We start from the raw sequence: 53,910 nt of genomic DNA on the forward strand, positions 1-53,910 counted from the left end.
GTTGATCTGCTTGCCATTCACAAGAATGTGCTTGTGGTCAACGATCTGTCTTGCCTCGCGTCTTGTTCTTGCAAGCCCTAAACGAAATACTACGTTATCCAGTCTGGACTCAAGCAGAACCATCAGGTTCTCGCCTGTCATGCCGCTCATGTGGGAAGCCTTCTTGAAGTAGTTTCTGAAAGGCTTCTCTAATACGCCATAGATGAATTTTGCTTTCTGCTTCTCGCGGAGCTGAAGTCCATACTCGCTCATCTTTCTATTGGATCTCTTTAACTGTCTGTTAGATTTTTTGTCAATTCCCAAGTATACAGGATCCATTCCAAGGGATCTGCATCTTTTAAGAACCGGAACTCTATTTACTGCCATGTTTTTGCTTTCCTCCTATTTCAATTCGGATAAATACAATCCGTCAACGTTGTTACAATCAGATCAATTAGACTCTTCTGCGCTTCGGCGGACGGCAGCCATTGTGTGGTACCGGAGTAACGTCCTTGATGCTTGTTACGTCGATTCCGCATGCCTGAAGGGCACGGATTGCTGCTTCTCTACCTGAACCTGGTCCTTTAACCATAACGTCAACTGATTTCAAACCATGTACTAATGCTGCCTTGGCTGCTGTCTCCGCTGCCATCTGTGCTGCATAAGGGGTAGATTTCCTTGAACCTCTAAATCCCAGACCTCCTGCACTTGCCCATGAAAGAGCATTTCCCTGTGCATCTGTTAATGTAACGATCGTGTTATTAAAAGATGACTGGATGTGTGCTTGTCCGCGTTCAACGTTTTTCTTGACACGTTTTTTTGTCACTTTCTTTGTAACTTTCTTTGCCATAATAAAACTAACCTACTCTTTCCTTTTTATTGTTTATTTCTTTTTGTTTGCTACTGTTCTCTTAGGACCTTTTCTTGTTCTTGCATTCGTCTTAGTCTTCTGACCACGAACCGGAAGTCCTTTTCTGTGACGGATTCCTCTATAGCATCCGATTTCCTGTAATCTCTTGATGTTCATAGCGATCTCTCTTCTGAGATCACCTTCTACCGTCTGAGTCTCATCAATTACCGCGCTGATTTTCTTTACATCTTCATCTGTAAGATCTCTGCAGCGAATATCAGGATTAACTCCTGCCTCTGTCAAAATACGGGTTGCGCTTGTTCTGCCAATTCCATAAATATAAGTTAATCCGATTTCAACACGTTTGTCTCTTGGTAAGTCTACACCTGCAATACGAGCCATGTGATTTTCCTCCACTTTCTGTTTTCTTAGTTGTTGCGCTCAGACGCGCCGCGTAAGATTCGCGCACGTCTTAAAAGTTTACATATCGTCTTTAATAGGGGCTTGCGCTTTGCTCGCCCAGGTACGTTTCGGTATCCGTACCCTTTCCGGCCACCGTATATCCATAGATACCCGGTAATGACGGGCCGGCATTATAAGCAATATACGAGGAGTATCACCGGCTAAAGGTGTTTCCTTGTATATTTCAAATAGTCTACACGCTTCCTGGCGTGTCTACTATCAGCCGCCTAAATAATGTTCGCACAAACTTAGCCCTGACGCTGTTTATGCTTTGGATTTTCGCAGATTATACGAACGCTTCCTTTTCTCTTAATTACTTTGCATTTTTCGCAAATTGGTTTTACTGATGATCTAACCTTCACGTCAAATCCTCCTTTCATCCATTGCTCTGCCTTATAGTTCCACGCTTTCCAGGTCACTAAAAGTGCAACAAAAGTAAAAGCACCCAGAAACGCGCTTATATATTATAGCACTCTTGCTCAAGCAAAGTCAATAGATAATTTCCATTATTTATCTCTCCAGATAATCCTTCCCTTGGAAAGGTCATATGGGGATAATTCCAATGTAACTTTATCTCCCGGCAATATCTTGATGAAGTTCATACGCAGTTTGCCGCTGATATGAGCCAGCACCTGGTGGCCGTTCTCCAGTTCCACCTGGAACATCGCGTTTGGTAATTTTTCTACTACAGTTCCTTCGATTTCAATTACGTCAGCTTTTGACATATCCTAAATCCTCCTATCTCTCTTCTTCCTTACTAAATTCTTTAAGTATCCGTTTAATTGCTACATCATCACAAGCGGCGACATCCTGCTTCCTGCATATAGCCTGGACATGCTTTTTCTTCTTCTTTTTCAGATGTCCCAGGGTTCTAATTCTGCCATCCGCTAAATATACATATGTCTCATCGACGTCTATTATAACGTAAACCTTTCCTGCGTCATGACCCGCTTTTGATTTTGCCAGCATTCCTATTTCGTATCTGTCCATCCTGCGTCCTCTTAAATCACTTTGATAAGGTCAAAAGTTTGGGTTCGTTATCTGTGATCAATACCGTATTTTCATAATGAGCTGACAGGGAATGGTCTCTTGTCACGACCGTCCAGTCATCGTCCAGCCAGTCGACTTCCCAGGTTCCTGCATTAATCATGGGCTCTATGGCAAGCGTCATCCCGCTTTTAAGCTTCACGCCCTTCCTGTTCATCTCATAGTTCGGTATCTCCGGGGCCTCGTGAAGGGCCGTGCCGATTCCATGCCCGCACAAGTCGCGGACGACTCCGTAACCCCTTTCACTGGCGTATCTGCCAATTGCTGCCGAAATATCAAATAGATAATTGCCTTCTTTGGCATATTTTATACCTTCAAAGAAACTTTCCCTTGTCACTTTAATCAAGTCTTCTGCTTCTTTGCTGATCTCCCCGATGCCGTAAGTCCTTGCGGCATCAGAATGATAGCCCTTATAGATCACGCCTGCATCCAGGCTGACCACATCGCCGTCCTGAAGGATGCGGTGCCTGTCAGGAATTCCATGGACCACCTCGTCATTCACCGACACGCAGATGGAAGCTGGATATCCATTATAATCAAGGAAAGATGGGATGCACCCATAACTCCTTATGACTTCCTCTCCCAGCTGATCTATATCCATGGTACTCATTCCCGGATGCAGGGACTTTGCTAGTTCATCATGAACAATCTCTAATATACGTCCGGCTTCTGTCATTAATTCAATTTCTCTGGCCGATTTTATAGTGATTGGCATGTTCCTACGCTCCTAATATCTCTACAATTGCCTGGAATACATCTTCAATGTCTGCCGTACCATCAACGGTCTTAAGGATTCCGGCTTTTGTATAATAGTCGATCAGTGGCTGTGTCTGCTCATGGTACACATTCAGACGATTTGTAACCGTCTCCGGCTTGTCATCATCCCGCAAAATCAGTTCTTTGCCGCATACATCGCAGATGCCCTCCGCCTTAGTGGGGGCATACTCGAGATGGTATGTAGCGCCGCATCCTACGCACGCACGGCGTCCTGACATACGGCGTACGATATTCTCATCCGGCACGTCGACATCAATCGCATAATCCATCTTTTCTCCCAGGTCCGTAAGCGCCTTGTCAAGCGCCTCCGCCTGCGGTATCGTCCTCGGGAACCCATCCAGCACGTATCCGTTCTTGCAGTCCTCCTGCTTTACGCGGTCCACGACAAGATCTACCACCAGCTCGTCGGGTACCAGAAGTCCCTGATCCATGTACGTCTTGGCTTTTTTGCCCAATTCGGTTCCATTCTTAATATTCGCTCTGAAGATGTCGCCTGTTGAAATATGAGGAATACCATACTTTGCGGCAATTTTCTTTGCCTGAGTTCCTTTGCCCGCTCCTGGCGCGCCTAACATGATTATTTTCATATACGTTCCTCCTTATAGCATTTTAACCCGCGAAAAAAATCCCGCGAGTCAAAATGTTAGTTATTTAAAAATCCCTTGTAGTTACGTACAAGCATCTGTGATTCAATTTGCTTCAGAGTCTCCAATACAACACTGACAATGATGATGAGGGAAGTGCCGCCAAATGATACCTTGGCTCCCAGCCATCCATTGAAAAGAATTGGGACAACCTGTACAAGTACAAGTCCGCATGCTCCGATAAAGATAATGTAGTTCAGAATCTTTGTCAGATATTCAACCGTTGGCTTGCCCGGACGTATTCCAGGGATGAATCCGCCGCTCTTCTTCATATTATTCGCGATCTCCAGCGGATTGAATGTAATTGAAGTATAAAAATATGCGAAGAATACTGTCAGCACGATATACAGGATCAAGCCCCATGTATACTTAAGCTGTTCCGGATTGCACCAGTTGCTCTGGTTTAATCCGCGCAGAATCTCGCTGCCGATTCCCGATCCGTTGCCTTTCCTCATAAAGGAAGCAATCACTACCGGGAACTGCATCAATGATGATGCGAAAATAATCGGGATTACGCCTGCAGTATTGACTTTCAGCGGAATGTTCGTTGACTGTCCGCCGTAGGTTCTTCTTCCGGCTACTTTCTGGGAATACTGTACTGCGATTCTTCTCTCACCGCTCTGGAGAATAACAACGAATACGACGAGCGCAATGATAATCGCCAATATGATCACAACCGCAAGTGCTGCTGATGCGATCGGCTTGCCCTTTACAAACTGTTCGAACAATGCAGTCATATCGCTTGGTATCCGTGATATGATATTGATTACCAGCACGATGGAAATACCATTTCCAACGCCTTTTTCCGTGATTCTCTCGCCAATCCACATCAGGAATGCGGATCCTGCCGTAAGTGTCAGAACTACAATTGCCGCGTTCACAAAATTATACTCTACCAGAAGTCCCTGGCGGCCAAACCCTACTGCCATCGCAAGGGATTCGATCAGTGCCAGTGCGACGGTGAGATAACGCGTGATTGCAACAATCTTTTTCCGTCCATCTTCCCCTTCCTTTTGCATCTCTTCTAGTTTTGGAATCGCAATCGTAAGAAGCTGCATAATGATGGATGAAGTAATGTATGGCGTAATGCTCAGAGCAAATATTGACATCTGCTCAAAAGAGCCACCGGTGAAAGCGTTAAACAAGTTAAACGCCTCACCAGTGTTCTGTGCAAAAAATTGCTGAATATAATTGGAGTCTACCCCCGGTGTTGGCAACTGTGATCCAATTCTTATTACGATTAACATCAAAAACGTATATCCGATCTTCTTGCGAATATCTTTGATATGAAATGCTTTTCGGAATGTCTCTAACATTAGATCACCTCTGCTTTTCCACCTAAAGCCTCAATTTTTGCTGCAGCGCCTGCGCTGAATGCATTTGCCTGTACGGTAAGCTTCTTTGTCAGTTCGCCGTTTCCAAGGATCTTGACTCCATCCTTTGGATTCTTGACAATACCCTGCTCGATCAGCGTATCTACAGAAACAACTGCGTCATTATCAAATACTTCCAGAGCGCTTACATTAATACCAATGATTTCTTTAGAGTTTCTGCAAGTGAATCCTCTCTTTGGTATTCTTCTATATAATGGCATCTGGCCACCTTCAAAACCAGGTCTTGTTGCTCCTGAACGAGCCTTTTGGCCTTTATGTCCCTTACCGGCTGTCTTGCCATTTCCAGAACCGTGTCCACGTCCTCTTCTGAAGTTATCATTGTGCTTTGCTCCGTCAGCAGGTCTTAAGTTTGATAAATCCATTGTGACACCTCCTTATCTGAATTTTTATTACTATGCTTCTTCTACTTTTACCAGGTGAGATACCTGTTTAATCATACCTCTTGTTGCTGCATTGTCTGGCAGTTCAACTGTCTTGTTTACTTTTCTCAAGCCTAAAGCTTCTACAGTCTTCTTATGCTTTGGTACAGCACCAATTGTAGATTTCACTAATGTAACCTTTAAATTTGCCATCTTAATCTACCTCCTTAGCCTAAGATCTCTTCAACAGATTTACCGCGAAGCTTAGCCACTTCTTCCGGAGTCTTAACCTGGCGTAAGCCATCGATTGTAGCCAGAACTACATTCTGCTTGTTGTTGGAGCCAAGAGATTTTGTACGGATATTCTTGATTCCTGCCATCTCGATTACGGCACGCGCCGGACCGCCGGCGATTACTCCAGTACCTTCCGGAGCCTTCTTAAGCAGTACGGAAGCGCCTCCGAATTTGCCGATAAAATCATGTGTAATACTTTCATTATCATCCAATGCTACAGTGATAAGGTTTTTCGCTGCGTCTTCTTTTCCCTTGCGGATTGCTTCCGGGATTTCAGTCGCTTTTCCCAAGCCTGCACCAACATGGCCATTACCATCGCCAACAACTACTAAAGCTGTGAATCTCATATTACGGCCACCTTTAACAACTTTGGTTACACGCTTAATTGATACCACTTTTTCATTTAGCTCTAACTGACTAGCATCAATACGTTCTTGTTTCATGTGTGCTCCTCCTTCTAGAAATTCAATCCAGCTTCTCTTGCTGCGTCTGCTAATGCCTGAATCTTGCCCTGGTATATAAAGCCGCCTCTATCAAAGACTACATCCTTAATACCCTTTTCAATCGCCTTCTCGGCAATCACTTTTCCTAAATATGCTGCTGCATCAACGTTGTTAGTTTTTTCCAATTCTGCCTTCACATCTTTCTGAAGAGTGGAAGCGGAAACCAGAGTATTTCCAACTGTATCGTCAATAATTTGAGCATACATATGATTATTGCTTCTAAACACAGCCAAACGTGGGCACTCAGGCGTGCCACTTAAACGGTTACGTATTCTTCTGTGCTTCTTTACGCGAACTTCACTTCTTGATTTTTTGCTAACCATTTTCACACTCTCCTTACTTATTTCTTACCAGTCTTACCAACTTTACGTCTAATAACTTCATCAGCATATTTAATACCTTTGCCCTTGTATGGCTCAGGTCTTCTCTTATCTCTGATTTCAGCTGCGTATTGGCCTACTTTTTCTTTATCGATACCCTTGACGATAATCTTGTTCTGTCCTTCCATTACCGTCTCAACGCCTTCTGGGTCAATCATCTCTACTGGGTGAGAGTATCCAAGACTTAATGTCAACTTGTTTCCTGATTTTGCTGCTCTATATCCAACACCGTTTACTTCCAGAACCTTCTGGTATCCGTCTGTAACGCCAACAACCATGTTGTTGATCAGTGTTCTTGTAAGACCATGAAGAGATTTCATCTTCTTTAAGTCGTTCGGTCTTGTTACAACAATTTCGTCGCCTTCCTGCTTGATTTCCATCTCTGCCGGAAGTTCTTTTTCAAGGGTTCCCTTTGGACCTTTTACAGTCACTTTGTTATTCTCTGCAATCTCAACAGTTACTCCTGCTGGAACTGCGATTGGCAGTCTTCCTATACGTGACATACCTTTTCCTCCTTAACTTAAATTTTCGGAAGAGCGGCTTTGTGTGGCTCTTCTGTTTTCAGTTACTTCTTTGTTGCTTTCGGTTTACCACACGTAGCAGAGTACTTCTCCGCCTACGCCCAGTTTTCTTGCTTCTTTGTCTGTGATTACGCCGTGGTTTGTTGAGATGATTGCTGTTCCAAGTCCGCCGAATACCTTCGGTACGTCAGCGCTTCCAGCATAAACGCGAAGTCCTGGCTTAGAGATTCTCTTAAGTCCCGTGATTACCTTCTCGTTCTTATCTGCTCCGTATTTCAGCGTAATACGGATGGTCTTGAATATTCCATCTTCGATGATGTCATATTTCTCAATATATCCTTCATCCAGTAAGATGCTAGCGATAGCAAGCTTCATCTTAGATGATGGTACATCTACTGTATCATGTTTAGCAGTATTTGCATTACGGATTCTTGTAAGCATATCTGCGATTGGATCACTCATAGTCATTTGTCCTATACCTCCTTCATTATGAAGTTCTCTTCACTAACGCTCAGAGAACGGCCTGCTCACTAAGTTCGGCTCCGCCTCTCTAAGTGTTCAGTGCCTACCAACTAGCCTTTTTAACGCCTGGAATCTGTCCTTTATATGCCAGTTCGCGGAAGCAAACACGGCAGATGCCATATTTTCTCAAATATGCATGTGGACGTCCACAGATTCTGCAACGATTGTATTCTCTTGTAGAGAATTTCTGCTTGCGCTGCTGTTTTAATTTCATCGCTGTCTTAGCCATAATTTACCTCCTTATTTTGTAAATGGCATGTTGAACTGTGCTAGCAATTCACGCGCCTCTTCGTCTGTTTTTGCAGTCGTGACAAAGATTACATCCATTCCTCTTACCTTGTCAACCTTATCATACTCGATCTCCGGAAAGATAAGCTGCTCTTTGATGCCGAGGGCATAATTTCCTCTTCCGTCAAACGCGTTAGGGTTGACGCCTCTGAAGTCACGTACACGAGGCAGGGCGAGGTTGATCAGACGATCAACGAACTCATACATCTTCTCTCCACGTAATGTAACCTTGCATCCGATTGGCATACCTTCTCTTAACTTGAAGTTAGCAACGGACTTCTTTGCCTTGCAAATAACTGCCTTCTGACCTGTAATCTTCTCAAGATCAGCAACTGCTGAATCTAAAAGCTTAGCATTATCTTTTGCTTCGCCAACACCCATGTTGATAACAACCTTTTCGAGTTTTGGCACTTCCATAATATTTTTATAACCGAACTTTTTTGTCAATGCGTCAACGATTTCGTTCTGGTATTGTTCTTTCAGTCTACTCAAAGCACTGGACCTCCTTCCTCAAATTAATCAATTACTTCGCCTGTTGATTTTGCGTAACGAACCTTCTTGTCACCATCCATCTTGATGCCCACTCTGGTTGCTTTTCCCTTGTGAACATACATTACGTTGGAAATATCGATAGGTCCTTCTTGATGAATGATGCCGCCATTTTGATTGGAAGCACTTGGTTTCGTGTGCTTTGTCAGCATGTTGACTCCTTCAACAACAACCTTACCATCTTTCTGGTCAATGGCAATAACTTTGCCTTCTTTGTCTTTATCTTTGCCAGCGATCACCTTTACAGTGTCGCCCTTTTTGATTTTTAACATAGACATCTTTCGCGCACCTCCTTATAGTACTTCCGGAGCCAGGGACACAATTCTCATGAACTGCTTGTCACGGAGCTCTCTCGCTACTGGCCCGAAGATACGGGTTCCTCTTGGTGTCTTATCATCTTTTATAATTACAGCAGCATTTTCGTCAAAACGGATGTATGAGCCATCTTTACGACGAGTACTCTTTACAGTACGAACAACTACAGCTTTTACTACGTCACCCTTTTTAACAACGCCGCCTGGTGTTGCATCTTTAACGGTCGCAACGATTACATCGCCGATACTTGCATATCTTCTTGTTGAACCACCAAGTACGCGGATACACAGTAATTCTTTCGCACCTGTGTTGTCTGCTACTTTCAGTCTGCTTTCTTGCTGTATCATGCAGGTTTCCCTCCTTATACTATTTCACTTTTTCCATAACTTCAACAAGTCTCCATCTCTTGTCCTTAGATAACGGTCTTGTTTCCATTACTTTTACTTTGTCGCCAATGTTGCATTCATTTGCTTCATCATGAGCTTTCAGCTTGTAAGTTCTCTTTACAATCTTCTTGTAAAGCGGATGTTTTACATGATCTTCAACTGCAACAACTATGGTCTTATCCATTTTATTACTGATAACCTTGCCCACACGGGTTTTTCTAAGATTTCTTTCCACAGTCTATACTCCTTTCATTGTGAATGAAGTTCTTTTCGCCAAGCCTGACAGAACCTCGCTAATCACTATTGTCCTGCCTTTTCAGTAATTATCGTCTGAATTCTGGCAATGTTTTTTCTGACTTCCTTGATTCTGCTTGTATTGTCTAACTGATTTGTTGCATTCTGGAATCTCAGGTTGAAAAGTTCCTTTTTAGCAGCTACTAATTCTTCATTCAATTCTGCAGCTGATTTTGTTCTTAAATCTTCTACAAATTCATTAATTTTCACTGTTATCACCGCCTTCTAAGTCTGCGCGAGAAACTATTTTACATTTACATGGCAGCTTATGAGTTGCCAGACGAAGCGCCTCTTTTGCAACTTCTTCTGATACGCCTGCGATTTCAAACATAACGCGTCCCGGCTTAACAACCGCTACCCAGTATTCTAAGGTTCCTTTACCAGAACCCATACGTGTCTCAGCTGGTTTCGTAGTTACAGGTTTATCTGGGAATATCTTGATCCATACTTTACCGCCACGCTTGATATAACGAGTCATAGCGACACGGGCAGCCTCGATCTGGTTGGAACGAATCCAGCATGGCTCCATTGCAACGATACCATATTCACCATTTGTAATCTTGTTTCCACGAAGCGCCTTGCCCTTCATGGAACCACGGAATTGTTTACGACGTTTTACTCTTTTTGGCATTAACATTATTTATCGCTCCCTTCCTTTGCTGCTTTTTCCGGAAGAACTTCGCCTTTGTAAATCCAAACCTTAACACCAACTTTTCCATAAGTTGTGTCAGCCTCAGCGAATCCGTAGTCAATGTCTGCTCTTAGTGTCTGAAGCGGGATGGTTCCCTCGCTGTAGAACTCTGTACGGGCCATATCTGCTCCGCCAAGACGTCCTGATACAGATGTCTTAACACCAAGTGCTCCAGATTTCATTGTTCTGGACATGCAGGATTTCATTGCACGCCTGAAAGAGATACGGTTCTCAAGCTGTAACGCGATATTTTCCGCTACCAGCTGAGCTTCTTTATCCGGTCTCTTGACTTCTTTGATGTCAACAACTAACTTCTTATCTGTAAACCGAACTAACTCGCCTTTTACTTTCTCAATCTCTGCTCCGCCCTTGCCGATTACTACGCCAGGCTTTGCTGTATAGATAATGATCTTAACGCGGTCGGATGCTCTTTCGATCTCAATCCTTGAAACACCGGCGCTGTATAATCTCTTCTTAAGATACGTTCTGATTTCATGGTCTTCTACTAAGTAGTCTGCGAAGTCTTTTTCAGCATACCATTTAGAGTCCCAGTCTTTGATAATACCGACTCTCAAGCCATGAGGATTAACTTTTTGTCCCATGATTGCCCTCCTTATCTTTCATCAAGCACAAGTGTAATGTGGCTCATTCTCTTCTCGATTCTGTAAGCCCTTCCCTGCGCTCTAGGTCTGATTCTCTTCATTGTTGGTCCTTTGTTTGCATAAGCCTCTGCAATATAAAGATTTTCAGCATTCATACCGTTGTTATTCTCAGCATTTGCAATTGCTGACTCTAATAATTTCTTTATTAAACTAGAAGCATATCTTGGATTATAAGTTAAAATACCAAGTGCTGTCGTTACATCCTTACCTCTGATGGCATCTAATACGAAACATGCTTTCTGAACAGAAACTCTTGCGTAAGACAACTTAGCAGAAGGTCTTGTATCTTTGTTAGCATTTCTTTCTCTCTTGATTTGGGATCTATGTCCTTTAGCCATGGATGAACCCTCCTTTCACAATGTAATTATCTAACTTTTGATTTCTTTTCGTCTTTTCCATGTCCTCTATATGTCCTTGTAGCTACAAACTCGCCAAGCTTGTGTCCTACCATATCCTCTGTTACATATACAGGTACGTGTTTTCTTCCGTCATGAACTGCAATTGTATGTCCAACCATGCTTGGGAAGATTGTAGAACGGCGGGACCAAGTCTTGATGACAGACTTATCTCCGGATGCGTTCATTGCATCAACCTTCTTAAGCAGGCTTGCGTCTGCGAATGGTCCTTTTTTAATTGAACGTGCCATAGGTTCTAACCTCCTTGTAAACTGTATTATTTGATCGCTTTGCCATCTCTTCTTCTTACAATCATCTTGTTAGAAGCTTTGTTTTTCTTTCTTGTCTTAAGACCAAGTGCTGGCTTGCCCCAAGGCGTGCATGGACCCGGACGTCCGATTCCAGTCTTGCCTTCGCCACCACCATGCGGATGGTCATTCGGGTTCATAACAGAACCACGAACTGTCGGTCTGATACCCATGTGACGCTTACGTCCTGCTTTACCAATGTTGATCAGGTTGTGATCTCCGTTTCCTACAACTCCAACAGATGCTCTGCACTGAATCGGAACCATTCTCATCTCTCCTGATGGAAGTCTTAAAGTGGCATACTTGCCTTCTTTTGCCATCAGCTGAGCGCTGTTTCCTGCGGAACGAACCAGCTGTCCGCCCTTTCCAGGATAAAGTTCGATATTGTGAATCTGAGTACCTACCGGGATCTCAGAAAGCGGAAGGCAGTTGCCAACCTTTACTTCGGCCTCTGGTCCATTCATAACCTTCATGCCGTCTGTCAGTCCCTGTGGCGCGATGATATATGCTTTTTCACCGTCTTCGTAGCAGATCAAAGCGATATTGGCTGATCTGTTCGGATCGTACTCGATACCGATTACAGTTGCCGCAATTCCGTCTTTCCTTCTCTTGAAGTCGATAATTCTATATTTCTTCTTAGCTCCGCCTCCGCGGTGTCTAACTGTGATTTTACCTTGATTGTTACGTCCTGCCTGTCTGGTCTTTGGAGCCAGTAAAGACTTCTCTGGCGTTGTCTTGGTGATCTCTGAGAAATCAGAGCCAGTCATCTGTCTTCTGGAAGGCGTATATGGGCGATAAGTTTTAATTCCCATGATAGTTCTCCTTTCGATTGTTTATTGTCACGGTTTCTATCCGTATGAATTCACGAGTTTTATTCTCAGCGCTCAGTTCCTATAACCCCTCGAAAATCTCGATATCTGCGCTGTCCTCTGTTAACTGAACAACTGCTTTCTTAGACTTTGCCGTCTTTCCGAACTGCATTGTTCCGCGGACTCTCTTCTTCTTGCCAGCGTAGTTCATTGTGTTAACGCTTTTTACTTTTGTGCCGTTAAACATCTTCTCAACTGCTTCTTTCACCTGAGATTTGGTTGCTTCCGGATGAACCAGAAATGTGTATTTCTTTTCTCCCATAAGTTCCATGCTCTTCTCAGTTACAACTGGCTTAAGGATTACATCATAATATTGAACGTTAGCCATTATGCGTACACCTCCTCAATATTGGCAACAGCAGCTTTCGTTGCGATTACTGTGTTGTACTTCAAGATGTCGTACACATTGATCGTATTAGATCTTGCAGTCTTAATGTCTGCAATGTTTCTTGCGGAAACTTCTGCATTTGTATTTCCATCTTCTAATACTACTAATGCTTTGGATACATCTAAATTCTTCAGGATATTTGCAAAATTCTTCGTCTTGATCTCATCAAGCTTGATCTCATCAACAACGATGAACTTCTTCTCTTCTACCTTTGCTGTGAGAGCGGATTTAAGAGCTGCTCTCTTCTCTTTCTTATTCATCTTGAATGAATAGTCTCTCGGCACCGGAGCGAATACTACTCCACCGCCTGTCCACTGCGGAGCTCTTGTAGAACCCTGTCTTGCGTGACCTGTTCCTTTCTGTCTCCATGGTTTTCTGCCGCCGCCGGAAACTTCAGAACGTGTCTTCGCTTTCTGTGTTCCCTGACGTTTGTTTGCAAGCTGGTTTACAACTGCCATGTGTAAAAGGTGTTCATTGATCTCAACACCAAATACCGCATCGCTTAAATCCATCGTACCAACTTCTTTGCCTTCGATATTATAAACAGATACGTTAGCCATCTTACGTGTCCTCCTTCCTTCGCCTAGCCTAGTTAGCCTTTACTGCTTCTTTAATAGTTACTAAGGATTTCTTCGGTCCCGGTACAGAGCCCTTCACTAAAATCAGGTTGTTCTCTGCGTCTACACGGACGATCTCAAGATTCTGAATCGTAATCTTCTTGCTTCCCATGTGTCCCGGCATCTTCTTTCCTTTGAATACCTTGCTCGGATCAGAAGCCGCTCCGTTGGATCCCGCATGACGATGGAACTTAGAACCATGTGTCATTGGACCTCTGTGCTGGCCATGTCTCTTGATCGCGCCCTGGAATCCCTTACCTTTGGAGATTGCCGTAGCATCGATCTTGTCGCCTGCCTCGAAGATATCTGCCTTGATTTCCTGTGCAAGTTCATATTCTCCTGCATTCTCAAGTTTGAATTCTCTTACGAATCTCTTTCCTGAAACGCCGGCTTTTGCAAAATGTCCCTGCTCAGCCTTTGTCACGCCATGGCGATGAGCGATCTCTTTCTTGCCGCTCTTATCCTTGTTTACAATCTTGTCTTTCTTGTCAACGAATCCAACCTGAACCGCATCGTAGCCATCGTTTTCAACAGTCTTGACCTGAGTTACAACACACGGGCCAGCCTGAAGTACTGTTACGGGCGTCAATGTTCCGTCTTCGCTGAAGATCTGAGTCATTCCGACTTTTGTCGCTAAAATAGCTTTCTTCATTATAATTACCTCCTGTGATTTACAGCGGAACGCTTGTGCAAGCGTTCATCCTAAATTTTAGGAATTACTGTGTTCTTATTTGTTTTTCATTTTGATATCAATATAAACGCCAGCCGGCATCTCTAATCTAGATAATGCATCCACAGTCTTCTGTGTCGGCGTAATGATATCGATGAGTCTCTTATGAGTCCTTTGCTCGAACTGCTCTCTGGAATCTTTGTATTTGTGAACCGCCCTTAAGATTGTCACTACTTCCTTTTTAGTTGGAAGTGGCACCGGCCCGCTCACCTGTGATCCATTCTTTTTTACAGTTTCGATGATTTTCTTTGCGGATGCATCAACCAACTGATGATCATACGCTTTCAAAGTGATTCTCATTACTTGACTTGCCATAAAAAAAGTCGCCTCCTTTTCGTACTTTTAACTTCAGTACGACAAGCGGTGACTGTACACTCTCCCGTGTGTGTCGTGAGAAACTCACACGTTGTTACCACATCTCAGTGGCTGTTATAGTTTCGTACAGTGACTTGTCGCCAGTTTCCTAACTTGACATTCGCTCCACGGAAAACCTACTATATATAAGTAGCAACCTCGCGCTTCTACGCTATCAATGTCACAGCCCTCTTAGTATATCTGATGGGAAAGTATTTTGCAAGCCTTTTCGGGGAAATATTGTATTTTTTTTCATACAATATCAGTCTTTCCTTTACATTTTCCCTTCGGCCCATAGTTTCCTATTTTATAGAAAAGAAAATCATTTGTCAATCATCATCCAAAGAACACCTTATTTACGTTATTTAATTAACATTTATAGGTTCTCCGCCCAGTTTTTGTTAGGCATTTTCGATAAATCTGATTGACTTTTTCTATAGAAATTGGTAAAATTAGAAAAAGAACAGATAGTATTAAATTTAACGAAATATATTCATATCGGGGTGCTTATATTTCAATGTCATATAGTTGATTATCTGTTCCTATTTTTTTGATACATTTAAACAATCTGGAGGGATGAACTATGAACGTTATTATGATTTTACGTATCGTGCTGGGACTCTTTGCATTAGTATCTTTAGGATTCTTTGTAAAAGACCTGCTTGCTCACAAAGAAGATTTTACAAAAGAAAAAGCCGTACCTTTAGCAATCATCGGCTGCATTACCAACCTTCTTGATACATGGGGAATCGGTAGTTACGCAACCACACAGGCCGGGTTCAAATTTACAAAGTCAAGCCCGGACGAGACAATTCCTGGAACACTGAATGTTGGAGATACATTCCCTGTAACATTGGAAGCATTACTGTTCTTCAGTTTCGTTGACATTGATCCACTTACCTTAGTATTAATGCTTGCAGGCTCTGTTGTTGGTGCTCTTGTTGGTGCTGGTATCGTTTGTAAATGGAATGTTAAGTATGTTCGTATTGGTCTTGGTGTTGGTCTTATGATTCTTGCAGTCGTAATGGCTTGCAGAAATGCAGGTGTAGGACCTTTCGGTATGGCTGGTACAGCATTAGGCTTAACAGGAATCAAATTAGTAATTGGTGTTGTTGTTAACTTCTTCTTAGGCGCTCTTATGATGATCGGTGTTGGTCTGTACGCACCTTGTCTCGCATTAGTTAGTGCACTGGGAATGGAAGTTGGAACTGCTTTCCCAATCATGATGGGATCTTGTGCATTCCTTATGAACGCTGCTTGCTTCAAGTTTATCAAAGAAGGCAAGTACGACAGAAAGGCCGCTTTCTACTTGGCAGTATTCGGATGCATCGGCGTATTTATCGCTTACAAGGTTGCATGTATGTTCTCACTGAAGACATTGACCTACATCATCTGTGTAGTAATGGTTTACACATCTATCATGTTCTTCAGAGATGCTAAAAAGGCAGCATAGTTAGTAATCGCATAGTTTATATAAAGATATCCAAGGATGGTTCCTCTCGAGGAGCCATCCTTTTTTCTATTCCTTTCATCTGTACATTTAAAATTGCCTCAAAACATACTCTTTTTTTAGTAATTAGTCGGTATTTTGAATAAAAATGAAAATGGGCTATTGACACTAGATTTCAAAAGTGATATATTTAAACCAACTTAAATGTACGACAACCAACGGCGGTTTCCCATTGGGAGGAAACTGCTTATTTTTTAAAACTGCCGTACATTAAGTTGTAACCGTTTTGGTTGTTATTGCAGTTACGCTATTGCCGATCATTTCCCCCAAGAACGGTCCTGCAATGGTGAACTTCAATTTATGTATACATCCTCTTTACGAGGAGCATTCCCCAGCTTTTGTATATAAGACAAAACTGCAATGCAACGAGGAAAACCTCTCAATGACATACCAAAAAGAAAGGGCACGACATACCTATATGTCGCGCCTTTTCTTTGCTTTTAATTCGTCAATAAATTAACACGATGCATAACTATACAACAGATGCTACTTTTTCTCATTCTTTCGCATCTTAAGTTTCAGAAGCGCAGTCGCCTTTTTGCAATCCAGCTCGACCATATTGTTTTCCCCAACCACATTGGTCTCTGTCCCGTCCGCGCTCTTATTGATATCCACAATTCCATCCAGGTAATTATTTACAACTACAAATTGAGCTACCGTACCGCTGAAATTAAGGCCCGTCACCGCGATGCCTCTCGTCCCCACCTGCTCGCATGTATTCGTGTAATCCACGTCGCTGTTTCCCCATCCGTCCGAAGAGATGATTACGCCGTCCGCACGCATTGCCTCGGCCCAAACAGCCGTCCTGGTTCCTACAAGCATCTTATCCTCATTATCGTCCGGTGTTCCTACGATGATAATTCCCATCAGATCCAGATCTGTATCCGAAGAGACTACATCCAGCAGCGGATCCCTGAAGTGATGCAATGATGTTTCTTTTGTTGATGGTCCTATACCCATATTAACACCTCCTACTGCATGGAGCGGATAATACCGTCTCTGTACTCATTTGGAGTTACAAGGATCGGCATATTGCCCATATCGATAATTGAACGTCCGCCCTCTACGCCAGACGGCTCTTTGGAAAACAGATGCGTATCATACATTGCTCCCTGTCCTGCCACCTGCTTTACGATCAGGACGCGTTTCTTTCCCGGCCTTACCACATCATGGTACTCATGGCGTTCCGTACACTTCTCGCCTTTGAACTTCTTCATCTTATCACGGTATGTCTGGATAAACTTATCGCACGCCCTATGTGCGGCAGTCGGTCCAGGCCTCTCCTGCCCCATTCCGGCTGCAAGCGTTACATCAAAGGAAATTATGTAATCATCATCCCCCGGCGTGCCTGCACGGTTCAAGTACAGCTGGTCTTTCAGATTCCCCTCAGAAGAACCGAATTCATGGCATTGCTTTCCATTTACGTCAACGCCGGTAAGCATTACATATACGCCGGTAATGGTATGGGTAATGCCCTCCCCTAATTTTCCAAGTACCTTTGTAGAGATCGGTATGATATCCATAATCGTATTCGTCCAACGGTCATGATCCCCCGGCTTAATAATCTGAATATCAATTTTTTCAATGTGTTCCTCCTGAGCCACCAGCTGATCAATCATTTCTTTACTGACTGTCATATTACCGTCAACAGTAATATCATTATGTTCACCCCACTCTACATCATTCATGTGGAACGCTTTAATTACAAGACGTCTCAGGTCTTTTACCTCTTCAGCCAACTTAAGTCACCTCCGATATTTAATAACTACTTTCATGACCTTATTACAATATTACGGATTCTTTTCCGATATATTGTCATATCTTTTTTCAAAAAAGGGCAGATGACAATCCATCTGCCCCTTATTTAATGAAATTAAATCTTAGCTACATACTCGAATGGCAGTGGAACAATCTTTCCAGGTGTCTGGATTTCAACTAACTGCTCCAGAGTTGCCTTTACGATCTGTGTCTGCTGTTCAACATTGTGCGGTCCACCTGCATTAGCACCCATAGGTACCAATGGAGCAACTGCACGAGGAGTACCAGTCTGGCGAACAACTGGTGGAAGAGCTGCAATAATAATAGTAGGAATTCCAGCTTCTTCAATCGCTCTCTGCACCAATACTGCAGAGCGGTGGCAGGTTCCTCAGCCAGCGGTGAGAATTACTGCGTCAACGTCCTCTTCTTTGAACATCTGCGCGATAGCCGGACCAGTTTCGCCTTTGAACTTCTCCTGGTTTCCGCCACCACCCATGAATCCTGCATGTACCGGAGCACAAGCCCTGATAAATCCTTCAGCAGCCAATTCATGAATTCTGTCAATCGGGAACATACAGTTGATATCTTTGTTAACATCACTGTTATCATATCCACCATGGGATACCATCAGTTCGCTAGATGGTGTTGTGTTCTCTATTTTTCTCCATGTAAAGTCACCAGCAAGATTGAATCTTTCCTGATCCTTCTTATGAACACCGGCAGCTGTTGCAAGAGCGATAGACATGTCTTTCAACTCTTTTGTTACAGGAGTCCATACTGATGGTGGAGTAATAGGAACGAATATTTCAGATTGTAAACCTTTAACAACCGTTAAACTCATTTTTAGACCTCCTTATTATCATCCAAACGTATGCGCATCTCTTCTTGTTTGCGCCGTTCTTTTTCTATGTTGCTGACGTATTTGTCATTTATCTCCGGTCCCAACTGTTCCGGAAAACTCATGTTCCATCCGAATTCCTGCCCCACCTTCGGCTCAGTATCACAGATAAACATTCGTCTCGGTGCTTTGAAGAACCCTAAGCGTCCTTTCAAGTCTACGCTGATACTGCAGTCATCAACGTCAACGACAACACCTTCCATGTAAATGACTCTATCGCCATAATTCAAACGTTCATTATTCATTCGCGGGCACCCGGCTTAGCTGTATTTTAATCTACGTTTTTCACTCATCGGAAGAGCCTGCTCATTTTCAACAAGATCAACCTTTGTACCGTATGTGCTCTCAATTAACTCTACGTTTGTAGACTTAACGTTTGGATTCCACTTCTTCTCAGCAGCCTTAACGTCTTCGCCTGCCATTGCAGTCTTAAGCATAGCAAGTGCACGAACAGCATCTTCCGGGCAAAGCGTATTGTTACCAAGAATCTCGTTCTCGATACCAGCTTCAGACTTGTTATTGTCAACCATGTATGTCATATACTTGTTACCAACAACCAGAGCGCCCTGAACTGCACAGTAAGACATGCCAACAACCGGAATTCCTCTCATACCGATCTGCTCGATATGGCTTGCGAAATCGATGTGGTTGTTTCCAAAACCTTCCGTTGTAACGAAAGCTCCATCAGCATCCATCATTTCTACGGTATGGCCTACACGACGGGATACATAGAATTTCTCAGCATTGATCTGAGGAGATCCTACAAATACAACGCCGCAAAGGTCAACTTCCGGGTCATGCAATGCTTCCAGAACCAATGGCTCTCTCCAGTAATGTCTGGACATTTCCTTAGATGCAGGTCCGATACATGTTAATGCATGGATACATCCATCAAGAACTTCCAATGGAGATACGCAAACCGGTACGTTTCCTAAGTCTACGTTAGCTCTTGCGCCTAGAACGCCAACAGGCTCTACAGGAAGGATAAAGTTGTCATGCATAGCTCCCTGTCCCATGATTTCCTTAACGATAACGACTTTCTTCTTGCCCGGACGGCGAACCTGCTTCAGTTCTTCCGTATCAGCAACAAGGCTGTCATCAAGTTTCTTCATAACTTCGCGGATTTCCTGTGTGATTACATCAAATGCTGTATGAGCAGCCATAGGTCCACGACGTTCCATGTTTGTCTTTTCCTGGATTACGATGTTACCCTTGATAAAGATCTCGCCTTTATCTGGGCAGCTCGGACGATTCCACATAATGTTCTCATCAAGGTATCCTTCTGAAGAACCGAACTCGCCAATCTGAACTCCGCCTTCGTCAACACCTGTCAGCATCATAACAACGCCGTCAAGTACTCTTGTAACACCTGTTCCGAGTTCATCATCGCCTTCTTTTGTAGCGATTGGCTGAACGTCCATAACAGTCTCGGAATATGTGTGATATAAATCAGGAGTGATGATTTCCAGTTTGAAATCTTTTACAAGCTCCTGGTTGTCAATAACTTCTGACTCAATGCCTTCACGGATGTAAAGAGTTGTTCCTTCGATCTTGGTCTCTGGTCCTCTCTTAACCTCTGTGATCGTGAAGTGTTTTCTTGTTAAACTTCTTACAACCTTTTCTTCTCCAGCTGCTTCTGGTGCTGCTGCTCCTGCAACAACTGCCTCTGCTCCTGCCGGCAATGGTGCAACTGCTGCTCCGCCGCCAAGCGCTCCAACTGGGATCTCAAGATCAATGTCCTTGCCTTCTCCAATGTGGATCTTAAGTGTTCCGCCTGCCGCAGGTCCTGCTACAGGTGCTGCAGCCGGTGCCGGTGCTGCCGGCGCTTCCTCTTCTGCCTCTTCTGCTGCTGGAGCAGTCGGCGCTTTTGCACCTTCAACTACATCTGCAGTTAACGGGCAAAGAGAATCACATGTTTTTGTAAGTTTTGCTCCCAAAACTTCTTCGATGGTCAATGCACCATCCAGGTTCAATAATCCTGAATCTACCAAGTCATCAAAGATCGCCGGATCTTCAAGATTAGCAGCTTCGATTGTAATGCCTGCTTCGGCTCTACAACATAATACCGCAGGATCATGAGCATGTTCTTTCGCTGTTTCAGCTGTGATTGACATATTGTTTTCCCTCCTTGTTTGGTTTGCATAAATTATATATACAGTTACACATGGCGCGGAGAATACCTCTCGCCTTCCCCAGGCAAAAGAATCGGGGGTCCCTTGCCCTTGCCATCTGCAACAGTAATACCAATAAGTAACTTAGACCTTATTTGCCGTTGGGCAGCTGGTCAACTTCTTTGGACACGGTCAGTCTTCTGTATAATGGATGACCGATTGTTCTCATCACATGGTCTGTCTGATGGAATGTCTTCAGTTTTAACTTTGGTGCAGATCCCATAACTGTGTTGGAACAGTCTGAGCAGTTACCGATGATGATGTACTCTGCGCCGTCCTTCTTAAACTGCAGACATTTCTGTGCCTGTCCAGGACAGTTTCCAGGATTCTCGCACTTAAGCGCTGCGCCCGGCTTCGGCTCAACCGCCTGTTTACATCTTGCCACAGAAACGACCTTTCCATTCATCTTTTCGCAAAGTTCGCGCATACGGTCTTCGCTTCCGCCGCACGCACAGACAAGCAATCCTACCGGCGCTCCGTGAAGATCCGGGAACTCTACCGTAACGATGATTCCGCCTGTCGTCTTCGTAGTAGGCGCGTCTAATGTGGTGGACTTTCCAGTAAATGCTCCACCCATGATAATCTCGCCATATGTACCATCAATTCCGCCTGCCTTCTCGATCATGTCTGCAACACAGGTTCCAACCGGAACATCCATGAATACATGCGGCTCGTTTCCACCGTTAATCTTTCCAATAACCGTCATATTCTTGCTAAAGCAAGGTTTCTTAAGTTCGATCGCCTCTGCGATACGAAGCAGGGTCTCGCAGTTGATTACGACTGCATCTGCTGCTGACGGAAGTTGTGTAGGATCAAGCAGTTTTCCGAGGCATTCTCTTACTACCGCTCTTTCCTCTCCCATTGGGTAAATATCCGGAAGAAGATGGATCGTGATATTGTCTTCATCCTTGATTGCCTCTCTGAGAAATTCGATCGCTTTTTCGTTCTTCTTCTTAATAGCAATAATTCCTTTTGCCGCATTGGATATCTCCATGCAGTATTTCAATCCGCGGATTGTGATATCTGTCTTTTCTTCAATCTGCTGGATATTGTGGCGAAGTCCAGGCTCGCATTCTGCAGCATTTACCAGGATATATCCGCCGTGAAGGTCCGTTCCAATCTTCACGCCAGTTGGGAATCCTGCGCCGCCCATACCTACGATTCCGGCTTCCTTAACCATCTCAAGCTTGCTGCCTTCCTTAATAGGTACAAACTCATCTTTCTGCTCTTCATCCGGCTTGATAACGATTCGGTCTTCCAAGACTTCTTCCACCACGCCATAGACGCTGGAAAAGATGTTAGCGCCAAGTCCTGTAGGAGTTGCAATCAAGGTACCTTTTTCCACCTTATCCCCAGCCTTTACGATTGCCTCACAGGGTGCACCAACATGCTGACGTAATAAAATCTGTACATTTCCCATGACATCCTTCTCCTTTTCTTTTTTAATATAAGTAAAAAACGAAACTATAGTAGTCCGTTTACTTATTCCCCAGATATATAAATTCTATCTATAAGTGTTTAATTATACATTCGCCAATTTTTTAACATTAAATAATTACTCTTTTGGCGGAGGCATGTGGGAATCGAACCCACCCAGGACGCTCTTAACGCCCCACACTAGTTTTGAAGACTAGGAGGCACACCAGTCACCCATCTACCCCCATGACTTACTTCTCATGCGAATTAACAATAACACACTTTTTCGGAGATTTCAACCGTTTTTATTTATTTTTATACTACCAAAAAACCATTGACTTTTCAAGGCTTATCGTACATAATAAATGTAGTGAACTGAACGCAATACTAGAACGCGGTCTAATTGTTAATTTTGTATCGTTTTCAGGTGGTTCATTGGGTGTTTTTCGAAAAAGGCACTGCGAGAACTTGGGGGTTTTCAATGTGTTTTTATAAAAACTTATAGAAAGAGTCTATGAGTAAATTTAAGGAGGTAACGATTATGGAGTTAAAAGCAAATGTTAACTTCGAACGGTTTGAAGCAGCATTACAGGTAGTAGACGCTCACACCGTTGGAGAATTCTGCCGTGTAGTAATCGGCGGATTTCCAGAGCCAGAAGGCAGCACAATGATTGAAAAGAAAAAATGGATGGAGAAGAACTATGACCAGGTACGTACAGCATTGATGTTCGAGCCAAGAGGACATCATGATATGTTTGGGGCATTCCTGTGCAAGCCAGTCAATCCAGAAGCAGACTTCGGCGTAATGTTCATGGATACAGGCGGATACCTGAACATGTGCGGACACTGCACGATCGGCGCTGTAACGGTTGCGATTGAGGCAGGTCTTGTTGAGTCTAAAGAAGGCGTAAACCAGGTTGTACTGGAAGCACCGGCCGGACTCATCCGTACAGAAGCAGTTGTGAAAGACGGCAAGGTTGAGCACGTTACATTGACTAACGTACCGGCATTCGTTTACAAAGAGAACCTCTCCGTTACGATCGACGGCCAGGAGATTCCATTTACCATCTCCTTTGGAGGAAGTTTCTTCGCATTAGTTGATACTACAAAGATCGGTATCACAGAGATCAGCCCGAAGACAGTTCCGGACATCACTAAATTAGGAATGAAGATGTTAGACGTAATCAACAAAGAGATTCCGGTTAAGCATCCTCTTCTTGACATTGATACGGTTGACTTAGTTGAGTTCTACGGACCAACACCGAATCCGGACAAGGCAACTATGAGAAACGTAGTAATCTTCGGAGATGCTATGGCTGACCGTTCTCCTTGCGGAACCGGTACAAGCGCTAAGCTTGCTACTCTTCATCACTGGGGAGAGATCGGCGTAGGCGAGGAATTCATCTATGAGAGTTTCATCGGAACCAGATTCAAGGGCGTAATCAAAGAGACAACGAAGGTTGCTGACTACGATGCAGTTATTCCTATGATCACAGGCAGCTGCTACCTGACCGGTGTTGCTACATACTTGATTGATCCTACAGATCCATTGAAATATGGCTTCCAGGTAGGCTAGTATTCTATCCCAGTTAGAATAGCGATACACAAAAAAATGAAGCGGATTAGTCATAATCCGCTTCTATTTAAATTAAGGCAGGAAAGGAATGAGTGCCGATGCCACGTAAACGCCAATCCACCAAGAGCCGCATTGTCAAAGCGGCATGGAATCTGTTCTATAAGAACGGATATGACCACACCACAGTAGAAGACATTATCGCAGCGTCCAAGACATCAAAGGGCACCTTCTATCATTACTTCAAGGGCAAAGAAGCTCTTTTGAATTCTTTATCCTATCTGTTTGATGAGAAGTACGAAGAACTGGCCGCAGTCATTGACCCGAATCTGTCAGCTTATGACAAACTCCTGTTTTTGAATCATGAACTGTTCTATATGATCGAGACCAGCGTAGATATCAAATTGCTGGCATTTCTCTATTCATCCCAGCTGATCACGAAGGACAAAAAGTCTCTTTCAGACGGCAAGCGTTTTTATTTTAAATGGGTGACGGAGATTCTTTCTGATGGCCTTAAGCGGGGAGAATTCAAAAACACCAGTTCCGCCGAGGAACTGATGAACATCTATGCTATGTACGAACGAGCCATGCTATACGACTGGTCGCTCTTTAAGGGCAAATATTCTTTATCGGAATACAGCGACAGGCTGCTTCCCCATGTACTGGATACCTTTGTTGAAGGAGTATAGAAATGGATTTGTCTCTAAAAATAAGGGACGGAATCTTCTGACCTTGGATATGCCTGCCATATCCCAGCCGGAAGCACCGTCCCTTTTTGCTTGTTTGCCTGCGCTTATTCACCTACGCTTTCCCAGACTTTCTCATCTAAACCATGCATTCGTGCATTTCTTCTTCCTGGATTCCGACAGACTGCATTACCTTTACAATCTGCTCCTTATCCGAAAGTTCCGCGCACCAGGAAAGGCCGCAGCCAGCCGATATGGCTCTTGGAACCGGGATAATTCTTCCCGACGCGTTCTGTTCCTTGCATGCTTTTTCCATAGCCATGGCATCTGCCGTGGTATGGAATGTCACTACCAGTTTTAACTCTTTTTTTCTCATTGTTATTCAATCACCACTTCAAAGTATCCGTCTTTTTCTCCGGATGTAGCCTTTTTCCCATGGTCCTTTGCATACTTTTCCACATTCATTTTCTGATGCGGCTCTGTTACCAGTATTTTTACAGGCTCAGACGCCCCTTTCAAGGCTTCCGCTGTAAGCATTAAAGGCTCCGGGCAAGAAAGGCCTCTTGCGTCTACTTCTTTCATACTTATTACCTACCTTTCTAGAATACTATGTATAAGTCAATATATCAACACTATTTTGCTTCTTTCCGCCTATTCGTGAACGCAATTACGAAGCACAATGCAATACAGATGATGCATGCGATCTTGCCATTCATTGGCACTGCTCCGGCAACCACTTCCTGCGTCTCAGGATTTAAAGCGGTTCCGCTGGCCGCAAGCCCCAGGTTATGGCACAGTGCAGCACCTACAAACATACCGGCAACCGTAACTGCCGAATCAGAAGAGCCTTGTCCTGCAAGGATCAACTGGCGCAGAGGGCAGCCGCCTGCCAGAACAGCCGCAAATCCTACCGCATACATTCCAAGAATATTCCAAATATGTTCTGAGTGCGCTATAACACCCGGGGTATCAAATCCCAATACGAAGCGTCCTGTTGCCACATTAAATATCAGCATTACCACAAATAATCCGGCAATCACGCTGAACAGATCAAAGTTCTTCATCAGAATAATATCACGAATGCTTCCTGCAAAGCACATCCTGGATTTCTGCGCAAATGCTCCAAACACCAGGCCGCCTATCAATGCCGCTATAATCGGCGCATGGACGCTTCCCGGCCCTGCCGTGCTGGATTTCAGAAGCGTGGTGCATAATGCCAGAATCAAAATGCCAACTACGATCACTGATATGACTGCTCCGCTCTCTTTGTTGGTCACATAGGCACGCCCAAGACTAAATCCCTTCTTAAGCGCAAATACGCCCGTCGCGACTCCAAGCACGAATCCGATCAATGCCACCCAGGCATTCAGATCGCCTGCTGACATGCGGATTACCATACGTAAAGGACAGCCCAGGAACACCAGTGCGCCTATCATTATGATCATTCCCAGAACGAATCTGGTCATTGGGGAAGACCCCGCCGTTGATCGATATTCCTTAGTCGCCACTGATATCAAAAATGCCCCCAGAACCAGGCCTATAATTTCCGGCCTGGCATACTGTACTGCCTCCGCCTGATGCATTCCCAATGCACCCGCCGTATCTCTGATAAAGCAGGCGATACAAAATGCCATGTTTGCCGGATTTCCTAAAAACGCAAGACATGCCGCTACAAGTCCGCATACTACGCCGGCCAACGCCAGCTTTTTCTTCGAGTCTGATAAATTCATGTTAATCCCTCCTGTACTTTTTCTCAATCCTGCATAGATCCTTTAATCTTCTGCAAGTTCCTGGATCGCCCTAATGGCGATATCCACTTCTTCATCCGTATTATAATGTGAAAAACTGAATCTTACAGCCCCCTGCTCCACAGTTCCAAGCGCCTCGTGCATAAGCGGTGCACAATGGCCGCCTGGCCTTGTAGAAATTCCATATTCCATAAGAAGTTCATCACTGACTTCTGAAGAATCATAATCTCCGATATTAAGCGTTACGATCGCACAGCGATTCATGTCATCAAAATCTCCATATATCTTGACGCCAGGAATGTCTTTGACACCCTCATAGAACCTCTTCATCAGTTTCTGCTCCCTGGCGCGGATGCTATCCACTCCTTCATCTTCAATATATTTTAATGCTGCATTAAGCCCTGCAATGCCATGTCCATTTAATGTTCCTGCCTCCAAAGCGGTAGGCATCTGTTCCGGATGGGTCTTGCTGTACGTCATGATGCCGCTTCCCCCGCTCTTTAACGGACGCACGGACAGTCCTTCCCTCACGTACATTCCTCCGGTCCCTTGAGGGCCCAGAAGTCCTTTGTGCCCTGTGAAGCACAGCACGTCGATATGCATGTCCTGTACATCTATAGGAAACACGCCTGCCGTCTGGGATGCATCTACCACGAACAAAAGGCCATGCTTATGGGCAATCTCGCCCACTCTGCCTATATGGACATAATTACCCGTCAGATTGGATCCATTCGTACATACGATCATCTTGGTATCCGGCGCAATCGCATCTTCAATATCCGCCAGATTAACCGTACCCCTCTCATCCGCTCTTACGATTGTAAGCCTGACGCCTCTGCGTTCCATTTCATAGAGAGGCCTCAGTACTGAATTATGCTCCATCATCGTTGTAATTACATGATCCCCAGGCTCCAAAAGGCCTTTAATCGCTATGTTAAGGCTCTCTGTAGAATTATTCGTAAACACGATCTGTCTGGCATTTTCCCCGCCAAAAAGCCGGCAAAGCCTGTCCCTGGTATCATAGATGAGTCTCGATGCACTAAGCGATGCCTCGTTAGCGCCACGGCCCGCATTGCCCATAGAACTCATTGCCTGTACGACTGCATCTATCACTTCCTGCGGCTTATGCATCGTCGTAGCCGCGTTATCCAGATATATCATAATCTTCCGTCCTTTCAAAAACAACTCATCCTTATAATTTAGTATAGACCGAATCCACTATCCAGTCTAATTGTTATGATAAATATCAAATACCGGATATAGAAAATATCTATAGCCGGTATCTATCGCTTTCCTATACCTCATATACTTCTTTCACAATTTTTATGAACCTTTCAGCCGACCGGGACAACTGATAATTCCTGTTGTACACCACATTAATATCTCTTCCCTCGTCTGCTCCTGGAATCGGAAATATAAGCATCTGTCCGGCCTTTGCCTCGTCTGTCGCGGCGAGCCTGGATAGAATAGAGACTCCTATCCCCTGCCTTACGGACTTCTTGATTGTCTCCTGATTCTCAATACTTGCTATGATTTCCAGATCTACCATATTGACTCCTGCCGACCGAAGCTGCTTTTCGGCTTCTTTTCTGGTACCGGAACCTTCTTCTCGCATGATTACATGTTCTCTTTTCAGCCAGGAGATGTCATTCGGACATTCCTCCTGGAACCGGCGATACTTTTCCGTATTAGGGGCAATAATCACCAGTTCATCCTTATAAAAAGGGATATACTTGCAGTGCTTCTTCTCCAGCACAGTCCCCGTAAACCCCACATCCGCCATACAGTCTACAATCTGGGTCACTACCTGGGCGCTGTCCGTCTCCTTGATCTTGAACTGCTCCTCCGGGTACTTTTCATTGAAGCACATCAGCACCTTGGGAAGCAGGTACTGTGCCGGGATCGTAGATGCCGCTATTGTGATGCAATGCTTGCCGCTGTCCTTCTTCATCCCGAAATGCTCTTCAATCTTCCCCTGCAGATCTACCATCTGCTTGGCGTATTTATATAGATCCTTCCCATTGTCCGACAGGCTTACTTCCTTGGTATTCCTGACAAACAGCCTGACATTCAGTTCCTTCTCAAGGGAAGAGATATGCGCGCTGATCGTAGGCTGGGTCAGATATAATTCCCTTGCCGCCTTTGAAAAACTGCCTCCCTCTGCCACTTGTACAAAGGCCTCTAACTGTTTCAGATTCATTAGTATGCTACCCTTTCACTTTCCGCTCCCGTTTTCTTAGTTACTTTGATGCTGTCCATGTATTCGATGATCGGCTTGGCGCTTTTCCTGCTGGTATCAAACATATCGCGTACTTGCGCGATCGTAATAACGGGTTCCCCTTTTAAATGCTCCTGTATAAGTTCTTTTGCCCGCTCCATGTATTCCGTCAGAGTATACATATCTTCCGTCACCTTCACTATCTTCTGTTCCTCCAGAAGGATGTTGAGGATATCATCTGCCGTCTCTTTCACGGTTCCTTTAAAATCAATCTCCGAATACCGGACAAAATCATATTTCGCATTGGTAAATGTGTCCAGGAGGATTCCTGACACCTTGTCATAGCGCGTGTCTTTCTTTACCTGGTATTGCGGCGTACACAAGAACTCATCTACTCTCTTCAGGCATCCCTCCTCTATCAGCATCTCCACAATCTTGTCAAATACATTCGGCTTGATCTTCTGGAAATAGGTCATCTGGACTTCCGCCTTCTTCATGCCATACCTGTAAGGATATTTCTCTTCATATTCTCTTAGCGCCTTATCAAGAGTCTGCTTCGCAGCCCTTATGGACTCGGCATGCCATACATAGGTATCCTTCCTCATGGCAAATACCTGCACCAGCCCTTGACTTAAGAGCTCGCTTATGTCTTCTTGCACTTCGTCAATGGACAGCGCGGTAAGCTTGGCAAGTTCCGCCGTCGTGATCAGCGTATCCGCGCGCTCCCTTACATGAAGTTCGATAACATCCGCAGACGAGCCGGATTCCTTGCGCTTTAATTCTTCTATGACATTCTCTTGGAAACGCTTCTTAACCCCTGGGTTTGGCTCCAGGATGACGCCTCCTCCAATGGTCTCCATCGGAGAATAAAAGCGGACCACGAATTTGTCTCCCCGCCTTACCGCAATCTCTTCTTCCAGCCTGAGCTGCACGTAGCCACTCTCCCCTGGACCGATCTCCTCCTTGTCAAGAAGCACCGCCCGGCATAATATCTCGCTGGTTCCGGTAAAGAAATGAAGACGGGTATGATTGGTCAGCACGCGCATGGAAGACTCCAGCACATTGAGCCTGACATCCAGAAGATCTGTATTCTTCATACTATTCGGAGGCGCCAGCACGCACCCTCTCTTGATCTCGCGCTTCTTCACATTCGACAGGTTGATGGCAACCCGCTGTCCTGCATAGCACTCTTTCCTGTCCTGGCCATGCACCTGGATGCTTCTTATCTTGCATTCCTTCCCAATCGGATACATTTCCAGCAGATCATCCTTGGTAATGGTCCCCGACACCAAAGTTCCCGTAATGATCGTCCCAAAGCCGGACAATGTAAACGCGCGGTCAATTGGAAGTCTTGGTATAGTGCTAATATCTTTTGTCATCATCTCATCGCTTGTCATTTGGCTGATGGTATCGATCAGGACTTCCAGGCCTTCCCCGGTGGCAGCCGATACTTTTACTACCGGCGCATGTTCCAGAAAGGTTCCTTCCAATTCTTCCTTGACTTCTTCTTCTACCAATTCCATCCATTCCCCATCCACAAGGTCGCATTTGTTCAGGACGATGATACTCTTCTCAATTCCCAGCAGATTCAGGATATCCATATGCTCCCTGGTCTGTGGCATGATGCCTTCGTCCGCGGCAATGACCAGCAGAACCATATCCATACCTACCACGCCTGCCACCATATTATTGATGAATCTTTCATGGCCCGGAACATCTATGATGCCGGCACGGTCTCCGCTTGGCAGGTCAAAATAGGTAAATCCCAGATCAATGGTAATTCCCCTTCTCTGCTCCTCTTCCCACCGGTCCGTATTCCTCCCGGTCAGCGCCTTGATTAAAGTTGTCTTTCCATGGTCGATATGGCCGGCTGTACCAATAATAATATTCTTCATAACTCCACTCCTAACGACCTGCAATCAGGCTGGTCTCCTCCATTATTTCCAGTTCCTTAAACTGCTCTGCGATCAGCTTAAAATACCGGCGATCAATGGTCCGCATATCCAGAAGGATGGTATCATTCACCGTTCTTGGAATCACCGGCACCGGAAGATGGCGCATACGCTCTTCCAATTCTGCTACGCTAATCTTTTCCGGCCGGATGGTTATTGCCATGCTTTCTATCCGCTCCAGCGGGAGAGACCCCCCACCGATCTGGGACTGGCATGAACACATCTCTATCCTTGCAGGCACCTTGGCCCGCTTAAGCATCCCTGCCAGGCTTCTCGCCTTCTTTGCCACCTCTTCCAAAGGATCCGTGATCATGCGCAGGACCGGGATATTCTGTATTGCCTTCTCTTCTGAAAGGTATTCTTGAAGGACTAATTCCAGGGTTGCAGCCGTGAACTTATCAATCCGCAGCGCCCGGGTCAACTGGTTCTTCTTCATCATATCAATGTACTTTTTCTTTCCGATGATGATTCCTGCCTGGGGACCGCCAAGCAGCTTGTCTCCGCTGAAACACACCACGTCCGCTCCTTTGGCAACAGACTCCTGTACCGTAGGCTCATGGGTAATACCATACTTGCCAAGATCCACCAGCACGCCGCTTCCAAGATCCTCTATCACCGGAAGATCATGCTCCTTAGCCAAAGGAATCAGTTCATCAATCCCCACCGTATCCGTGAATCCCACAATCCGGTAGTTGCTGGTATGAACCTTTAAAAGAGCCTTGGTCTCTTCGGTAATGGCTTCCTTATAATCATCAAAATGCGTCTTGTTGGTGGTTCCAACCTCCACCAGCGTAGCCCCGCTTTGCTCCATGACATCCGGAATCCTGAATTTCCCGCCAATCTCCACCAGTTCGCCCCGGGAAACGATAACTTCTCCCCCTTTTGCCAGAGAACTTAGGATCAGCATGACGCTTGCTGCATTGTTGTTAACCGCCATGGCTGCCTCCGCGCCAGTAATCTTGCACAGAAGTTTCTCAAAATGGGAGTATCTCTCTCCCCTTTTGCCCTCTTCCAGATTATATTCCAGATTCGAGTACCCGGTGGCAATGGCTGCCACCCGCTTCATATGCTCCGGACTGATCGGCGCGCGTCCAAGATTGGTGTGAAGAATCGTCCCGGTCCCATTGATCACCATGCGCATGTTTGGCGTATGCATGGCAGAAACCGTCATTCCTACATGCTCCGTAAGATGATCGATCCTGTATCTTGCCTGTGCTTCCTCATCGCATTCGCCTATATATCTGCGTAACTTGTCCATCTCTACGTGGATTGCCTCCATCACCGTCTCGCGGCTATAGTGTTCAATCATTGCCTGGATTGCCTCATCTTCCAGCAGCACGTCAACTTTAGGGATGCTGCGGTACAACATGTTCTTGTTCATCGTTCATATTTCCTTCCATCATCGTAACATTTTTATTTCTATAATCGGGCTGGCGTCTAAAACAGGCGGATCAGCTTATCGCTTTTGGTGGATACTCTTCCGATTACGGATACCTCCGTATCCATTCCTGCCTGTGCAAAATCTCGCATCATATCCTGAACGCTGGCGGATGGAACACTGATCAGCAGCCCTCCTGAGGTCTGCGGATCATAGAGCAGATCCAGATAGTGTTCCTCTACAGAGCCCGTCTCTACCTTTCCAATGGAATACCCTTTGTTTTTATAGGTTCCGGCAGGCACCAGTCCCATCTTCGCATAGTCTATCGCATCTGCAAAATATGCCACGTCCCTCACCTGTATCTCGAAGGTCACATCGCTGGCCGAAGCCATCTCCACACAGTGTCCCAGCAGTCCAAATCCCGTAATATCCGTACACGCTGACACATCATACTTTTCTACTACCTGTTTTGCCTTCTTATTCAGGGATGCCATGACCCTCTCGGCTTCTTCTATCGCTGACGCAGATGCCATCTCTGCCTTGATGGCAGTATTGACTACCCCACTCCCAATCTGCTTGGTTAGCAGCAGGGCATCTCCCGGCCTGCATCCAAAATTCTTGAATATCTTATCCGGATGCACGAACCCGGACACGCATAGCCCATATTTTGGCTCGTCATCCTGTACCGAATGGCCGCCTACAAGGACTGCTCCGGCTTCTTTTACCTTATCCGCGCCCCCTGCCAGAATATCTCCCAGTATGGACGGATCCAGACAATTGGGAAAGCCTACAATATTGAGGGCTACCGCCGGCTCGCCGCCCATAGCCCAGACATCGCTGAGCGAGTTGGCTGCCGCAATCTGTCCGAACATATAGGGATCATCCACGATCGGAGTAAAGAAGTCCACCGTCTGGATCATGGCAATCTCATCCGTAATCTTATAGATAGCCGCGTCATCGGAGGTCTCAATCCCCACGATCAAATTATCATCATGGAATTTTGGCAGCTTGCCCAGAACCTGGGCAAGGGTCTCGGGACCAATCTTAGCTGCTCATCCGGATGTCTTGCTAAGTGTAGTCAGTCTGACATCTGATTTCATCTTTTTTTCATCCTCCTTGCGTCGTTTTCATCTTTTTACAGCAAAGGAGGCCAGCCACCTGCTATCACAGGAGCCCGGCCCTCCTCAATTCATCTTCTTGCACCCATCTGCTACGGCTTGATAATCTTGCCTGCGCCTGCCAGCGTCTCGACAATGCTGTACATGTTGGTAACAGAGCCAACTGCCAGCTTGTCCTTCAGCCCGTAATAGTCCAGGCAGGTTCCGCAAGTAAGAATCTCTACTCCCTGCGCTTCCAAAGACTTAAGATCCTCCAGGGAATCTGAGCCTTCCGTCGTCAGCGTAGCGCCGCCGTTATAGAACAGCATCGTCTTTGGCAGTTCATCCAGCTGCGTCACCGCAAAGATAAACCCTTTGATCAACACTTTTCCTAACTCATCATTTCCAGATCCCATACGGTCGGAAGATACTGCTACTACCATATTTCCTTTCCGGTCAGGAATACATGCCGGATCCTCCTGGGATGCGGCTTCCATAGCGCCATTCATCCGGATTACAACCTTGAATTCTTTGTCTCCCAGTTTTTCCGAGGATACTTCTCCGCCTGCGCTTGCTGCCATCTTTGTCACATTCTGCACTGCAATCTCATTGTCGACCAGCACTTCTATCACTTCCGGCCCTGTAAGCGCCTGCATTGCCTTTTTGGTCTTAATAACCGGGATCGGGCAATTATCTCCCATTGCGTTGACTGTAATCATAATATTCCGCCTTTCTTTTTCTGTTTTCTTACCTTCAACACTTATAGATACATTCTATCATTGAAAGCGTAAAAGGTAAATGGTATTTTAGATTTTTGTTGCTCTTTTAGTTCCAATACATGGTATTTCCCTCCCGCGTAATATGCGGGCTTCATCTGCCCTTTTCTGAACGCGTCAAGAAACCCTTCCATCGTATGAAACTTTTCAGGGAAGTAAGTTGCACATACGCCCACCTTCTCCGGCACGTGGCAATCGCTGGAGCCCAATGTGAAAAGGCCCAGTTCCGCAGCGTACCTCGCGGCCTTCTGGCATGCCTCCACAGAAGTGCTTCCGTTCAGCACCTCCAGTCCATGAAGGCCCTTTACCTTGCGCAGATTCTCCTCAAGGCCCCGGTTGTTATTGCGGAAAGGATGCGCCGCAAAGCACACGCCTGCCTGGGCGTTTACCAGATCAATAAAGTCCTGGGCCGGGATTCTCTCTGTGGGATAATCTTCGATTCCGAACGCCACAATATCTCCTTGCAGGGAATAGTATTCAATCCCGACAAAGATTGGGAATCCTGTATCTTTGGAATATTCTGCCGCATACTCCTTAAGCCCCATGCTGTCATGATCTGTGATGCAGATTCCCTCAAGTCCCTTCATACGGGCAATCTGTACCATTTGATCGAGAGCAAGGAAACTGTCTTTGGAATATGTCATTTCATGCATATGCGTATCTATAAACATGGCCTGTTCTCCTTCTCTTAATTCCCATTATATAAACCCAGGCCCCCGGCTTCAAATAGAGTTTTTTTATATGTTTCCACTTATATAGATTCCGTCTATAAGTTTAATTTGAACGAAAATAAATCTGGGACAGAGCATAGAATTCCCCGTCCCAGATTCAAATATCTTGTTTTCCATTAGAGCCTTTTTTCGAAATTGCCGTCTACATGGCATCCTTCTGTAAATATCATAAAAGCATTGGGGTCTATGCTATGGACGATCTGCTTGATCTGTCCCACCTCGTACTTGGATATCATTACAAATAAAATATAGGAAGTCTTATTGGTGTAGGCGCCTTCCCCGTCCCAGTTGGTGACGCCCCGGCCCGTCTGCTCAATAATGGCCCTGGAGATGCCCATCTTCTTGGTAAATATCATGACGCTGGTATTAATATTCTGAATATGTACTCTATCAATAGCCATGGCAAGCACGGTAGTATAAATCAATGAATAGATAACAATCTCTATATTAAATAAGAACAGACAGATTGCATAGACGAATATATTCATCAGTATATTAATCTTGCCTACGCTGATATTCGGATACTTCTTAGAGCAGCAAAGCCCTATAATATCCTGACCGCCTCCGGAACTTCTTCCTCTTAGCACAAGCCCCGTTCCGGTTCCCGCAATGATTCCGCCAATAATGCAGGCTGTCAGGTAATCCTCGATCAGCGGCACGGCCGGAATCGGCACGACTACAAGGAACACACTCTGGATGCCTACAGTAATGAACGTCTTAATCGCGAATTCCTTCCCCAGTATCTTCAGTCCCATATAGAACAAAGGAATATTGATGATAAAGTATAAGATACCGGAAAGATCCACGCCCGATGGCACCGGCACATGCAGCACGCTTACCACGAATGTACGCATGAGCTGGGCAATACCCATGAACCCTCCATTATATAATCCAAGCGGTATAATTATTAAGTTTACTCCCAAAGCGAACATAAGGCTGCCACCCACCGCATAAGCCGCCTGCATAATCAATTGCTTCTTTTTTGCGTCTAACTTCTCTACCATCTCCGTATCCCATTCCCCTTGAATAAACATTCATTAAAAGCCTTCCATCATTCTAGCATCTGCTATCTGGATTTACAATGATAATCTAAAATATAACAAAAAAGATTTTAAAAAAACCTGAGGGGTTACCTCAGGTCAGGCAGCACATTATATTCCTGGCTGTTCCTATGTTTGGTTGTACTAGTCTTTAACTCTTCGTGTTTTTCCAGGCAATCCTGGATTGCCTCATTCAGGGACAGCATCTTCTCATCTAATGTAGATACCATCTCTGCACACTCTCTTAATTCCCTGCTGATATATTCCGGCGCATTTCCTTCAAACTTATAGTAGATCTTATGTTCCAGACTGGCCCAAAAGTCCATGGCTATGGTACGTATCTGTATCTCCACTTTCGTATCCACCACGCTGTCCGATAAGAAGATCGGCACGGATACCAGCATGTGATAACTCTTATAGCCGCTTTCCTTTGGATTCTTGATATAATCCTTGATGGACAGCACCTTAAGATCGCTCTGGTTGCCGATCATCTCCGCCAGCCTATAGATATCGGATGTGAAGGAGCAGATTAAACGTACGCCGGCAATGTCATTGACATACTTAACCATGTTCTCGATCGATATCTCATAACCATACTTTCTCAGTTTCTTGACAATACTTTCTGCCGTCTTTACTCTTGTCTTAATATGTTCAATCGGATTGTACTGATGTACATGCTGGAATTCGTCATTTAATATCTCGAGCTTGGTTCCCACTTCCTTTAGCGCGGAAGTATACAGGAACATAACCGTCTTCCAGCTGTCCACATCCTCATAGTTCTTAATAGCATTCTCCATAATCAAATAGGTCTCTCCTCTCTTACCGAAGAGTTAATTCCGTACTGTTACAGTATATCATATAGGACATGGCATTGTCATGAAATTCACACTTATTTAAGAAAGAGATTATATTTCGATAATTAGAACTCAATTCCTTCCCGCGCCAGTTTTCCCAGATCATAAGGATGCTTAATCTTATGCATCTCTGTGGCGTAATCCGCGATTTCTTTCATGCGGTCAGATGCCTGATGCCCGGTAAGCACGATCTCCAGCCCCCGCGGCTTATGCTTAAGGAAGCTGATCAACTTCTCCTCGCTCAATACCTTTAGTCCGACCGCGCACAGGGCCTCGTCCATAACCAGCAGATCAAACGGGCTGCAGAACTTGACGATCTCATCCAGCGCCTTATTGTTGTAATGCAGAAGTTCTGCCTTCTCATCCCCGTTCATGCGACTTACAAACTTCACCTGCTCTCTTCCGGGCAGACAGGTAATATTCGAAATCTGTTCCAGTATCTTCCGCTCGTTAGAAAAATTGTCCTTCAAGAACTGGAAAAACAGCACTCGAAATCCATACCCGGCTGCTCTCACCGCCTGTCCTACGGCAGCCGTGGTCTTTCCCTTCCCGTCTCCAAAATATATATGTATTCTCCCTGTATCCATCATACTCTACATACCCGCCTCCATCTGTAGTCTCATCCTTTGGTCTTTGTATGTTCCCCTGCCCCAGTCAAAAATGGGACAGCAAGAGTTATCTCTTACTGCCCATTATAATATTTCCACGGAAGATTGTATAGTAATTCTTAAAACTCCAGCTTCATGTCGCCGAATTTAATCCACTGCTTCTTGCGCATGAACTCGGAGATGCCAAGGGTAACGACTGCCGGCAGGATAATCTGGATCAGCAGTATCTTGATCAGAACCACCATCCCAGGCTCTGTCTGTATCATCGTCTGCCAAGTCATGATCTGCCCCACCAGTCCCGCTGTACCCATGCCGGAACCTGTGGCATTGCTGGTCATATGTAGTACCATGGTACCCACTGGCCCCAGTATGGCGCTTGATAATATGGCTGGCAGCCAGATTACAGGCTTCCTTACAATGTTCGGAACCTGCAGCATGGATGTGCCGATTCCCTGCGCCAGAAGGCCTCCGATCTTATTCTCCCTGTAGCTTGCCACGGCGAACCCGACCATATTGCAGCAGCATCCCACGGTCGCTGCCCCGGCCGCAAGTCCGGATAGATTCAGGATGATTCCAAGCGCCGCGGAACTGATCGGCAGAGTCAGGATCATTCCCATCAATACGGATACGATGATTCCCATCAGGAAAGGCTGCTGTTTTGTGCCCCAGTTAATCAGAGAGCCCAGCCATGCCATGAATCCTGAGATTGGAGGCCCAAGCAGCAGACCCACTGCCGCCCCTGATCCAATCGCTACAATCGGCGTGACCAGGATATCCACCTTCGTCTTGCCCGCTACCAGATGTCCGAAGAATATACCCACATAGGCTGCGATAAATGCCCCAAGGGGCTCTCCCGGGCCAGCATATACCATGGTTCCCTCTACCAGGACCGTGCCGGACAGAAGATTGCCGGCAAATGCGCCGGCCATTCCGGCAGTTGCCGCCGATACCACGACCAGCGGCGGTTCTTTGAACTTGTAGGCCACCGCTACGCCGATGCCAGCTCCTGTCAGGGAGGCCGCAGCCTTCCCGATCACATAGATCATCTCTCCCACAGAGCCGCCAAGCAGCGTTCCCACCTGCTGGATGATCGTGCCAATGATCAGAGTGGCAAATAACCCTTGCGCCATCGCACTTAATCCCTCAATAAAAATCCGGTCTAGTGCTTTTTTTAACTTTTCCATCTTCCCTCTCCTTACAGTTTACATACAATTTTACAACTGTCTTGTCATTTGAAAAAGTTTATCATATTCCTCACGTTAAATCAAGCAGTGTCGATTATTTCTTCCTGTTCCACTTCATGGTTCCTTAAGATTATTTATGATTAGATAATGATATCTTCATTTTTTCTTTAGTGCAGTGTCACACAATGGACACATTTAACTTATATACTGTAAACATCAAAAGAAAGACGTTAACTTAGTTTTATATAGATTGTTTTTTTCATTCCCTTTCCTCAAGATGCGGCGTAAAACCCGCATCTTTTTCCTTTTAATGCTTTACAGCGCATTCCAAAATGGATATACTTTTAGGTATTCATTAACTAAAGCGAGGTATGCATATGTTCCGATTATGGGGAAAAGAATTTAAAGACAACAGAATGCTCCGGGATACCGTCATCTGCGATGATACCGAGGACACCCGCACGCATAAAATATTCAACGCGCTGGATGCCATCTGCTATGAATTTGATTTGAGCAAGCCCATCTGGCTGGATTCCACCATCGAAGAATTTAAAAAACATGATAAGGCAAGGTTTACGCAGGATAATTTTGTGGATTCCATTGATTTTGATTACCTGGAAATCCATGTTATTGAGGAGTAAGGGGAATTCCCCTTACTCGCTCCGTATCGCTGCCAGAGGGCTCAGCCTCATTGCCCTTAGCGCCGGGAAGTATCCCGCGGCCACACCAACCAGCATTGCGAATCCCATGGACAGGATTACCAGCCACCAGGGGATGTACGAGATATTTCCGTCAATGCCCATTGCCGCTCCGTTGCCAGTCAGGAAATTGATGACAAAGGAAATCAGGAAACTTAGGATATTTCCGATGATACCCCCGATCAGGCCTATGAATGCTGCTTCCACCAGGAACATTTGCTTGATGTTCTTCAGGCTGCAGCCCAGTACTTTGATGACGCCGATCTCTTTGGTCCGTTCATAGATGGACATCATCATCGTATTGGCAATACCGATTGCCGCAACCAGAAGGGAGACTGCTCCGATTCCTCCGAGCACGGCCTGGACAATGGCAAACTGACCTTTCATGCTGTCAAGATATTCGGCGTTGGTCTCCACATTGTAGCCCATCTCCCGGACGATACTGGCGACACTGTCCACATTGTCTATGTCATCCACTTTTAACTGTGCATAAGAGTAGCAGAATTCCTTGTATGGCTTGCCGGACTTCGTCGTCGGCTGCCCGGGGATCACCCTTGCGTTAAACTCTTTTTTCAGTATCTGCTTCAAGGTATCCAGATCGCAGAATATGTTATAGTAATTGGCATTGTATTCATCCGGGCCACCTGCCACGATTCCGCTTGCCTTTGCCACATGCTTTGCTATGGCCTTGGGCTGGGCCTGCTTCCCATCGCCGCTGTCCGAATTGCCGGAGGCTTCATCGCCGTTCTGGCTGCTCTGGTTATAATACCCTTCTTGATCCAGGATCAGGAATACGGAATCTTTCGCCAGATCGATATCCGGCAGTCTTCCGGTCTCATAATATCCTTTACCTGACCCTTTCTCATTGAACATGGTCAGGACTCCATTGCCGTATACCAGGTCCAGATGCCCGGAATTGGGCTTGGGCAGGGAGCCTTCCGCCAGATTGATATTCCTTGCCTCCATGGCTTCCGGCGTTGTAGCCAGGAGCTGTCCATAGCCTTCATAACCGCCCTTCAGCAGTACCACCGGCAGTTCATATACCGGAGAGGCCAAGGCTACATGTTCCAGTTTGGACAGCCTGGCCAGCAGCTGATCATTAATATATTTGGTTGACTGCTCTTCTTCCTTTCCTGAGGAGGAATACATCATAGAGTTGCCTGCCTGCGCGCCGCTTACCTTAATGGTAGTCAGGCCGCCTGACTGCTCTACCTCGCGGTACAGGGACTGCTGCATGCCAAGTCCCAATGATATCATGACGACAATGGATGCCGTGCCGATGACCACTCCGAGGACGGTCAGGAAAGTACGGAGTTTGCGCCGTTTCAGGTTGCTAGTGCTCATCCTCAGAAGGTCCATCCAATTCATCCAGCAATCCCTCCTCTTCATTTAACATCTGCTTTTTCTTCTTTTTTCTGATGATAACGACTGCCACGACAATCCCCACAATGATGACTACAGCGATTGCGATCGGCACTACCGGGACTTTGCCTTGCTCTTCTTGCGGGATTTCCATCATCGCGGCATCGTCCGCGCTCATCTCTGTCACTTCCAACTGAAGATCTTTGGTGGTTGTGGAGACTTTTCCGGCCTCATCTTCGTAACTCAGCGTCATCGTGACCTTTGCCGGTCCCTTTGTTGCCTTCTTGCCTTCCAGCATCGCGTCTATGGATGCCGCCGCGCCGGATTCTACATTTCCTACAAACACTTCTTCCTTCTTAATGCCAGCCCCTTCAAAGGTAGCCTTCACATTATATAGTTTGATGCGTCCCAGATTATAGAGGCTGCAGGAAACATTTCCTTCTTCTCCCACCGCAATGGCCTCCGGGCTTATATCAAAGTCGCTGAACTCAAACCTTGCATCCTGCTTGACAGGAATCGAGATGCTGGAATCCGCCTCTATCTGAGCAGCATTGGCGTCTTCATACTTCATGCCCATGTCGATGCTGTACGGCTTCTGAAGCAGGTCTGCCTTGGCATTGAGCTGGATGGATATATCCGCCGTTCCATTGGCCGCGATTCCGTCCAGATAAATAGAGCTCGCACCGGATGTAGGAAGGAATGCGGGAGCCATAGTCTGCTCATCCTTTCCTTCCGTCGGAGCGTTCAGATTGAACAGCATATTGCTGACTCTGGTGGACTTGGAAGTATTCTTCAGATGGATAGTCAGTGTGAAGTCGCTTCCGGCGCGCACCTCCGCAGGATCCGTGGTGAAGCCTGTGACAATGACCCTTGGGACAGACCCGGAGCCTTCCGAGCCGCCACCGCTAAAAGATGCCCCGCCGTTGCTGAATCCTCCTGCTTCGATGCCCTCATCTCCTCCGGCGTAGACAGCCTGCGGCTGGTCAGAACCGCCGCCAGGCGTGCTGTCCTTCTTTTCTTCCGGCTTCGCTGTCGTATTCACGTAAAAATTCTGGGTTACTTTAGCCTCCTGATCATCACCGATATATCCTTTAAAAACCAGCGTATATCTGGCGGTAGGAACATCTTCTCTCTGGGTAAATTCAAATGCCACTTCCTCCTGTGAGTTGGCCGGTAGCATGCTGATGGTTTTGCGGTAACTTTGGAAATCCGTCTGAAACGGCCATGCATCCCCGGTATCTCCCAGTTCTGGCGCTATTACTACATTTTCCATAGCATTGTTGGTATTATTGGAAATCACCAGTGTCCACTTCTGGGCTTTTCCTGCCTGGTATACAGGCGCCTTGTTGTCCTTGGATGCAATGGACAGTTCCGGCACTGCCGCCTCCGCCTTCTGAGCCGGCATCGCCGATACTGCCACCAGGGCCGCAATAAATACTCCTGATAGTATCTGTTTTAATCTTTTCATATTTTATATATCCTCCCTCAATATTTTTTCCAGGTTCTCCTCTATCTTAAGGATCTTTCCATCCCGGATGTGGAAGATCCTGTCTGCATAAGCCGCCAGATGCTGGTCATGGGTTACCATGACCAGCGTCTTCTTCTGCTCTCTTACCACCTTCTGCATCAGTTCCATCACTTCCTCCGAAGTGTGGGAATCCAGGTTCCCGGTTGGCTCATCGGCAAATATGATCTTCGGGTCTACCACCAGCGCCCTTGCTACGCCTACCCTCTGCTGCTGCCCGCCGGACATCTGGTTGGGCAGGTGCTTCTTATGCTTTTTTAAGTTGACCAGATCCAGCATCTTGTCAGCCTTCTTCAATCGGATATCCTTTGGAATCCCGCGGAAGCTTAGAGGCAGCGCCACATTCTCCACCGCGTTCATGGTTCCCAGCAGGTGGAAGGACTGGAAGATGAACCCTACATGATCGCGGCGGAACCGCACCAGCTGGTCCTCGTTCAATGTCTCGATATGCTGCCCTGCAATTACTACGCTTCCCTTTGTGGGCTTCTCAAGGCCTGCCAGCATATTCAGCAGGGTAGACTTGCCTGAACCGGACGTTCCAACGATCGCGCAGAATTCGCCCTCGCAGATATCGAAATTAACCCCATCAAGCGCCCGGACAATCTCATCCCCTACTCGGTATAACTTATACAGATCTCTCACTTCTATTACTTTTCCCATAAGCCCCTCCTGTCATATGTGTTCTAAGTATACAATAGAAATAGAAATACTTTCGATAGAAATTATGAAATATTTCTTAATATTGCATTTTTGTAAAAAAAGTATTATAATATGTTTTGTGCAGATGTAGTTCATCGGTAGAATACCAGCTTCCCAAGCTGGGGAGGCGGGTTCGATTCCCGTCATCTGCTCTTTTCCAGGCTGGGAATACAATTGTTGTGTATTCTTAGCCTTTCTTAATACGATAGCCTATGAAGGAGCGGACATGATACTAACCATCGGATTATCCATAAAAGCATTAAAAAAAGAGCCTTTTTCAGGCTCTCACTGCGGCATGAGATATTATCTTAACGTGTTAGACGATATGCTGTATGCATACATCTATTCTGAACCCTGGTGTTTTGAGGCAACCCCGGATGACCAGAAGGAGCAGAAGGAATTTCCGTTTACCCAGGAAGGCCTGGATGCGGCGGTGGACTGGCTCAATGCAGTCTACGAAGAAAGACGCCTTCAATTCAATAAGGCGGAAAAAGACAAGATGAAGCATTTCCTTGGAAGGTAAGAAGAGCGCCGGCATACACCGGCGCTCTTCTTATGCAACACTTTCCAGCACCTCTTCCGCAATATTGCGGGCATGGTCTGATATACGCTCCAGGCACACCAGGGTATCCAGAAATACGATCCCCGCCTCCGCATTGCACTGGTTGTTCGTCAGGCGCTTAATGTGCCTGCTTCGAAGCGTGATCTCCAGATTGTCTGCCTGGGTCTCTTTCTCAATCACCTTCAAAGCCTTTTCCCTGCTCTTCTCTTCAAAGGCTTCCAAGGCATATTTATAACTGTCAATACATACATCCAGCATTTCTCTTAACTGGGAACTTCCGATTTCTGAGAATGCCACCTTCTTTTCATAGAGCGTCTCCGCAAATTCAGAGATATTTTCACAGTAATCGCTGATACGTTCTATATCCGACACCATCTGAAGAAGGTGTGCCAAATCTTGATGCTCCTTCTCGCTGATCTGGAGAGAACTTAACTTGATCGCATAGTCGGTAATGCCCGCGCTAAGCTTATCCACCGTAGTCTCTTCTTCCTTCAGGAACTGGATATCCTCATCCTTGAGCGTAAAGAGAACCGTCTTGGCAACGTCCAGAGAATCCTTTACGATCTCGCCCATACGAGCCACTTCTCTGACTGTAGACTGAAGAGCAATGCTTGGTGTCTCCAGGATACGGTCGTCCAATAGCACCTTGCTCTTGTCCTGGGTATCCTCCTCCACGCGCCCGATCTTCTTGGCCAGCTTGATAATCCAGCTGGATACCGGGAAGAGAAGCACCGTCGTGCCAATATTAAATGCCGTATGCACAATACTGATTTCTGTCTGCGTGATGATGCCAACGCCTGCCTCTGGATGGAGGACTTCAAAATAGACGATGGCGATTACGCTGAATATAATCGTACCAATGATGTTAAATAGCAGATGCATCAGCGCGGCTGTCTTAGCATTCTTCTTCGCGCCAAGACTTGACAGGATTGCGGTGATACAGGTACCGATATTCTGTCCCATGATAATGTAGATAGCAGCGCTGAATGGGACCAGCCCTGCCGCCGCCAGACTCTGCAGGATACCCACGGAAGCCGAGGAACTCTGAATGATCGCCGTCACAAGGGCGCCTGCCAGGATTCCAAGAAGCGGGTTATTTCCCAACGTAACGAAGATACTGCGGAATCCTTCGGATTCTTGCAGCGGCGCTACTGCTGATGACATAGATGTAATACCAATAAATAACAAGCCAAAGCCCACGACGATGCTGGCAATCTCTTTGGATGAGCGTCTTTTCCCGGTCAGCATGATGATCACGCCCAGCATGACCGCAATCGGAGCCAGAGTGGTCGGGCTTAGGAACTTGGCCCACTCGACAGAAGATACCAGCCAACCTGTCACCGTGGTACCTACATTCGCTCCCATAATAACGCCCATAGCCTGGGTCAGATTCATAATTCCTGCATTTACAAATCCCACGACCATGACCGTGGTGGCTGATGAACTCTGGATGACCGCGGTAATCGCAGCTCCAAGCAGCACTCCCATCAGCTTATTCTTCGTCAGCACTTCCAGCAGGGACTTCATCTTATTGCCTGCCGCATTCTCAAGGCCCTGAGCCATGATCTGCATACCATAGATGAACATTCCAAGTCCACCTACGAAGGGTATGATGATGTTTAAGTAATTCATTGGTTTCCTCCTAATGTACAAATAAACTCACTATTTCTACAATACCATTAACAAATAGAGAAAACAACAAGTTTTTTTACTTTTTCATCTTAGGCTCAAATACCATGGATGCCAGGTAACCGAATATCAGTGCCGCCGAGATCCCAACCGCGCTGGCCTTAAAGCCTCCCAGAAAGATTCCGATGAATCCTTCTTTATCTACCGCTTCTTTGACACCTTTCCATAAAAGATTCCCAAACCCCGTAAGCGGAACGCTTGCCCCTGCCCCGGCGAAGTCCTGGAAAGGCTGGTACAGCTGCAAGGCTCCCAGAACGGCTCCGCCGCACACCAAAAGCACCATGATGCGCCCCGGCATCAGTTTCGTCCGATCCAGCAGGATCTGCACCAGAGCGCAGATCAATCCTCCGATCAAAAATGCTTTTAAATAATCCATATTTTTCTCCTTCCTGCTAGCAATGTTCCAGCACGATTCCATGGGCGATTCCCGGCACGCTGGCACCTTCGTTGAAACTGACGGTGGACATCAGCGCTCCCGTGGGGACAAAAAGAATCCGCTTCCATTCCCCCTTGATCAGTTTCGGAAGGATATAAGCTGACAGCGTTGTGGCCGCGCACCCGCATCCGCTTCCCCCTGCGTGGGTGTCCTGCGTCTGCTGGTCAAAGATGGTCATGCCGCAGTCCATATGGTTCTTCTTAATGTCATACCCTCTGCCCCTCATCAGATCGAACAGAATACTCTGACCTACATATCCCAGATCCCCGGTAATAATACGGCTGTACTCTTCCGCCGCGTATCCAAAGTCTTCCAGATTCTGGATGATGGTGTTGCAGGCTGCTGGCGCCATACAGGCTCCCATATTCTGGGAATCCTTAAGCCCATAGTCCACAATCTTGCCGATGGTGACTCCGGTTATCCTCACGTGGCTTCGCTTTTTCCCAAGTATGAAGGCCCCGCTTCCGGTCACCGTCCACTGTGCGGACAGAGGCCTCTGGTTCGCGTATCCAAGCGGAAAACGGAATTCCTTCTCCGCGCTTCCAAAATGGCTGGAAGTGACTGCCATCATATAATCTCCATAGTTTCCTGCAACGCTCATGGAGGCAAGCGCCAGAGCCTCCCCTGCCGTAGAGCATGCCCCAAACAGGCCAAACATAGGGATTCCCAGCCCCTCTACTCCGATCGACGTGGCAATTCCCTGTCGCAGCAAGTCTCCGCCAAAGAGATATCTGATGTCCGCAGGCTCCAGATGCTCCTTCCCCATAGCCAGCAGGCAAGCCTCCTTCTGCATGGTGCTCTCTGCCGCTTCCCAGGTATCCTCCCCAAAGAGATCTTCGCTCTCCACCATATCGAACATCTTGCCCAGAGGTCCTTCCCCCTCCTTTTTTCCTACCACGGATGCGCTGCTGATCAGAAATGGAGACTCCTCGAATTGAATGCTTTGCTGTCCTTTTATCATATTAAAATACCCCGCTTATCTTCAATATCCAGTAGCCAAGCCCCAGTAGCCAGCTGGTAAATATCCCATACAGGATGACCGGGCCTGCAATGGTAAAGATCTTGCAGCCGATGCCCATGACCTGTCCTTCTTTCTTGTATTCGATCGCCGGAGCGGCCACAGAGTTGGCGAATCCGGTAATGGGTACCAGCGCGCCGGCGCCTCCCCATTTTGCAATGCCTGGGTAGATGTTAAACCCTGTCAGAAGGACGCTTAAAAGAACCAGTATCATGGAGGTCCACCCTCCGCTGATATCCTTATCGAGTCCTGATTTCTCGCAGACATCCAAGATTGCCTGTCCAATCACGCAGATGGCTCCGCCGGTCACAAACGCCTTCGCCATATTGGCCGGAAGATTGTGAACCGGCGTCTTCCGTTTTACATAATTTTCGTATGCTTGCTGCTGTCTTTGCTTGTCCAATTTTGTTTCCTCCATAATCATTTAATTCCTACCACCGGTTGAAGAAGAATATGAATGCCCCGATTCCTTTTCCCAGCGCTATTCCCAATATAATATAGGGAATGCAGCGAAGCAGCTTGATCCTGCGGATAAAGATCGGGAACAGATTCAATATCTCTGCCAGCGCCATGGACCAGCACCCCACGAAGATTCCCCCGAACAGGCCGAAGATTGGCACAAGCCACCCGCCGTGGGGAATCGAGATCTGATAGATAAAGAATATGTTGCCCAGAATTCCTCCCAGGGCCACACTGTCTTCATACAGAAGGATATGCTCTCCGGTATGGGTCCTGTCCGCAAAGTCGGATACTACGCCCAGGCCGATCACAAAGGAAAACAATCCCCCTGCTACCGCCACGCCGGCGCTAAGACCGATGATTGCCAGTAGTATTTGTGCTGCCCACATCCAGTTCTTTCTCCTTTCTGGAATATGTCTCTATCAGGGTCGTCTGGATATCATTCTCATATAAACGCATTTCCACCTCCATAGGCGTTGGATCTACCGTAAACTTCTTTTTTCCAAAATGATTGAAAAATGTCAGAATTCCTATGATAAGTCCAATGCAGTAAGTCAGTTCCAGAATCGTAAATCCGCTGTTCGTCTTACCAGTGACCAGTTCATAGATCTGCGAGAACATCTTGGTCGTCCCGACGTCGTTGTTGAACGCCATAATGGAGAATGCCGCTCCGATAAAACTGATGATTACCACGCCCACCACCTTCATCAGGTGCACGGCGCCTCCGGCAGTCTGCTGCTCCTCATAGGTAACGATAAAGTCCGCTTCTCCCATGTTCTGGACATCCATATTTGGAAACTGCTGATGGATGCATTCGATTACCTTCAGGATGGACACCGTAGTTCGGTTCTGGTGCTTCTTATCCGTATGATGGAACTTTAAAAGCTTGATCGTATTCAGTTTGGGAACTACAGACGGATTCGCGCATTCCATGGTCACTACATCGCCAAGGGTTACTTCCGCCTTGGTGACCTCTACATTTCTGTCCGCCTTTATATATACGGTTTCGCTGTTTGCCGCCATAATTACCCCCTGCTTTCCATACTGGCTGTCACGAGCGTGCCTTCACTTACATGATTCCTGCTCTTGACATCGCCGAAATAATAGATAAATCCTATGATGATCGCAGCCGCTACGACGCAAATCAGGCACACCCTGAGTTTTTTCCTTGCCTCATCCATACTTTCCACCTTCTTTATTCCTTTTGTGGGTTAGTATGGATGGTTTCGGGAAAAATATACATGGCGCGCCTGTCATATTCGTTCTCTGAGATTTTTTAAAATTTTCTTTTCCATCCTGGATACCTGGACCTGGGATATGCCCAGTTCCCTGCCTACCTGGGTCTGGGTCTGGTTGGCAAAATAGCGGAGATAGATCAGCTGCCTCTCGTCTTTATCCAGATAATTCAGCAATTGCTGAAGCAGCATATGATTAAGGATCTTGTCCTCCCCGCCTTCCTTCTCCGGCAGTTTATCCATCAGGCGGATCTCCTGTCCTTCCTTCTGGTAGATCGGCTTATGAAGGGACTCAATATCGCCGCTGGCATCCAATGCCATGGTTAACTCCTCGCGCTCAACATTGAGGCTCTCAGCTATCTCGGTAATCGTAGGATCTCTGCCCCACTGCTCCTGCAGCCTTTCCTGACACAGATATGCCTTGTATGCCAGTTCTTTCAGCGAACGGCTGACCTTGATCATCCCGTCGTCTCTCAGAAAGCGCTTGATCTCCCCGGATATCATCGGGACGGCATACGTGGAAAACTTCACATCGTAAGACATGTCAAACTTGTCTATGGCCTTTAGAAGTCCGATGTTCCCTACCTGGAACAAATCTTCTGCCTCTACGCCCCTGTTATAGAATCTTTTTACAATGCACCATACAAGGCCTGCATTTTCCTCCACTAATCGTGCTCTTGCTTCTTCATCCCCGTCGTGAGACTTCTGAATTAAAGCGATTGTGTGGTCCATAGTCTACGTCCTTTTCCAATTGTTTTTTCCATCTTTACCGTTGTTCCTTTGCCCGGGACTGATTCAACTTCCAGTTTATCCATAAAGGCTTCCATGAATGAGAATCCCATTCCCGACCGCTCCAATTCCGGCTTCGTGGTAAAAAGCGGCTCCATGGCCTGCTTGACATCCTCGATTCCCTTCCCTTCATCTTCTATTTCAAGATAAAGGGTCTTGCCTTCTGTACGGCAGCGGATATAGATGTTATGTACCTCGCTCTCATATCCATGGATGATGGCGTTGGTCACCGCCTCCGATACCGCCGTCTTTACATCCGACACTTCTTCCACCGTGGGGTTAAGGGATGTCATAAAGGCTGCCACCGTCACCCGGGCAAAGGATTCATTGGATGAGCGGCTGTCAAATATTAACTGCATTTCATTGGTATTCTCCATCTACTTCTCCTCCTCATATATCTGCATAATTTTTGTGACACCAGACATGGTCAATATCTTCTTCATTCTTTCATTTGCGTGCACCGCGCACACCTCTCCTCCCAGCATATAGATTCTTTTATAGCGCCCCATAATCACTCCGATTCCTGAACTGTCCATAAAATTTGTTTCCGCAAAATCAAAGATGACATAGCGGATGTGGTTGCGCTCAATCAGATGGTCCGACTCCTTTCTGATCTCTTCCGCATTGTGGTGATCCAGCTCATGTGGAAGAAATACCGTCAGACAATTCTCCTGTACCTGATACTTCATATTCATCCTCCTTTTTATTTTGTCCATTCGACGCAAGAAGGATATGCAATCCCAGATTGCATATCCTTCTCTTTCGTATCGTAGTTATTATTCTCCTGTATCGCTTTGTCCATCGTCCTGCCCGCCATCCTGCGCTTTGCCGGAATTCTGGGCATCCAGCGCCTGCTGGGCGGCCTCGGCCGCATTCGTTGACGGATAAGACTCTATAATCTTCTGGTATTTGACGTTTGCCTGGTCCTGGTCTCCTTTTTTCTCATAAGACTGTGCCAGAAGCAGCATGGCCGCCCCGTCATTATATCCCTCGTCCATCTTCATAACCTGCTCCAGGTTCGTTATGGCTGAATCATAGTTAGCTACTTCAAAGTTCTGCTGCGCCGTTGCAAACAGGTTCGTGCACATCCGCGGGTATAAGTCTCCGGTAATCTCCTCGAATTGCTCTCTCCCCACGGTTCCCAGGGAATCCGGATTCACTTTCAGAAGTTCCTCCAGCATGGCTGCATCGCTCATATCGTTCTTGTTGACATGGGCGCTGATGTTCATGACGATCTCGTAACTCTCCTGCGTGGAGGCTGCAGTGGCCTGGGCGCTCTGCGTCTCCTCGCTGGTGGAGCGATAGTCTTCCAGTTCCTTCTTAAGGGCACTGATCTGTGCCTTCTGCGTGGCGATCTGATCGCTGAATTCCACGGTCTGGCGGTTAATCTTATCCTGCCTGGAAGCCGTGATCGCCGGCATGATCAGAAACCACATGACTGCCACGCCTACCACCAGCCCGATCGCTATATTGACGATCGTATGAAGCCCTGCGTTATCCTTGTAACTGGAGGATACCGGCTGGATGATCGTCTCATTTCCTATATTATAGGTAACCGTCTGCTGCTCTTTTCCTTCTTTTTCTTTGATCTTGGCTGTCCTTGACTTGCGTACCTGATTCAGTTCGTGCATATAGCGCAGCGTAATCTCGTCCGTCTTATCCAGTTTATGGGCGATCCTAATGGATTGGCGGGCCTTGGAATACTGTTCCGTATCCAGATAGATCAGGGTCAGAAGCTGATAGGCCTTCACAAAGTTGGGGTGGATCGCCACCGCCTTCTTCAGCTGGATCACAGCCAGATCCTCGCCGCCCTGCTGGCAGTAGCCGAGAGCCTGGTTAAACCGTTTGACTGCCTGGTTGATCGCCTCCAATTCACCCTGGGTCTCCTTAACCTTCTGAATATAGTAATTCGCTATATTTTCATGGGACTGGAAATTCTTGCTCAGAATCCATTCCACCAGCGCCTCTATCACATCGCCTCTGCCGTAATAGACGAGTCCAAGCAGATTCCTGGCAGCTATATTAGCCCTATTATATTGTAAGCTGCGCTTAAGCGATGCGATCGCTCCCGACAGATCCCGGATATTGGCCTTCTTCAATCCATCGTTATACCAGTAGTTCGACTGGTACGCCAGTTTTGTTGTATAATCCATATACTTCCCTCTGTACTCTTCTACTTGGTTTGTTCAATCATCTCTCGTAAAATGTCCGTCATATCCGTCAAGTCTTCCTGATAGACAGCATCCTCTATATCTTCCACTTCCAGGCTCGGCTGGAATTTCTTCAATTCTTCTTCAAAATTAAGCATGGTAACCGCCTCCTGCCAGTAACTTCTTTACCATTCCTGCAAGGTACAACGAGCCAAGACAAAAGATGTCGCCATCATCCACCCGCTCATTTTCCGCTTTTTGTAAGGCTTCTTTCAGGCTTCCGGCTCTATACACCTTCTTCCTGGTATATTTCTTAAATACTCGCTCCAGTTCTTCTGCCGGAACCCTTCTCTTATCTTCGATCTCCGTGACGATATAAGCCTTGGCATTCATATTCCTGCACAGGTATTCTATCATCTGCTCATATTTCTTATCCGACACGGCCGAAAAGATGATGACCGGGCCTTCTCCCTCATCCGCGCCAAGCGCCTTTACGCTTTCTGCGAATGCCTCCACGGCTCCCGGATTATGCGCGCCATCGATGACAAGATGCGGGGCTACCCGCTCCATCCTGCCTTCCCAGTGCATAGATCCGATCGCGTCTACCCAGCGACTCTTATGGATCGTCTCATCCCTAAGGAGATACTCGGCGGCCTCCAATGCGATCTGGGCATTCATGACCTGATAACATCCACAGATCGGCACTTGGTAGATAACACCTTTATCATACGCATTTGCCCGGGAAAATGCAATATATTTCCAGTTAACTTCTCGGATTTCGTACGCATTTTTCGAGATTTCTCTACAGGGCGCAAGCATCTTTTCCGCTGTTTTCCGGATGACCGCGCAGGCTTTCTGATTGCTCGCATCGAAAAAAACCGGGACGCCCGGCTTAATGATCCCGGCCTTTTCCGCCGCGATCTCTTCGATCGAATCTCCCAGGATATCGGTGTGATCCAGGCTTATGGACGTAATCACCGCAAGCGCGGGATGCTCGATATAATTGGTGGCATCCAGCCTTCCGCCGATGCCAGTCTCCAGGATGATATATTCCACATCCGACCCCGCAAATGCCGTCATCCCCATGCCAAGGAGGAATTCGAAATAAGAGGGATGCCCCAATTCCTCTTCTTCCATCTTCCTTGCCGTTTCCTGCACCTGGTTAAATGCTTCAAGAAACGCCTCATTGTCTATCTGTATATTGTCCATGCGAATCCGCTCATTGATGGATACCAGATGAGGAGAGGTAAAGAATCCGGTGTGCTTTCCTTCCGCCATCAGGATGGCCTGAAGATATGCGCACACCGATCCTTTTCCATTAGTCCCTGCCACATGGACGATCTTGCGGTCAGAAGAAGGATTTCCAAGCCTTCTTAAGAACTCCCTGACATGATCCAGGGTATGCTTCTTCGTAAACTTGGGAAGTTCCTCTATATATGCCACTGCCTCATCATATGTGAATCCTACTGCCGTCATCTTACTCGTCTCCATCCGTCTGCTCTACCCAGGACTTAGTCTTATCGGTTGCAGTTCCTTCCTGGCAGATCAACTGGCCATCCTGGTAAATATATTCGTCGGATGACCGGAAGATGGTATTGCTTGAGCCTACCTGACTGACCACGATTACATCTCCGTTGATCAGTTCTGTCTCCGAAAGGTCAATTCTTGTATTATTCAAGAAACTGCTCTTTTGCTTTTCTCCGTTTACATAGACTTTGCTGGACTTTGTAAAGTTCTCTCCATACAGGCTATAGCCGCCATCCAGATGTGGCACCACGTTCTTCAGCGATACATCCTTGATGCCCATCACCATATGGCCTTCCGTTATTGGCAGCTTGCCGTCGTATACATACTGCTTTCCATACAGGATGTCATACTGCAGAAGTTCCAGGTCTGCCAGATAATTCTTGGTCTTTCTTCTCTCCTGGTGATAATTGAATACCGTTCCGGAATGAATATCCAGGCGATCAAATACATCCGCCATAATCTGGTAGGATGGAACATTGCGGTCTTCTTTCGGAAGCCCGATGTTATCCCAGATTACATAATTTGTGTTGTAAAGATAACGCCCCTTCAGGTCTTCTGCCTTCAGTCCCATGGTAGGAAGATGGTCTCCGTAGAATACGATGACGGAGGGCTCTCCCCTGTCTTCTACGGCTTTCACAAGATTCCCCGCGAACTGGTCCATCTCATAGACTTGGTTCACATAGTACTCCCACTTGTTCTTCGTCGCTTCGTCCTGGATTCCTTCCACCTGGATGGCCGGATTTTCAAGCACCTTTTCTTCCGGATAGTCGCCATGACCCTGCACGCTGACGGCGAAGACAAAGTCTTTTCCATCCGTGGTATTCATAGAATCCATCACGTGCTGCACCAGAATATCATCCTTGGCCCATCCATTCTCGGTGGTCTGCAGGATATTCATAAACTCCTTGCTGGTAAAACTGTCGAAGCCAATATTATTAAATACTCTTGCCCTGCTGTAGAAGTTTCCTCCGTTATTATGGAGCGCGTGTGTTCCATACCCAAGCGCCGCCAGAGCAGTCGCCGCGCTCTCACTAGTCTGATCCTTAAGGACCGTCTTGTAGGGATATTCTCCAGGCCCGAAATACCTCAGATTCATGCCTGTCAGCACTTCAAATTCTGTGTTTGCCGTGCCAGCTCCTACGGATGGCACTTTAAAGTAACCGGACGAATAATTCTTGTACATCTCATGCAGGTTTGGACATGCATCCTGGGAAGTAGTGAAGAATTCAGCTTCATCCACGTCAAAGTAGGACTCCAGCTGTACGAAGATGATGTTCGGAAGTTCTTCTTCCGTCCGCCCCGTCTCATTCTTGGTGATCTCTCCGTTATTGCTGATCTTGGCGATCGTCTCCTTGCTGTAGTCGTTCGGTTCCGTAATACCTGTATTAAAAAGGCTTGCCATAAAGCAGTACGGAAGTCCATAGTCTTCATAGGCGAATGCAATATTGCCAAAATAGGTGGATACTACCCGCTTCTCCACTGCCAGGTCGGATGCAAAGCCATATGCCACGAAGCACACGACGATGCCCACCAGGGCCCATACGCGGCGTATCTTTCCCTCATACTGGCCTCCCCGCTTCCACAT

72 protein-coding genes and 2 tRNA genes (2 of these 74 cut by a window edge) are annotated in these 53,910 nt (G+C 46.3%); 6 read left to right on the forward strand and 68 right to left on the reverse strand.

All coding sequences use genetic code 11. From position 1 onward, the window contains the following. From rpsD to rpsJ, 30 genes are all read right to left on the reverse strand, one after another. Positions 1–366 carry the 5' portion of a 30S ribosomal protein S4 gene (gene rpsD, locus HDCHBGLK_RS02510; RefSeq protein ID WP_009248179.1) on the reverse strand. 228 nt of this gene lie to the left of the window's left edge, so 366 of the gene's 594 nt are visible here — the first part of the coding sequence; its start codon is at positions 364–366; its stop codon lies beyond the left edge, outside the window. A gap of 67 nt (positions 367–433) precedes the next feature. Next, positions 434–829, reverse strand: coding sequence for a 30S ribosomal protein S11 (gene rpsK, locus HDCHBGLK_RS02515; RefSeq protein ID WP_004607272.1), 396 nt, complete (start codon positions 827–829; stop codon positions 434–436). A 33-nt stretch (positions 830–862) separates the two neighbouring features. Continuing rightward, positions 863–1,231 carry a 30S ribosomal protein S13 gene (rpsM, locus tag HDCHBGLK_RS02520; protein WP_004607273.1) on the reverse strand — a complete coding sequence of 123 codons (369 nt, stop codon included), beginning with the start codon at positions 1,229–1,231 and terminating at the stop codon, positions 863–865. A 308-nt stretch (positions 1,232–1,539) separates the two neighbouring features. Beyond that, on the reverse strand, positions 1,540–1,653 hold the full coding sequence (gene rpmJ, locus HDCHBGLK_RS02525) for a 50S ribosomal protein L36 (protein ID WP_005339020.1): 114 nt from the start codon (positions 1,651–1,653) through the stop codon (positions 1,540–1,542). Positions 1,654–1,797: 144 nt separating this feature from the next. Then, on the reverse strand, positions 1,798–2,016 hold the full coding sequence (gene infA / locus HDCHBGLK_RS02530) for a translation initiation factor IF-1 (RefSeq protein ID WP_004607275.1): 219 nt from the start codon (positions 2,014–2,016) through the stop codon (positions 1,798–1,800). Positions 2,017–2,029: 13 nt separating this feature from the next. Beyond that, positions 2,030–2,281 (reverse strand): KOW domain-containing RNA-binding protein, encoded by a 252-nt coding sequence (locus tag HDCHBGLK_RS02535; protein ID WP_004607276.1) that lies wholly within the window; start codon positions 2,279–2,281, stop codon positions 2,030–2,032. Between the two features lie 16 nt (positions 2,282–2,297). Next, the gene (gene map, locus HDCHBGLK_RS02540; protein WP_004607277.1) at positions 2,298–3,053 is read right to left on the reverse strand and encodes a type I methionyl aminopeptidase; all 756 of its coding nucleotides are present in this window, start codon (positions 3,051–3,053) and stop codon (positions 2,298–2,300) included. Between the two features lie 4 nt (positions 3,054–3,057). Further along, a complete protein-coding gene (locus HDCHBGLK_RS02545; RefSeq protein WP_004607278.1) occupies positions 3,058–3,702 on the reverse strand; it encodes an adenylate kinase in 645 nt (214 codons plus the stop codon). A 56-nt stretch (positions 3,703–3,758) separates the two neighbouring features. Next, positions 3,759–5,075, reverse strand: coding sequence for a preprotein translocase subunit SecY (gene secY / locus HDCHBGLK_RS02550; protein WP_004607279.1), 1,317 nt, complete (start codon positions 5,073–5,075; stop codon positions 3,759–3,761). Further along, positions 5,075–5,515: a 50S ribosomal protein L15 gene (gene rplO / locus HDCHBGLK_RS02555; RefSeq protein WP_004607280.1), complete on the reverse strand. Its 441-nt coding sequence runs from the start codon at positions 5,513–5,515 to the stop codon at positions 5,075–5,077. The genes secY and rplO overlap by 1 nt, the downstream gene beginning before the upstream one ends. A gap of 30 nt (positions 5,516–5,545) precedes the next feature. Further along, positions 5,546–5,725, reverse strand: a complete 180-nt coding sequence (gene rpmD / locus HDCHBGLK_RS02560; RefSeq protein WP_004607281.1) for a 50S ribosomal protein L30 — start codon at positions 5,723–5,725, stop codon at positions 5,546–5,548. 14 nt (positions 5,726–5,739) lie between these two features. Beyond that, positions 5,740–6,249 carry a 30S ribosomal protein S5 gene (rpsE, locus tag HDCHBGLK_RS02565; RefSeq protein WP_004607282.1) on the reverse strand — a complete coding sequence of 170 codons (510 nt, stop codon included), beginning with the start codon at positions 6,247–6,249 and terminating at the stop codon, positions 5,740–5,742. A 14-nt stretch (positions 6,250–6,263) separates the two neighbouring features. Beyond that, on the reverse strand, positions 6,264–6,632 hold the full coding sequence (rplR, locus tag HDCHBGLK_RS02570; protein WP_009248180.1) for a 50S ribosomal protein L18: 369 nt from the start codon (positions 6,630–6,632) through the stop codon (positions 6,264–6,266). A 17-nt stretch (positions 6,633–6,649) separates the two neighbouring features. Next, a complete protein-coding gene (rplF, locus tag HDCHBGLK_RS02575; RefSeq protein WP_004607284.1) occupies positions 6,650–7,192 on the reverse strand; it encodes a 50S ribosomal protein L6 in 543 nt (180 codons plus the stop codon). Between the two features lie 84 nt (positions 7,193–7,276). Then, the gene (gene rpsH / locus HDCHBGLK_RS02580; RefSeq protein WP_004607285.1) at positions 7,277–7,678 is read right to left on the reverse strand and encodes a 30S ribosomal protein S8; all 402 of its coding nucleotides are present in this window, start codon (positions 7,676–7,678) and stop codon (positions 7,277–7,279) included. A gap of 97 nt (positions 7,679–7,775) precedes the next feature. Next, entirely contained in the window at positions 7,776–7,961 is a 186-nt protein-coding gene (locus tag HDCHBGLK_RS02585; protein WP_004607286.1) for a type Z 30S ribosomal protein S14, read from the reverse strand. 11 nt (positions 7,962–7,972) lie between these two features. Next, complete coding sequence (rplE, locus tag HDCHBGLK_RS02590; RefSeq protein WP_004607287.1) at positions 7,973–8,512, reverse strand: 50S ribosomal protein L5; 540 nt, start codon at positions 8,510–8,512, stop codon at positions 7,973–7,975. Positions 8,513–8,535: 23 nt separating this feature from the next. After that, positions 8,536–8,847, reverse strand: coding sequence for a 50S ribosomal protein L24 (rplX, locus tag HDCHBGLK_RS02595; protein WP_025642230.1), 312 nt, complete (start codon positions 8,845–8,847; stop codon positions 8,536–8,538). Between the two features lie 15 nt (positions 8,848–8,862). Continuing rightward, the gene (gene rplN / locus HDCHBGLK_RS02600; protein WP_004607289.1) at positions 8,863–9,231 is read right to left on the reverse strand and encodes a 50S ribosomal protein L14; all 369 of its coding nucleotides are present in this window, start codon (positions 9,229–9,231) and stop codon (positions 8,863–8,865) included. Between the two features lie 19 nt (positions 9,232–9,250). Beyond that, positions 9,251–9,505: a 30S ribosomal protein S17 gene (gene rpsQ / locus HDCHBGLK_RS02605; protein WP_004607290.1), complete on the reverse strand. Its 255-nt coding sequence runs from the start codon at positions 9,503–9,505 to the stop codon at positions 9,251–9,253. Positions 9,506–9,570: 65 nt separating this feature from the next. After that, entirely contained in the window at positions 9,571–9,774 is a 204-nt protein-coding gene (gene rpmC, locus HDCHBGLK_RS02610; protein ID WP_004607291.1) for a 50S ribosomal protein L29, read from the reverse strand. Further along, positions 9,764–10,201 carry a 50S ribosomal protein L16 gene (gene rplP / locus HDCHBGLK_RS02615; RefSeq protein WP_004607292.1) on the reverse strand — a complete coding sequence of 146 codons (438 nt, stop codon included), beginning with the start codon at positions 10,199–10,201 and terminating at the stop codon, positions 9,764–9,766. The genes rpmC and rplP overlap by 11 nt, the downstream gene beginning before the upstream one ends. Next, positions 10,201–10,857, reverse strand: a complete 657-nt coding sequence (gene rpsC / locus HDCHBGLK_RS02620) for a 30S ribosomal protein S3 (protein WP_004607293.1) — start codon at positions 10,855–10,857, stop codon at positions 10,201–10,203. Before rpsC ends, rplP begins: the two co-directional genes overlap by 1 nt. Positions 10,858–10,868: 11 nt before the next feature. After that, positions 10,869–11,255 carry a 50S ribosomal protein L22 gene (gene rplV / locus HDCHBGLK_RS02625; protein WP_004607294.1) on the reverse strand — a complete coding sequence of 129 codons (387 nt, stop codon included), beginning with the start codon at positions 11,253–11,255 and terminating at the stop codon, positions 10,869–10,871. 26 nt (positions 11,256–11,281) lie between these two features. Further along, on the reverse strand, positions 11,282–11,563 hold the full coding sequence (rpsS, locus tag HDCHBGLK_RS02630) for a 30S ribosomal protein S19 (RefSeq protein ID WP_004607295.1): 282 nt from the start codon (positions 11,561–11,563) through the stop codon (positions 11,282–11,284). Positions 11,564–11,589: 26 nt separating this feature from the next. Further along, complete coding sequence (gene rplB, locus HDCHBGLK_RS02635; RefSeq protein ID WP_009248182.1) at positions 11,590–12,432, reverse strand: 50S ribosomal protein L2; 843 nt, start codon at positions 12,430–12,432, stop codon at positions 11,590–11,592. A 79-nt stretch (positions 12,433–12,511) separates the two neighbouring features. Then, positions 12,512–12,817 (reverse strand): 50S ribosomal protein L23, encoded by a 306-nt coding sequence (rplW, locus tag HDCHBGLK_RS02640; protein WP_004607297.1) that lies wholly within the window; start codon positions 12,815–12,817, stop codon positions 12,512–12,514. Next, the gene (rplD, locus tag HDCHBGLK_RS02645; protein ID WP_004607298.1) at positions 12,817–13,437 is read right to left on the reverse strand and encodes a 50S ribosomal protein L4; all 621 of its coding nucleotides are present in this window, start codon (positions 13,435–13,437) and stop codon (positions 12,817–12,819) included. The genes rplW and rplD overlap by 1 nt, the downstream gene beginning before the upstream one ends. A 28-nt stretch (positions 13,438–13,465) precedes the next feature. Beyond that, complete coding sequence (gene rplC / locus HDCHBGLK_RS02650) at positions 13,466–14,146, reverse strand: 50S ribosomal protein L3 (RefSeq protein ID WP_004607299.1); 681 nt, start codon at positions 14,144–14,146, stop codon at positions 13,466–13,468. A 75-nt stretch (positions 14,147–14,221) separates the two neighbouring features. Beyond that, entirely contained in the window at positions 14,222–14,539 is a 318-nt protein-coding gene (gene rpsJ, locus HDCHBGLK_RS02655; RefSeq protein WP_004607300.1) for a 30S ribosomal protein S10, read from the reverse strand. A 622-nt stretch (positions 14,540–15,161) separates the two neighbouring features. Here rpsJ and HDCHBGLK_RS02660 point away from each other — a divergent pair. Continuing rightward, entirely contained in the window at positions 15,162–16,031 is an 870-nt protein-coding gene (locus HDCHBGLK_RS02660) for a sulfite exporter TauE/SafE family protein (RefSeq protein WP_004607302.1), read from the forward strand. A gap of 543 nt (positions 16,032–16,574) precedes the next feature. Here HDCHBGLK_RS02660 and HDCHBGLK_RS02665 read toward each other — a convergent pair. The 7 genes from HDCHBGLK_RS02665 to HDCHBGLK_RS18685 all read right to left on the reverse strand — a co-directional run bounded on the left by HDCHBGLK_RS02665 (position 16,575) and on the right by HDCHBGLK_RS18685 (position 22,577). Further along, entirely contained in the window at positions 16,575–17,048 is a 474-nt protein-coding gene (locus HDCHBGLK_RS02665) for a glycine/sarcosine/betaine reductase component B subunit (RefSeq protein ID WP_004607304.1), read from the reverse strand. A gap of 11 nt (positions 17,049–17,059) precedes the next feature. After that, complete coding sequence (gene prdD, locus HDCHBGLK_RS02670) at positions 17,060–17,827, reverse strand: proline reductase cluster protein PrdD (RefSeq protein ID WP_004607305.1); 768 nt, start codon at positions 17,825–17,827, stop codon at positions 17,060–17,062. A 134-nt stretch (positions 17,828–17,961) separates the two neighbouring features. Continuing rightward, positions 17,962–18,687: a D-proline reductase (dithiol) protein PrdB gene (gene prdB / locus HDCHBGLK_RS02675; RefSeq protein WP_082210542.1), complete on the reverse strand. Its 726-nt coding sequence runs from the start codon at positions 18,685–18,687 to the stop codon at positions 17,962–17,964. Between the two features lie 2 nt (positions 18,688–18,689). Then, positions 18,690–18,989, reverse strand: coding sequence for a CBO2463/CBO2479 domain-containing protein (locus HDCHBGLK_RS02680; protein ID WP_004607308.1), 300 nt, complete (start codon positions 18,987–18,989; stop codon positions 18,690–18,692). Between the two features lie 15 nt (positions 18,990–19,004). Continuing rightward, entirely contained in the window at positions 19,005–20,858 is a 1,854-nt protein-coding gene (gene prdA, locus HDCHBGLK_RS02685) for a D-proline reductase (dithiol) proprotein PrdA (RefSeq protein ID WP_004607309.1), read from the reverse strand. A 148-nt stretch (positions 20,859–21,006) separates the two neighbouring features. Continuing rightward, complete coding sequence (gene prdC / locus HDCHBGLK_RS02690; RefSeq protein ID WP_004607310.1) at positions 21,007–22,335, reverse strand: proline reductase-associated electron transfer protein PrdC; 1,329 nt, start codon at positions 22,333–22,335, stop codon at positions 21,007–21,009. A 144-nt stretch (positions 22,336–22,479) separates the two neighbouring features. Beyond that, positions 22,480–22,577, reverse strand: a tRNA-Sec gene (locus HDCHBGLK_RS18685). Positions 22,578–22,872: 295 nt separating this feature from the next. On the opposite strand from HDCHBGLK_RS18685, the gene HDCHBGLK_RS02695 reads away from it, so the two are divergent. Next, a complete protein-coding gene (locus tag HDCHBGLK_RS02695) occupies positions 22,873–23,907 on the forward strand; it encodes a proline racemase family protein (protein ID WP_009248186.1) in 1,035 nt (344 codons plus the stop codon). A gap of 98 nt (positions 23,908–24,005) precedes the next feature. Next, complete coding sequence (locus tag HDCHBGLK_RS02700) at positions 24,006–24,593, forward strand: TetR/AcrR family transcriptional regulator (protein WP_004607312.1); 588 nt, start codon at positions 24,006–24,008, stop codon at positions 24,591–24,593. Positions 24,594–24,729: 136 nt separating this feature from the next. Here HDCHBGLK_RS02700 and HDCHBGLK_RS02705 read toward each other — a convergent pair whose 3' ends face one another. From HDCHBGLK_RS02705 to HDCHBGLK_RS02770, 14 genes are all read right to left on the reverse strand, one after another. Then, positions 24,730–24,966 (reverse strand): DUF3343 domain-containing protein, encoded by a 237-nt coding sequence (locus tag HDCHBGLK_RS02705; RefSeq protein ID WP_004607313.1) that lies wholly within the window; start codon positions 24,964–24,966, stop codon positions 24,730–24,732. A 2-nt stretch (positions 24,967–24,968) separates the two neighbouring features. After that, complete coding sequence (locus HDCHBGLK_RS02710) at positions 24,969–25,172, reverse strand: sulfurtransferase TusA family protein (RefSeq protein ID WP_004607314.1); 204 nt, start codon at positions 25,170–25,172, stop codon at positions 24,969–24,971. Between the two features lie 50 nt (positions 25,173–25,222). After that, a complete protein-coding gene (gene yedE / locus HDCHBGLK_RS02715) occupies positions 25,223–26,320 on the reverse strand; it encodes a YedE family putative selenium transporter (protein WP_004607315.1) in 1,098 nt (365 codons plus the stop codon). Between the two features lie 42 nt (positions 26,321–26,362). After that, on the reverse strand, positions 26,363–27,499 hold the full coding sequence (locus HDCHBGLK_RS02720) for an aminotransferase class V-fold PLP-dependent enzyme (RefSeq protein ID WP_004607316.1): 1,137 nt from the start codon (positions 27,497–27,499) through the stop codon (positions 26,363–26,365). A gap of 133 nt (positions 27,500–27,632) precedes the next feature. After that, positions 27,633–28,538 carry a selenium metabolism-associated LysR family transcriptional regulator gene (locus HDCHBGLK_RS02725; RefSeq protein ID WP_004607317.1) on the reverse strand — a complete coding sequence of 302 codons (906 nt, stop codon included), beginning with the start codon at positions 28,536–28,538 and terminating at the stop codon, positions 27,633–27,635. Continuing rightward, complete coding sequence (gene selB, locus HDCHBGLK_RS02730) at positions 28,538–30,451, reverse strand: selenocysteine-specific translation elongation factor (protein ID WP_004607318.1); 1,914 nt, start codon at positions 30,449–30,451, stop codon at positions 28,538–28,540. The genes HDCHBGLK_RS02725 and selB overlap by 1 nt, the downstream gene beginning before the upstream one ends. Positions 30,452–30,461: 10 nt before the next feature. Then, positions 30,462–31,889, reverse strand: coding sequence for an L-seryl-tRNA(Sec) selenium transferase (gene selA / locus HDCHBGLK_RS02735; protein ID WP_004607319.1), 1,428 nt, complete (start codon positions 31,887–31,889; stop codon positions 30,462–30,464). 56 nt (positions 31,890–31,945) lie between these two features. After that, positions 31,946–32,986, reverse strand: coding sequence for a selenide, water dikinase SelD (gene selD / locus HDCHBGLK_RS02740; RefSeq protein ID WP_082210543.1), 1,041 nt, complete (start codon positions 32,984–32,986; stop codon positions 31,946–31,948). Between the two features lie 110 nt (positions 32,987–33,096). Continuing rightward, complete coding sequence (gene yedF, locus HDCHBGLK_RS02745) at positions 33,097–33,702, reverse strand: sulfurtransferase-like selenium metabolism protein YedF (protein WP_004607321.1); 606 nt, start codon at positions 33,700–33,702, stop codon at positions 33,097–33,099. A 41-nt stretch (positions 33,703–33,743) separates the two neighbouring features. Beyond that, positions 33,744–34,430 carry a PHP domain-containing protein gene (locus HDCHBGLK_RS02750; RefSeq protein ID WP_004607322.1) on the reverse strand — a complete coding sequence of 229 codons (687 nt, stop codon included), beginning with the start codon at positions 34,428–34,430 and terminating at the stop codon, positions 33,744–33,746. Positions 34,431–34,606: 176 nt separating this feature from the next. After that, positions 34,607–35,524: a YitT family protein gene (locus HDCHBGLK_RS02755; protein ID WP_004607323.1), complete on the reverse strand. Its 918-nt coding sequence runs from the start codon at positions 35,522–35,524 to the stop codon at positions 34,607–34,609. Between the two features lie 95 nt (positions 35,525–35,619). Then, positions 35,620–36,327 (reverse strand): GTP pyrophosphokinase, encoded by a 708-nt coding sequence (locus HDCHBGLK_RS02760; protein WP_004607324.1) that lies wholly within the window; start codon positions 36,325–36,327, stop codon positions 35,620–35,622. A 122-nt stretch (positions 36,328–36,449) separates the two neighbouring features. Next, complete coding sequence (locus tag HDCHBGLK_RS02765) at positions 36,450–36,974, reverse strand: cob(I)yrinic acid a,c-diamide adenosyltransferase (protein WP_004607325.1); 525 nt, start codon at positions 36,972–36,974, stop codon at positions 36,450–36,452. A 137-nt stretch (positions 36,975–37,111) separates the two neighbouring features. Next, positions 37,112–38,176, reverse strand: coding sequence for a PTS transporter subunit IIC (locus tag HDCHBGLK_RS02770; protein WP_004607326.1), 1,065 nt, complete (start codon positions 38,174–38,176; stop codon positions 37,112–37,114). A gap of 377 nt (positions 38,177–38,553) precedes the next feature. Here HDCHBGLK_RS02770 and HDCHBGLK_RS02775 point away from each other — a divergent pair, with 377 nt between their 5' ends. Beyond that, complete coding sequence (locus tag HDCHBGLK_RS02775; RefSeq protein WP_009248191.1) at positions 38,554–38,817, forward strand: hypothetical protein; 264 nt, start codon at positions 38,554–38,556, stop codon at positions 38,815–38,817. Between the two features lie 12 nt (positions 38,818–38,829). On the opposite strand, the gene HDCHBGLK_RS02780 is transcribed toward HDCHBGLK_RS02775, so the two are convergent. From HDCHBGLK_RS02780 to HDCHBGLK_RS02790, 3 genes are read right to left on the reverse strand one after another with little or no spacing between them, the layout of a single operon-like run. Next, positions 38,830–40,242, reverse strand: coding sequence for an ABC transporter permease (locus tag HDCHBGLK_RS02780; protein ID WP_004607328.1), 1,413 nt, complete (start codon positions 40,240–40,242; stop codon positions 38,830–38,832). Then, positions 40,208–41,704, reverse strand: coding sequence for a COG1361 S-layer family protein (locus HDCHBGLK_RS02785; protein WP_004607329.1), 1,497 nt, complete (start codon positions 41,702–41,704; stop codon positions 40,208–40,210). The genes HDCHBGLK_RS02780 and HDCHBGLK_RS02785 overlap by 35 nt, the downstream gene beginning before the upstream one ends. Before the next feature lie 3 nt (positions 41,705–41,707). Further along, complete coding sequence (locus HDCHBGLK_RS02790; protein WP_004607330.1) at positions 41,708–42,421, reverse strand: ABC transporter ATP-binding protein; 714 nt, start codon at positions 42,419–42,421, stop codon at positions 41,708–41,710. Between the two features lie 120 nt (positions 42,422–42,541). Between HDCHBGLK_RS02790 and HDCHBGLK_RS02795 the strand changes: the two genes are divergently transcribed. Together HDCHBGLK_RS02795 and HDCHBGLK_RS02800 are read left to right on the forward strand one after the other, a co-directional pair. Next, positions 42,542–42,612 (forward strand) — tRNA-Gly (locus HDCHBGLK_RS02795). A gap of 74 nt (positions 42,613–42,686) precedes the next feature. Beyond that, complete coding sequence (locus HDCHBGLK_RS02800; RefSeq protein ID WP_004607331.1) at positions 42,687–42,983, forward strand: hypothetical protein; 297 nt, start codon at positions 42,687–42,689, stop codon at positions 42,981–42,983. Between the two features lie 30 nt (positions 42,984–43,013). On the opposite strand, the gene HDCHBGLK_RS02805 is transcribed toward HDCHBGLK_RS02800, so the two are convergent. From HDCHBGLK_RS02805 to HDCHBGLK_RS02860, 14 genes are all read right to left on the reverse strand, one after another. After that, a complete protein-coding gene (locus HDCHBGLK_RS02805; RefSeq protein ID WP_004607332.1) occupies positions 43,014–44,654 on the reverse strand; it encodes a Na/Pi cotransporter family protein in 1,641 nt (546 codons plus the stop codon). Between the two features lie 76 nt (positions 44,655–44,730). Beyond that, on the reverse strand, positions 44,731–45,087 hold the full coding sequence (gene spoVAE / locus HDCHBGLK_RS02810) for a stage V sporulation protein AE (protein WP_039909754.1): 357 nt from the start codon (positions 45,085–45,087) through the stop codon (positions 44,731–44,733). A 16-nt stretch (positions 45,088–45,103) separates the two neighbouring features. Beyond that, the gene (locus tag HDCHBGLK_RS02815; protein ID WP_004607334.1) at positions 45,104–46,108 is read right to left on the reverse strand and encodes a stage V sporulation protein AD; all 1,005 of its coding nucleotides are present in this window, start codon (positions 46,106–46,108) and stop codon (positions 45,104–45,106) included. A 1-nt stretch (position 46,109) separates the two neighbouring features. After that, complete coding sequence (locus HDCHBGLK_RS02820) at positions 46,110–46,583, reverse strand: SpoVA/SpoVAEb family sporulation membrane protein (RefSeq protein WP_156786770.1); 474 nt, start codon at positions 46,581–46,583, stop codon at positions 46,110–46,112. Between the two features lie 13 nt (positions 46,584–46,596). Next, on the reverse strand, positions 46,597–47,013 hold the full coding sequence (locus tag HDCHBGLK_RS02825) for a stage V sporulation protein AB (RefSeq protein WP_004607336.1): 417 nt from the start codon (positions 47,011–47,013) through the stop codon (positions 46,597–46,599). Next, a complete protein-coding gene (locus HDCHBGLK_RS02830) occupies positions 46,973–47,647 on the reverse strand; it encodes a stage V sporulation protein AA (protein WP_004607337.1) in 675 nt (224 codons plus the stop codon). The genes HDCHBGLK_RS02825 and HDCHBGLK_RS02830 overlap by 41 nt, the downstream gene beginning before the upstream one ends. 2 nt (positions 47,648–47,649) lie before the next feature. After that, positions 47,650–47,805: a hypothetical protein gene (locus tag HDCHBGLK_RS18880; RefSeq protein ID WP_004607338.1), complete on the reverse strand. Its 156-nt coding sequence runs from the start codon at positions 47,803–47,805 to the stop codon at positions 47,650–47,652. A gap of 72 nt (positions 47,806–47,877) precedes the next feature. After that, positions 47,878–48,591: a SigF/SigG family RNA polymerase sporulation sigma factor gene (locus tag HDCHBGLK_RS02835; RefSeq protein ID WP_004607339.1), complete on the reverse strand. Its 714-nt coding sequence runs from the start codon at positions 48,589–48,591 to the stop codon at positions 47,878–47,880. Beyond that, positions 48,570–49,025, reverse strand: coding sequence for an anti-sigma F factor (gene spoIIAB / locus HDCHBGLK_RS02840; RefSeq protein WP_004607340.1), 456 nt, complete (start codon positions 49,023–49,025; stop codon positions 48,570–48,572). Before spoIIAB ends, HDCHBGLK_RS02835 begins: the two co-directional genes overlap by 22 nt. Further along, a complete protein-coding gene (spoIIAA, locus tag HDCHBGLK_RS02845; RefSeq protein ID WP_009248197.1) occupies positions 49,026–49,337 on the reverse strand; it encodes an anti-sigma F factor antagonist in 312 nt (103 codons plus the stop codon). It lies immediately after the preceding gene. An 87-nt stretch (positions 49,338–49,424) separates the two neighbouring features. Continuing rightward, a complete protein-coding gene (locus tag HDCHBGLK_RS02850) occupies positions 49,425–50,801 on the reverse strand; it encodes a tetratricopeptide repeat protein (RefSeq protein WP_004607342.1) in 1,377 nt (458 codons plus the stop codon). Between the two features lie 20 nt (positions 50,802–50,821). Further along, positions 50,822–50,956: a hypothetical protein gene (locus HDCHBGLK_RS19530; RefSeq protein ID WP_004607343.1), complete on the reverse strand. Its 135-nt coding sequence runs from the start codon at positions 50,954–50,956 to the stop codon at positions 50,822–50,824. Further along, a complete protein-coding gene (locus tag HDCHBGLK_RS02855) occupies positions 50,949–52,274 on the reverse strand; it encodes a bifunctional folylpolyglutamate synthase/dihydrofolate synthase (protein WP_009248198.1) in 1,326 nt (441 codons plus the stop codon). Before HDCHBGLK_RS02855 ends, HDCHBGLK_RS19530 begins: the two co-directional genes overlap by 8 nt. Position 52,275: 1 nt before the next feature. Next, on the reverse strand, positions 52,276–53,910 hold the 3' portion of the coding sequence (locus HDCHBGLK_RS02860; RefSeq protein WP_004607345.1) for an LTA synthase family protein. The gene runs 570 nt beyond the window's last position; the window shows 1,635 of its 2,205 coding nt (coding positions 571–2,205); its start codon lies off the right edge, out of view; the stop codon is at positions 52,276–52,278.

The sequence above is a fragment of the [Clostridium] scindens ATCC 35704 genome (genome assembly GCF_004295125.1).
Classification (GTDB): domain Bacteria; phylum Bacillota; class Clostridia; order Lachnospirales; family Lachnospiraceae; genus Clostridium_AP; species Clostridium_AP scindens.

What these genes read in the sequence shown, in the direction of transcription:
- HDCHBGLK_RS02835 (WP_004607339.1), bottom strand. Translation starts at nt 48,591, where the DNA reads ATGGACCACACAATCGCTTTAATTCAGAAGTCTCACGACGGGGATGAA.
- map (WP_004607277.1), bottom strand. Translation starts at nt 3,053, where the DNA reads ATGCCAATCACTATAAAATCGGCCAGAGAAATTGAATTAATGACAGAA.
- HDCHBGLK_RS02545 (WP_004607278.1), bottom strand. Translation starts at nt 3,702, where the DNA reads ATGAAAATAATCATGTTAGGCGCGCCAGGAGCGGGCAAAGGAACTCAG.
- rpsS (WP_004607295.1), bottom strand. Translation starts at nt 11,563, where the DNA reads ATGGCACGTTCAATTAAAAAAGGACCATTCGCAGACGCAAGCCTGCTT.
- HDCHBGLK_RS02720 (WP_004607316.1), bottom strand. Translation starts at nt 27,499, where the DNA reads ATGATATATCTGGATAACGCGGCTACGACGATGCATAAGCCGCAGGAA.
- HDCHBGLK_RS02765 (WP_004607325.1), bottom strand. Translation starts at nt 36,974, where the DNA reads ATGATGGATACAGGGAGAATACATATATATTTTGGAGACGGGAAGGGA.
- secY (WP_004607279.1), bottom strand. Translation starts at nt 5,075, where the DNA reads ATGTTAGAGACATTCCGAAAAGCATTTCATATCAAAGATATTCGCAAG.
- HDCHBGLK_RS02660 (WP_004607302.1), top strand. Translation starts at nt 15,162, where the DNA reads ATGAACGTTATTATGATTTTACGTATCGTGCTGGGACTCTTTGCATTA.
- HDCHBGLK_RS02710 (WP_004607314.1), bottom strand. Translation starts at nt 25,172, where the DNA reads ATGAAAGAAGTAGACGCAAGAGGCCTTTCTTGCCCGGAGCCTTTAATG.
- HDCHBGLK_RS02725 (WP_004607317.1), bottom strand. Translation starts at nt 28,538, where the DNA reads ATGAATCTGAAACAGTTAGAGGCCTTTGTACAAGTGGCAGAGGGAGGC.
- HDCHBGLK_RS02695 (WP_009248186.1), top strand. Translation starts at nt 22,873, where the DNA reads ATGGAGTTAAAAGCAAATGTTAACTTCGAACGGTTTGAAGCAGCATTA.
- prdC (WP_004607310.1), bottom strand. Translation starts at nt 22,335, where the DNA reads ATGGGAAATGTACAGATTTTATTACGTCAGCATGTTGGTGCACCCTGT.
- rplP (WP_004607292.1), bottom strand. Translation starts at nt 10,201, where the DNA reads ATGTTAATGCCAAAAAGAGTAAAACGTCGTAAACAATTCCGTGGTTCC.
- rpsJ (WP_004607300.1), bottom strand. Translation starts at nt 14,539, where the DNA reads ATGGCAAGTCAAGTAATGAGAATCACTTTGAAAGCGTATGATCATCAG.
- HDCHBGLK_RS18880 (WP_004607338.1), bottom strand. Translation starts at nt 47,805, where the DNA reads ATGGATGAGGCAAGGAAAAAACTCAGGGTGTGCCTGATTTGCGTCGTA.
- rpmD (WP_004607281.1), bottom strand. Translation starts at nt 5,725, where the DNA reads ATGGCAAATTTAAAGGTTACATTAGTGAAATCTACAATTGGTGCTGTA.
- HDCHBGLK_RS02680 (WP_004607308.1), bottom strand. Translation starts at nt 18,989, where the DNA reads ATGAATAATGAACGTTTGAATTATGGCGATAGAGTCATTTACATGGAA.
- HDCHBGLK_RS02815 (WP_004607334.1), bottom strand. Translation starts at nt 46,108, where the DNA reads ATGATAAAAGGACAGCAAAGCATTCAATTCGAGGAGTCTCCATTTCTG.
- spoIIAA (WP_009248197.1), bottom strand. Translation starts at nt 49,337, where the DNA reads ATGAAGTATCAGGTACAGGAGAATTGTCTGACGGTATTTCTTCCACAT.
- rplC (WP_004607299.1), bottom strand. Translation starts at nt 14,146, where the DNA reads ATGAAGAAAGCTATTTTAGCGACAAAAGTCGGAATGACTCAGATCTTC.
- HDCHBGLK_RS02750 (WP_004607322.1), bottom strand. Translation starts at nt 34,430, where the DNA reads ATGTTTATAGATACGCATATGCATGAAATGACATATTCCAAAGACAGT.
- HDCHBGLK_RS02850 (WP_004607342.1), bottom strand. Translation starts at nt 50,801, where the DNA reads ATGGATTATACAACAAAACTGGCGTACCAGTCGAACTACTGGTATAAC.
- rplX (WP_025642230.1), bottom strand. Translation starts at nt 8,847, where the DNA reads ATGTCTATGTTAAAAATCAAAAAGGGCGACACTGTAAAGGTGATCGCT.
- HDCHBGLK_RS02760 (WP_004607324.1), bottom strand. Translation starts at nt 36,327, where the DNA reads ATGGAGAATGCTATTAAGAACTATGAGGATGTGGACAGCTGGAAGACG.
- rplW (WP_004607297.1), bottom strand. Translation starts at nt 12,817, where the DNA reads ATGGCTAACGTTCAATATTATGATGTAATCCTTAAGCCAGTTGTAACT.
- HDCHBGLK_RS02785 (WP_004607329.1), bottom strand. Translation starts at nt 41,704, where the DNA reads ATGAAAAGATTAAAACAGATACTATCAGGAGTATTTATTGCGGCCCTG.
- rplR (WP_009248180.1), bottom strand. Translation starts at nt 6,632, where the DNA reads ATGGTTAGCAAAAAATCAAGAAGTGAAGTTCGCGTAAAGAAGCACAGA.
- HDCHBGLK_RS02665 (WP_004607304.1), bottom strand. Translation starts at nt 17,048, where the DNA reads ATGGGTATAGGACCATCAACAAAAGAAACATCATTGCATCACTTCAGG.
- spoIIAB (WP_004607340.1), bottom strand. Translation starts at nt 49,025, where the DNA reads ATGGAGAATACCAATGAAATGCAGTTAATATTTGACAGCCGCTCATCC.
- prdA (WP_004607309.1), bottom strand. Translation starts at nt 20,858, where the DNA reads ATGTCAATCACAGCTGAAACAGCGAAAGAACATGCTCATGATCCTGCG.
- yedE (WP_004607315.1), bottom strand. Translation starts at nt 26,320, where the DNA reads ATGAATTTATCAGACTCGAAGAAAAAGCTGGCGTTGGCCGGCGTAGTA.
- HDCHBGLK_RS02780 (WP_004607328.1), bottom strand. Translation starts at nt 40,242, where the DNA reads ATGAATTGGATGGACCTTCTGAGGATGAGCACTAGCAACCTGAAACGG.
- rpsH (WP_004607285.1), bottom strand. Translation starts at nt 7,678, where the DNA reads ATGACTATGAGTGATCCAATCGCAGATATGCTTACAAGAATCCGTAAT.
- rpsE (WP_004607282.1), bottom strand. Translation starts at nt 6,249, where the DNA reads ATGAAACAAGAACGTATTGATGCTAGTCAGTTAGAGCTAAATGAAAAA.
- HDCHBGLK_RS02825 (WP_004607336.1), bottom strand. Translation starts at nt 47,013, where the DNA reads ATGTGGGCAGCACAAATACTACTGGCAATCATCGGTCTTAGCGCCGGC.
- selA (WP_004607319.1), bottom strand. Translation starts at nt 31,889, where the DNA reads ATGAACAAGAACATGTTGTACCGCAGCATCCCTAAAGTTGACGTGCTG.
- HDCHBGLK_RS19530 (WP_004607343.1), bottom strand. Translation starts at nt 50,956, where the DNA reads ATGCTTAATTTTGAAGAAGAATTGAAGAAATTCCAGCCGAGCCTGGAA.
- rplO (WP_004607280.1), bottom strand. Translation starts at nt 5,515, where the DNA reads ATGGATTTATCAAACTTAAGACCTGCTGACGGAGCAAAGCACAATGAT.
- HDCHBGLK_RS02805 (WP_004607332.1), bottom strand. Translation starts at nt 44,654, where the DNA reads ATGAATTACTTAAACATCATCATACCCTTCGTAGGTGGACTTGGAATG.
- HDCHBGLK_RS02705 (WP_004607313.1), bottom strand. Translation starts at nt 24,966, where the DNA reads ATGAGAAAAAAAGAGTTAAAACTGGTAGTGACATTCCATACCACGGCA.
- HDCHBGLK_RS02755 (WP_004607323.1), bottom strand. Translation starts at nt 35,524, where the DNA reads ATGTTTATTCAAGGGGAATGGGATACGGAGATGGTAGAGAAGTTAGAC.
- rplN (WP_004607289.1), bottom strand. Translation starts at nt 9,231, where the DNA reads ATGATACAGCAAGAAAGCAGACTGAAAGTAGCAGACAACACAGGTGCG.
- rplB (WP_009248182.1), bottom strand. Translation starts at nt 12,432, where the DNA reads ATGGGAATTAAAACTTATCGCCCATATACGCCTTCCAGAAGACAGATG.
- HDCHBGLK_RS02830 (WP_004607337.1), bottom strand. Translation starts at nt 47,647, where the DNA reads ATGGCGGCAAACAGCGAAACCGTATATATAAAGGCGGACAGAAATGTA.
- HDCHBGLK_RS02820 (WP_156786770.1), bottom strand. Translation starts at nt 46,583, where the DNA reads ATGGAGGAAACAAAATTGGACAAGCAAAGACAGCAGCAAGCATACGAA.
- rpsC (WP_004607293.1), bottom strand. Translation starts at nt 10,857, where the DNA reads ATGGGACAAAAAGTTAATCCTCATGGCTTGAGAGTCGGTATTATCAAA.
- HDCHBGLK_RS02855 (WP_009248198.1), bottom strand. Translation starts at nt 52,274, where the DNA reads ATGACGGCAGTAGGATTCACATATGATGAGGCAGTGGCATATATAGAG.
- selB (WP_004607318.1), bottom strand. Translation starts at nt 30,451, where the DNA reads ATGAAGAATATTATTATTGGTACAGCCGGCCATATCGACCATGGAAAG.
- HDCHBGLK_RS02770 (WP_004607326.1), bottom strand. Translation starts at nt 38,176, where the DNA reads ATGGAAAAGTTAAAAAAAGCACTAGACCGGATTTTTATTGAGGGATTA.
- HDCHBGLK_RS02800 (WP_004607331.1), top strand. Translation starts at nt 42,687, where the DNA reads ATGATACTAACCATCGGATTATCCATAAAAGCATTAAAAAAAGAGCCT.
- rplF (WP_004607284.1), bottom strand. Translation starts at nt 7,192, where the DNA reads ATGTCACGTATAGGAAGACTGCCAATCGCAGTTCCAGCAGGAGTAACT.
- spoVAE (WP_039909754.1), bottom strand. Translation starts at nt 45,087, where the DNA reads ATGGATTATTTAAAAGCATTTTTGATCGGAGGATTGATCTGCGCTCTG.
- HDCHBGLK_RS02700 (WP_004607312.1), top strand. Translation starts at nt 24,006, where the DNA reads ATGCCACGTAAACGCCAATCCACCAAGAGCCGCATTGTCAAAGCGGCA.
- rpsK (WP_004607272.1), bottom strand. Translation starts at nt 829, where the DNA reads ATGGCAAAGAAAGTTACAAAGAAAGTGACAAAAAAACGTGTCAAGAAA.
- rplV (WP_004607294.1), bottom strand. Translation starts at nt 11,255, where the DNA reads ATGGCTAAAGGACATAGATCCCAAATCAAGAGAGAAAGAAATGCTAAC.
- HDCHBGLK_RS02775 (WP_009248191.1), top strand. Translation starts at nt 38,554, where the DNA reads ATGTTCCGATTATGGGGAAAAGAATTTAAAGACAACAGAATGCTCCGG.
- HDCHBGLK_RS02790 (WP_004607330.1), bottom strand. Translation starts at nt 42,421, where the DNA reads ATGGGAAAAGTAATAGAAGTGAGAGATCTGTATAAGTTATACCGAGTA.
- yedF (WP_004607321.1), bottom strand. Translation starts at nt 33,702, where the DNA reads ATGATTACAGTCAACGCAATGGGAGATAATTGCCCGATCCCGGTTATT.
- rpsM (WP_004607273.1), bottom strand. Translation starts at nt 1,231, where the DNA reads ATGGCTCGTATTGCAGGTGTAGACTTACCAAGAGACAAACGTGTTGAA.
- infA (WP_004607275.1), bottom strand. Translation starts at nt 2,016, where the DNA reads ATGTCAAAAGCTGACGTAATTGAAATCGAAGGAACTGTAGTAGAAAAA.
- HDCHBGLK_RS02535 (WP_004607276.1), bottom strand. Translation starts at nt 2,281, where the DNA reads ATGGACAGATACGAAATAGGAATGCTGGCAAAATCAAAAGCGGGTCAT.
- rplD (WP_004607298.1), bottom strand. Translation starts at nt 13,437, where the DNA reads ATGGCTAACGTATCTGTTTATAATATCGAAGGCAAAGAAGTTGGTACG.
- HDCHBGLK_RS02585 (WP_004607286.1), bottom strand. Translation starts at nt 7,961, where the DNA reads ATGGCTAAGACAGCGATGAAATTAAAACAGCAGCGCAAGCAGAAATTC.